Raw genomic sequence first — 55375 nt, forward strand, 5'->3', positions numbered from 1 at the left:
CGCGCCGGGCTGGTGCAGGTGCCGGTGCAGGATGCGCGGATCACGCTGCATCTGGTGCCGGGGCTGAAGCAGATGAAACCCGCCGATGTGATGCGGGGCGAGGAAACCCAGATTGCCGGGGCTTTGGCGCTGCACCCTGCGTTTGATGGCGTGATGTGCCTGCCCGGCACCCATTCCAAATGGGCGCAGATCAGCGCGGGCGAGGTGGTCAGCTTTCAGACCTATATGACCGGCGAGCTGTTTGCGCTCTTGTCGGAAAAATCGGTGCTGCGGCATGGGATGACGGGCAAGGGCTGGGATGACGCCGGGTTTGAGGCTGGCCTCTCCGCCGCCCTGTCACGCCCCGACCGGATCGGCGCGCAACTGTTCAGCCTGCGCGCCGAAGGTCTGCTGGCCGGGCTGTCCCCCGAACAGGAGCGGGCGCGGCTGTCGGGCCTGCTGATCGGTGTCGAACTGGCCGCTGCGAAACCCTATTGGCTGGGCCAGCCGGTCACCCTGATCGGCGACGAGTCTTTGTGCCAACTCTACGCCCGCGCCCTGTCGGTGCAGGGGGTGGAGGCGCGGCTTTTGCCCGCCACCGAATGCACTCTGGCGGGGCTGGCCAGCCTTGCCCGCCCCTTGGAGACCACATCATGACCCATCGCAACCTGATTGCCATTCTGCGGGGCATCACCCCGCGCGATGCCGTGCCGGTGGCCGAGGCGCTGGTGGCCGCCGGGATCACCCGGATCGAGGTGCCGCTGAACTCGCCCGACCCGCTGGTGTCGGTGGCCGCCATGGCGCAGGCGATGCAGGGTCGGGCGCAGATCGGCGCGGGCACCGTGCTGAGCGTGGCGGATGTCCGGGCGGTGCAACAGGCGGGCGGCACGCTGATCGTCTCGCCCAATTGCAACCCGGATGTGATCGCGGCCACCAAAGCCTGCGGCATGGCATCCTGGCCGGGTGTGATGACACCCACCGAATGCTTTGCCGCGCTGGAGGCCGGGGCGGATGGGCTGAAGATCTTTCCAGCCTCGCTGATCGGTCCCGAAGGGGTCAGGGCGATGCTGGCGGTTTTGCCGCCCGAGACTTCGGTCTATGCTGTGGGCGGCGCGGGGGCGGACAATTTCGCCGACTGGCTCCGCGCCGGGGCCGATGGCTTTGGCATCGGCACCGCGATCTATAGTCCCGGCCTGTCGGCTGCCGATGTTGCAGCGCGCGCGCAGGTCATTGTCAAAGCTTATGATGAGGCCGTCGCATGACTCTGTTCAACGCCACCCAATGCACCCTTGGCGAAGGCCCGCTCTGGCATCCCGAACGGGGGGAGCTGCTGTGGTTCGACATTGTCGGACGCCGCCTGCATTCGGCCAGCAGCTACTGGCAGTTTGGCGAAATGGTCAGTGCGGCAGGCTGGGTCAGCCGCGATGTGCTGCTGATCGCGTCCGAGTCGCGGTTGTTCCGCTATGATCTGGACACCGGTGCCGAGGAAACGCTGTGCATGCTGGAGGCGGACAGCCCGGCAACGCGGTCGAACGATGGCCGCGCCGACCCGATGGGTGGGTTCTGGATCGGTACCATGGCCAAGGCCGAGGCCAAGGGCGCAGGTGCGTTCTACCGCTACTACAAGGGAGAGTTGCGCAAGCTGTGGGACGGGATCACCGTGACCAATGCGCAGTGCTTTGTCCCCGATGGTCGCACCGCCTATTTCAGCGACACGCCCACGCATCAGGTGATGCGCGTGGCGCTGGATGCCGAGGGCTGGCCCTGTGCGGCACCCGAGGTCGCTTTGGATTTCACCGCGCAGGGCTGGTATCCGGATGGTGCGGTGACCGATGCGGCGGGCAATCTGTGGATCGCGTTCTGGGGGCGTGGCTGTGTCGAGGGCTATTCGCCGACAGGGGAAAAGCTGGCGACCTATGACTTCCCCTGCCCGCAAACCACCTGTCCGGCGCTGGGGGGGGCTGACTTCAGCCAGCTTTATTGCACCTCTGCCGCGCGGGATCTGACCGATGGCAACCCGGCCAATGGCCAGACCTTTGTGCTGGACACCGGCATCCGGGGCCGTGCCGAGCCGCGCGTCCTGCTCTGACTCCGGCTGCGGGACGCTCTTTACTTCGCATGCCCACACGATCAGAACGGCCCCGCATTCCTTGTGGGGCTGATATGTTTGAAGTGACTGCCGATCTTGTCGCCCTGCTGATCATGGCCGCCTTTGTCGCCGGCTTTGTCGATGCCATCGCGGGTGGCGGCGGGCTGATCACGGTGCCGGCGCTGCTGCTGGCCGGGGCGAACCCGGTGGAGGCGCTGGCGACCAACAAGCTGCAGGGCAGCTTTGGGTCGGGCACGGCGATGATCAGCTATGCCCGCGCGGGGCATGTCCGGCTGCGGGATCAGGCCGGGATGGCGTTGGTCAGTCTGCTGGCGGGGGCGGGTGGCGCGCTGGTGGCGCATCTGATCCCGGCCGAGGTGCTGCGGGTGATCATGCCGGTGGTGCTGGTCGCGGTCGCGCTGTTCTTTGCCATCAAGCCGGGGCTGACCGATCTGGACCGGGTGCAGCGGATGGGGCCGGGGGTGTTCACCTTTACCGCCGTGCCGTTGATTGCGGCCTATGACGGGTTTTTCGGCCCCGGTACGGGCAGCTTTTTCATGATCGGGTTCATTATGCTGGCGGGGTATGGGGTGCTGAAGGCGACCGCCCATACCAAGCTTTTGAACTTTGCCTCCAACCTTGGCTCGCTGGCGGTGTTCGTGTTTTCGGGGGCGACCTGGTGGGCGGTGGGGCTGGTGATGGCTCTGGCCCAGACGGCGGGGGCGGTGTTGGGGGCGCGGCTGGCGATGCGGGTGGGGGCACGGCTGATCAAGCCGCTGCTGGTCACCACATCGACCCTGATGGCGGCCCGGCTGCTGTGGCAGGTCTGGGGCGTGTAACACAGGGGGAAGTTTTTGAGATCGTTTGATTTCAATGGGTTGATGGTGCGGAATTAAGGGATTCTTAACCGTTGACCGGGCCGCACAGTCAAAGTCGCGCGGCCCGGTCTTTTGTCCTGCCCGTGTGTACCCGGCACATGGCAGCTGAGGGGTAAGTGCCCCAGAGTGCTGCGCCGGGCGGCGATGCCAGATCGCGGAAAGTCAGCGGATCAGCCTGTCATGTGCCCTGATTGTCGAGTTGAGCACGGACCGAAAGCCGCCCGCGTTTCGAGATGCGGTAGGGACTCCCCGCGTGGGATTCGATCAGCCGTTTTCGCCGCAATTTGCCGAAGACCGTGAGATCGAAATCGGAAAGGATCATCCCTTCGCGCGTGACGCAGGTGACAGCGGTTACTTTGGGGCCATTGCCCCGCTCGTGCAGGATGCGGCCACCAAGGGCCAGAACGTGCAGGGCACGCTGTTCATTCTTTGAGATATTCATGGAAGTCTCTTGTGAAAGACGTGAAAAAACTCCGGGCGCGCAGGCACCCGGCGGCTTTGGTTTCACGCGGCTCTCTGAGGCTCAGAGAGCCTTAGGTCACAAGCTCTGACATAAAGACTCCGTTGTCCGGGCGACGCAGTGTGTCGTCGCACGCATGAGAATTTAGGAGAGACGTGTCGGGGATGCAAGCCTGCGGAGGGGGCCGCCCGGCAAGATCCAGAGCGGACTGACCAGCCTGTGCCTCAAGGCCGGGCGCAAGCGGCAAGGTACAGGGGAGAGGATAGGAAGGCTGCCTGCCGAAGGGCCTTTTTGCAGTCAAATGACGCTGAATGGTGGCAAATGCGGGCCAGTTGGATTGCCGTAATGCAATTTTAAGGCGACCTGACTGTCACAATTCCGTTATCCTTTGGGCATGGGCGGCGCGATGTCGCCCCAAGCTGACGCCTCAGATCAGTGCCAATTGCCAACAAAGGAGAACAAGATGCCGGGGAAAATACTGGTTGCCGTTGACGGCAGCGACGCGGGGGAGCGGGCTTTGGCCTTTGCTCATGCCCGTGCGCGTCAGGACGGGGGATCGCTCATGCTGGTGCATGTGCTGGAATGGTCGCCCTATACCTTTCTGACCAAGGAAGAGCTGGAAGAGCGCCACGCGCGGCGCAAGCAGGAACTGGCGCGGGCAGAGGCGGCGATCATCGCGCCATTGGCCGCGAAGTATCAGGGTCAGGGTGTCGGGATCGAGACCGCGATCAAATACGGCCATGTGACGGAAACGATCTGCGAGGTTGCTGCCGAGATCGGAGCGACCGAGATTGTCACCGGCCGCACCGGCAATTCGGGCGTGATGTCGCGCGTGTTTGGTTCCGTCGCAGGCACGCTGGCGCAGATCGCGCCGGTGCCATGCACCATCGTCCCGTAAGGAGACCCCTGAGATGAGCATTTTTACCCGCTTTATCGCGGCCTTTGCCGCATGTGTCGCGTTTTCCGCCAGCCTTGCATCGGTGGCGCAGGCGCAGGGCATTGACGAGTCGGTGAACCAGATCTTTCTGGCCTCTACCGGCTGGTTCGTGAATTTCATTTTTGCGCCGTTCCCCGGCACCGGGTTTCCGTGGATCGTGGCCTGGCTGGTGATCGCCGCCTCGGTGTTCACACTCTATTTCGGCTTTATCCAGTTCCGGGTCTGGCGGCATTCGATCCAGCTGGTCAGCGGCAAGTATTCCGATCCGAATGACGCGGGCGAGGTCAGCCATTTTCAGGCGCTGGCGACCGCGCTGTCGGGGACGGTTGGTCTGGGCAATATTGCCGGGGTGGCGGTGGCGGTCACCATCGGCGGGGCCGGGGCGACGTTCTGGATGATCCTTGCCGGGCTGTTGGGCATGGCATCGAAGTTTACCGAATGTACGCTGGGCGTGAAGTATCGCAACGAATACCCCGATGGCACGGTGTCGGGCGGGCCGATGTATTATATCACCAAGGGCTTTGCCGAACGCGGGCTTCCGGGGGGAAAGTTTCTGGCGGTGCTGTTCGCGGTTTTCTGTGTGCTGGGCTCACTGGGCGGCGGCAACATGTTCCAGTCCAATCAGGCGCATCAGCAGCTGACCGGGGTGCTGGGGCAATATCCGGGCTGGATCACCGGGGTGATTTTTGCCGCCATCGTGTTTGCGGTGATCATCGGCGGGCTGAAGTCGATCGCACAGGTGACCGAGCGTGTGGTGCCGTTGATGGGGGTGATCTATGTCGGCACCGCGCTGATCATTCTGCTGATGAACTATGACATGATCGGCTGGGCCTTCGGGCAGATCTTTGCCGGGGCTTTTACCGGCAACGGCATTGCCGGCGGCATGATCGGGGCGCTGATCCAGGGCTTCCGCCGGGCGGCGTTTTCGAACGAGGCCGGGGTTGGCTCTGCCGCGATTGCACACTCGGCGGTGCGGACCAAGGAGCCGATCACCGAAGGCTTTGTGTCGTTGCTGGAGCCGTTCATTGATACGGTGGTGATCTGCACGATGACGGCGCTGGTGATCATCATCACGGGTCAGTTGACCACGGATGCCGCCACGGGGCTGTATGTGCTGGGTGAAAACGGCCAGATCGTGACCGCGACGGGGGCGACCGGGGTTGGTCTGACCTCTGCGGCGTTTGGGGCGGCCTTGCCGTGGTTTCCCTATGTGCTGGTGGTGGCGGTGCTGCTGTTCGCCTTTTCCACCATGATTTCATGGTCTTATTATGGGCTGAAAGCCTGGACCTATCTGTTCGGCGAGGGCAGGAAGCAAGAGATCACGTTCAAGGTGATGTTCTGCGTGTTTGTGGTGATCGGTGCAGCAGCGTCGCTGGACCCGGTGATCGACTTCTCGGATGCAGCGATCTTTGCGATGGCGGTGGTGAACATCGTCGGCCTGTATTGCCTGATGCCGGTCGTGAAGCGCGAGTTGAACAGCTATCTGGAACGGCTGGAGTCTGGCGCGATCAAGCGGTTCAAGTAAGGCGGGCTGGTGCAGGGCGGGGCCCGGATCTAAAGATCCGGGCCTTTGCTATTGGCTCCAGTCTGCGCCTTGCATCTCGCGCAGGCGGCTGGCGGTGCGTTCAAATTCGAATGACCCGGTGCCTTCGGTATAAAGCCGTTCGGGCTCGTCCGCGGCAGAGCAGATCAGCCGCACGCGAGCCTCGTACAATGCGTCGATCAGCAGGACGAAGCGCTTGGCCTCGTTGTAGTTGCTGGCCGACAGCTGCGGAATGTCTTCGAGGATCAGGACGCGGATGGCGGCGGCGATGGCGAGAAAATCGGCAGCACCAAGCGGGCGGGCGCAGAATTCCCAAAAGGTGGCGCGGCCGATGCCGTTGGCAAAGCGGGGGATTTCGACCTCACGCCCGTTGACCGGCAGTTTCAGCGGCTCGCCCGGCGTGCCGCCGGTGAGGTCGGTCCAGATCGCGTCTATCTGCGGGCGGGCCTTGCCTGCGGGATGGAAATAGACCTGCGCCCCGGCAAGCCGGTGCTGGCGGTAATCGTTGGGGCTTTCCAGCTCGTGGATCGTCAGCCGGTCGCGCAGCATGGCGATGAACGGCAGGAACAGCGCACGGTTCAGACCGTTGAGATACAGGTCTTCGGGCGGGCGGTTCGAGGTGGTGACGATGACCACACCAGCGGCGAACAGCTTCTCAAACAGCCGGCCCACGATCATCGCATCGGTGATGTCGGTGATCTGCATTTCGTCAAAGGCGAGCAGGCGTGTCTCGCGGATGATCGCCTCGGCCACCGGGGCAATCGGGTCTTCGACACCCTTTTGCCGGGCAGCGTGGATGCCGTGGTGAATTTCCTGCATGAAGGCGTGGAAATGCACCCGGCGCTTTTTCGCGATGCCGGTCGCCTCGGTGAACAGGTCCATCAGCATGGATTTGCCGCGCCCGACGCCGCCCCACAGATACAGGCCCTTTGGCGGGGTCAGCGGTCTGGCGAACAGGCCCGCGAACAGGCCGGTGCGGCGGGTGGCGTTGTCTTCCAGCCAGGCGCGCAACGCCTCCAGCTCCGGCAACACAGCGTGCTGCGCCGGGTCGGGGCGCAGGGTGCCTGCGGCGATGCGGGCGTCGTAGATCTGGGTCAGGGTCTGGCGCATGGGCGTCTGTGTACATCGGTATGCGGTGAGCGGGCAACAGCGGGATTGTGTGGATTTCGGGTTGAAGGCAGGATTCAAAACGGTTTGAGTGGCGCAAACGGCGTGAGGGATGGCGATGGCTGAATGGTGGCGCGGGTCGGTGACCTATCAGGTCTATCCAAGGTCTTTTCAGGACTCGGATGGCGACGGGATCGGTGATCTGGCCGGGATCACCGCGCGGTTGCCGCATCTGGCAGCCCTGGGGGTGGATGCGGTGTGGCTGAGCCCGATTTTCAAAAGCCCGATGGCCGACATGGGCTATGACGTGTCGGATTACATGGATGTGGACCCGCTGTTCGGCGATCTGGCGGCGTTTGATGTGATGGTGGCCCGCGCGCATGAACTGGGGTTGAAGGTGATCATTGATCAGGTGATTTCGCACTCATCCGACCAGCACCCGTTTTTCCGCGAAAGCCGGGTCAGCCGCGACAATGCGCGGTCTGACTGGTATGTCTGGGCCGATGGCAAACCCGATGGCAGCCCGCCGAACAACTGGCTGTCGGTGTTCGGCGGCTCCGCCTGGGAGTGGGATTCGCGCCGACGGCAGTATTATCTGCACAACTTTCTGCCCAGCCAGCCGGATCTGAACTTTCACAATCCGGCGGTGCAGGACTGGGCGCTTTCGGTGCTGCGGTTCTGGCTGGAGCGCGGGGTGGACGGATTCCGGCTGGATACGGTGAATTACTACTTTCACGACACCGAATTGCGCCCGAACGGGCCGATGCCGCAAAAGGAAAACCGGCCGCCGGTGAACCCCTATGACATGCAGGATCATCTGTATTCCAAATCGCGGCCCGAAAATCCGGGCTGGCTGGAACGGATGCGGGCGTTGACCGATGAATATCCCGACCGCACCATGGTGGGCGAGGTGGGCGATGCGCCGTGGCGCAATGTGGCGATCATGGCGGAATATACCCAGCCGGGGCGGCTGCACATGACCTATAGTTTCGACATGCTGGGGCCGGAGTTTACCGCCGCGCATTTCCGCGAAAAGATCGAGGGGTTTTTTCAGGGCGCGCCGGATGGCTGGCCGATGTGGGCGTTTTCCAATCATGACGTGATCCGCCATGCGACGCGCTGGGCGGAATACGGCGCGGCGGATGCGGTGGTCAAGCTGGCGGCGGCGATGCTGCTGTCGTTCGAAGGCTCGGTCTGCCTGTATCAGGGCGAAGAGGCGGGGCAGGTCGAGACGGATATCGCATTTGACGAGCTGACCGACCCGCCGGGGATCCGGTTCTGGCCCGATTACAAGGGCCGCGATGGCTGCCGTACGCCGATGGTCTGGGATGTGTCGGAGTATGGCGGGTTTTCCGATGTGAAGCCGTGGTTGCCGGTCAAGGCCCCGCAACTGGCGCGCAATCTGGCGGCGCAGGAGGGGGTGCCGGGCTCGGTGCTGGAGTTTTACCGCGAGATGCTGGCGTTCCGGCGTCTGCACCCGGCCTTGCGGCTGGGGCGGACGCGGTTCTTTGAGGTGCCGGAGCCGGTGCTGGCCTTTGCGCGCGGCGATGCGCTGGCCTGCGTGTTCAACCTGTCACCGCGCCCGGTGGTGCTGGCGGTGGAGGGGGTGCTGACGGAAGGCGCGCCCTGTCACGCAGCACATCTGGAGGCAGGGCGGCTGGTGCTGGGGCCGAACGGGTTTGCGTTTCTGGACGCGGACGGCGGGCTGTCGGTCAGCGCAGGCTGACAGATGGTTTGCGTCAGCGCAGGGTCAGCTTGCGGTGGACCCGGCCGACCACTTCGCCGGTGTTCAGCGCATAGTCGGGTTCGGCGCTGATATCGGTGAAGCCCTGCCGGGCGTAATAGGCCAGACCCGGCACGTTGTCAGCGCGGATGGTGGCGAAAATCTCGGTCAGGCCCGCCGCACGGCTGAGTTTCAGCGTTTCGGCGAAAAGCTGCGAGCCGATGCCTTTGGCCTGCGTGTGCGGATCGACAAAACTGCCGATATGGGCATCGCCATGGTGCCAGCCAATTGACTGCCAGCCGAGGATCTGGCCCGCCTCTTCCGCCACAACGCAGGTGATGCTGTCGGGACCGTCGATATAGTCGTGGCGCACGGTTTCCGGGGTTTTGGGGGTCTGGTGTGCTGTGGTGCCGCCGATGGCGATGATCTGGTTCAGCAGGTCGGCCATGGCTTTGGCATCCTGTGGCAGGGCAGGACGGACGATCATGCGGCGAACTCCTCACGGGTGTAGCCTTGCAGGTAGAGAAGCGCGGTCAGGTCGCCATGGTTCACGCGCAGATCGCATTGCGCCGCGACAACCGGCTTGGCATGCAGCGCCACGCCTGCGCCCGCGCGGTTGAGCATGGCAAGGTCATTGGCCCCATCGCCGACGGCGATGGCATCTTCGGGGGTGAGGTTCAGGCGGGCGGTGATCTCGATCAGGGCATCCAGCTTGGCCTGTTTGCCAAGGATCGGGTCGGCGACATGGCCGGTCAGTTTGCCATTTTCAACCAGCAGCGTATTGGCGCGGTTTTCGTCAAAGCCCAGCGTCTGGGCAATGCTTGCAGTAAAGGCGGTGAACCCGCCAGAGACCAGCGCCGCGTAGGCGCCATTGGCGCGCATGGTGGCCAGCAGGGCAGTGCCGCCGGGCATCAGGGTGATGCGGTCGCGGATCACGCGGGGGATGGTGGCGGCAGGCAGATCGCGCAGCAGGGCCACCCGCTCCCGCAGGGCGGCCTCGAAATCCAGCTCGCCGTTCATCGCGCGGGCGGTGATGCCCGCGACATAGGCGCCGACGCCTGCCTCATCCGCCAACTCGTCAATGCATTCCTGCCGGATCATGGTGCTGTCCATATCGGCGATCAGCAGGCGCTTTTTGCGGTTCAGGCTGGGCTGTACGGCCAGATCAATGCGCAGGGACTGCAGGCCCGCCCAGGCCTCCCACAGGTTCGCCGGCACTGATTCCAGCGGAAACTCAGCCGCCACGCCGGGATCGAGCCAGACCGCATCGCCGCCGCCCCAGGCATTGCGCAGCGATTCCACGGTGGCGCGATCAAGGACCGGCGTGTCCGGGTTGGTCAGCAGGGTGGCGATGAACATGGGCAGGCTTCCGTATGGATTGGGATGCGTCGCTTTCGCGCGGTGATGCGCCGCATTACGACGATTTTTCTTACTGTGCCAGAGGGGCCCGGTCTGCAGCTGCGGCGGTGGGACTCCCTTCCCCAACAAAGGGTGCTGCTTTTCCCATATTTAAATAACAATATCATAGACTTGCTCTTGTCTTTTCGAGCTTGTGCGGGACTTGGTCGAAAGACCGCATCCGCGCATTCTGGAATTATGCTGCACCTGCGTAATCTATGTCTTCCTTCCCCAACGGCATCTGTGCTAATGTCCGCTCCAGATCATGGGTTTTCTGCCTTTATCCTTTTGTAAACAAGATGTTACATCGGTCACCCCTTGGGACGACCGGTGCGGTAGCTATAGTTGATGGGCGTCTATCCCTTCTGCAGCCTGGGCTTTTAGCCCTGACCGAGGCCCTTTCCACGACTCAAATGCGACCCGCGCAGGTTTGTGTTGAAGGCGGGCGTGTCATGCGCTCATGCGCCCTTACCTGATCCCGTATCGCCCCTGAATCCCTGGCATGCTGGTGAAATCCATTCTGGTCGTCTGCGTCGGCAACATCTGCCGCTCGCCCGTGGGTGAGCGCTTGCTGGCGGCGCGGCTGGCCGAGCGGGGCGCGCCGATCGAGGTGTCGTCGGCCGGGATTGGCGCGCTGGTCGGTTGTGCCGCGGATGAGACAGCGCACGAGGTCGCTCTGGCGCATGGCCTGAGCCTTGAGGCGCATGTGGCGCGGCAGTTCACACGGGCACTGGGTCAGGAGGCCGACCTGATCCTGGTCATGGAAGCCGGCCACCGCCGCGAGATCGCCCGCCAGGCCCCGGACCTTTCCGGCAGGGTGATGCTGTTTGATCATTGGCAGGGCGGCAACGGGATCGGGGATCCCTACCGGCGGCCCCGCGAGAGTCATGAAGCGGCCTTTGCCCGGATTTCCGCGGCTGCCGACGATTGGGTGACTAAGCTTGTTCCAACGAGAAAGCCTTGAGATGCCGGACGGATATATTGGCAAGACCACCGACAGATCGCCCGGAAGGATGCTGCATGATGAACGGCCTATGAGTTCCGGACCCCTGACGTCCGCACCGATGTCCAGATCCGAGCCGGACAGCGACGAGATCAATCTCGGCCAGCTGCTGGTCACGCTGTGGAAGGGCAAGTTCTGGATCGCGCTGTGCATGGTGTTGGGGTTGGGGGGCGCGCTGTTTGCCTACATGAACACCCCGCCGACCTATCAGGCCGACGCTCTGGTTCAGCTTGAGGAAAAAAGCAATGCGCTCTCGCTGCCCAGCAGCCTGACCAGTCTGATGGAAGGCGGCGACCCGCGCAGCGTGACCGAGATCGAGATCCTGCGCTCGCGGCTGGTGCTGGGGCAGGCGGTGGCCGCGCTCAACCTCGACTGGCGGGTGGAGCCGGATCTGGCGCCGGTGATTGGCACGATGGTCGCGCGCTACCAGTTGCCGGGGATCGACGGGCTGCTGCCGCAGCGCTTTGCCCGGCCCGGTGAGGCCGTGACGCTGGCGCAGCTCATTGCCCCGCCCCTCTGGGTCAATCAGCAGATGCGGCTGACGGTGGGCGAGGCGGGCAGCTTTGTGCTGACGACGCCGGATGAGCGCGAGCTGCAGGGGAGAGTGGGCGAGGCGCTCAGCCTGCCGGACATTGGGTTCACACTGACGGTGGCCGCGCTTTCCGCGCCCGCAGGTCGGGCCTTCACGATCCGGCAGATCAGCGAGACCATGGCCATCAGTTCGCTGAGGGGACGTCTGACCGTCAGTGAGCGCGGCAGAGCTTCTGGAATTCTCGAAGCTCAGGTGACCGGGACGGGTCGGGCAGACAATGTCCGCGCCTTGGATGCAGTCCTCGCCGCCTATCAGGGCCAGAACATCACCCGCAGCGCCGCGCAGGCTGATGGCAGCCTCCAGTTTATCCGTGAGCAGATTCCGCAGGCCGAAGCGGCCTTGCGCGAGGCCGAGCGCGCCCTCAATGCGTTTCGCCAGCAGCAGGTCTCGGTCGACTTGTCGATGGAAACCCAGGCTCTGCTTGGCGCGGTCACTCTGGCAGAGGCAGAACTGGCGGAACTGCAGCGCCGCGAAGATGCGCTGTCGCAGCGCTACACCGCGGCGCATCCCACCTACCGGTTGCTGCTGGAGGAACGGGGGCGCCTTCAAGCCCGCCTCGAAGCGCTGCGCGGTCAGGTCGGCGCCCTGCCGGAAACCCAGCGCCAGATCGTCAACCTGAGCCGGGATGTTGACCTGGCGCAGAGACTTTACACCGAGTTGCTGACCCGAGCGCAGCAGGTCGAGGTCTTGCGCGCCAGCACGGTTGGCAGTGTGCGCATCATAGATCCGGCGGCGACAGCGGCCATGCCCGTCGCGCCCCGGCGCAATCTGCTTCTGGCCCTGGGGCTGATGCTGGGTGCGATGGGTGGGATCGGGCTGGTTCTCGGCCGCAACTGGCTGCGCAAGGGCGTTCAGGATGCCTCTGAGATCGAACGGCAAGGCCTGCCGGTTTTCGCCACGATCAACTACAGCCGCGCCGCCGACACTTCTGGCCGGCGCAAGGGGGTTCTGCCGGTCCTGGCACTGGACCAGCCCGACGATCTGGCGGTCGAGGCCTTCCGTTCGTTGCGCACCAGCCTGCACTTCGGCATGCTGGATGCGGCCTCCCCGACGCTGACCATCACCTCGGCCCATCCCAAGGCTGGCAAGAGCTTCCTCGCCACCAACCTGGCGGTGGTGGCGGCGCAGGCCGGGCAGCGCGTCTGCCTAATTGATGCCGACATGCGCCGCGGGCACCTGTGGCGCTATTTCAACCTGCAGCGCAATCAGCCGGGAGTGGCAGAAGTTCTGGCCGGGGATCGGACGATCGAGGATCTGATGCTGCCGGGCCCGGTGGCCGGCCTCTTCGTACTGCCCTCCGGGCGCTATCCGCCCAACCCTTCCGAACTTCTGATGCGCGTGCAGTTGCGCCAGATGCTGGACTGGTGCGCCGAGAATTTCGACCTGACGCTCGTTGATGCGCCCCCGGCGCTGGCGGTGACCGATCCGGTGATCCTGAGTCGCAGCACCGGGGCCACGATCCTTGTCGTTCGCCACGATGCCACGGCCCCAGGCGAGATTGAAGCGTCGAGCAAGACCTTTGGTGCCGCCGGCCTGCGCCTCAGCGGCGCGGTGTTCAACGGATTTGATCCGCGCAAGGCGGGCGGGGGCTACGGATATGGTTACGGCTATCGCTACGAATACAAACAGCGAAAGTCGTAGAACCGCTGGTTTCTGCACGAGAATGCAGCTTTTTTGATCATCCATGATGTGAGATTTCCATGAAAATCGCAATGATAGGGACGGGCTATGTCGGCCTCGTCTCCGGTGTCTGCTTTTCCGATTTTGGCCATGACGTGGTCTGCGTCGACAAGGTGGAGGACAAGATCCAGCGCCTGCGCAAGGGCGAGGTGCCGATCTACGAGCCCGGCCTGGATGCCGTGCTGGCCCGCAACACCGAGACCGGACGGCTGACCTTTACCAGCGATCTGGCCGAGGCGGTGGCCGGGGCCGATGCCGTGTTCATCGCCGTGGGCACCCCCACCCGGCGCGGTGATGGCCATGCCGACCTGACCTATGTTCTGGCCGCAGCGACCGAGATCGGCCGTGCGCTGACCGGATATGCGGTGATCGTCACCAAATCCACCGTTCCTGTCGGCACCAACCGCAAGGTCGCGGCCGCCCTGCGTGCGGCCAATCCCGAGGCCGAATTCGACGTCGCCTCCAATCCCGAGTTCCTGCGCGAGGGGGCGGCGATCGATGATTTCATGAAGCCCGACCGCGTGGTGGTGGGCGTCGAGACTGAGCGGGCCCGCGCCGTAATGGGCGACATCTACCGACCGCTTTATCTGCGCGATTTTCCGGTGGTCTACACCGATCTGGAATCGGCCGAGATGATCAAATACGCGGCCAACGCCTTCCTCGCGACCAAGATCAGTTTCATCAACGAGATCGCCGCGCTGTGTGAACGGGTGGGGGCCGATGTGAAATCCGTGGCCAAAGGCATGGGACTCGATGGCCGCATCGGCGCCAAGTTCCTGCATGCTGGCCCGGGCTATGGCGGCTCGTGTTTTCCCAAGGACACCTCGGCGCTGGCCCGGATCGGCCAGGAACACGGTGTGCCGCAACGCATCACCGAGACGGTGATCGCGGTCAATGACATGACCAAGCGCCGGATGATCGACAAGGTCATCGACCTGTGCGGCGGATCGGTCAACGGCAAGACCATCGCCGTGCTAGGCGTGACCTTCAAACCCGGAACAGACGATATGCGCGATGCGCCCAGTCTGACGATCCTGCCCGCGCTGGTGGGCAGTGGGGCGCGGGTGCGTGCAGTCGATCCCCATGGCCGCAAGGAGGGCGAGGCCCTGCTGCCAGGCGTGATTTGGGAAACCGACCCCTATGCCGCAGCCGCAGGTGCCGACTGCCTGCTGATCCTGACCGAATGGAATGAGTTCCGGGCGCTGGATCTGAAGCGTCTGGCCGGAACGATGGCTACGCCGCGAATGGCCGATCTGCGCAATATCTACGGCCGGGCGGATGTCGAAGCAGCCGGCTTCATCGCCTATGACAGCGTCGGGCGCGGCGACAGCCTGCGCGCCGACCTGATGCTGGCCGCCGCCGAATGAGGCGTGCCTTCATCACCGGCACTGCGGGCTTTATCGGCTTTCATCTGGCGCGCAAGTTGCTGGCCGAGGGTTGGGAGGTGCATGGCTATGACGGGATGACGGAGTATTACGACGTCAGCCTGAAGCGGCGGCGTCACGCGATGCTGCACGAGTTCCCGGCGTTTCGGGCCACAGAGGCGCTTTTGGAAAACGCCCCGGCGCTGTCGGCGGCGGTCGAGACGGCGGCGCCCGATGTGGTCGTGCATCTGGCCGCCCAGGCCGGGGTGCGCTATTCCATCGACAACCCGCGCGCCTATATGGATGCCAATATCCTTGGCACCTTCAACCTGATGGAGGCGGCGCTGGCGGTGCGGCCAGCGCATCTGCTGATGGCCTCGACCAGTTCGGTGTACGGCGCGAATACCGACATGCCCTATGCCGAGACGCACAAGGCCGACACCCCGATGTCGTTCTATGCGGCGACCAAGAAGGCCAATGAGGCGATGGCCCATGCCTGGGCCCATATCCACGGCCTGCCGATCACGATGTTCCGCTTCTTCACGGTTTACGGCCCCTGGGGGCGGCCCGACATGGCGCTGTTCAAGTTCACCAAGGCGATCCTGCAGGGCGAGGCCATCGACGTCTACAACCACGGCCAGATGTGGCGCGACTTCACCTATGTCGACGATCTGGTTCGCGCCATTACCCTGCTGATCGACACCGTGCCGGGGCAGGGCGCGGCGGTCGAGGGCGACAGCCTCTCGCCGGTCGCGCCCTTCCGGGTGGTGAACATCGGCAATTCCACCAAGGTCAGGCTGGAAGAGTTCATCGACGCCATCGAAGAGGCCACCGGCCGCAAGGCGATCCGCCACCCCATGGATATGCAGCCCGGCGACGTTCCGGCCACCTGGGCCGACGCCAGTCTGCTGCGCCAGCTGACCGGCTACGCCCCACAGACCGATATGCGCGATGGCGTGGCTGCGTTCGTGGCATGGTATCGGGAAAGCCACTGTGTCTGACATGCCGGACCGCCCATTGAAGTACCGCCCTGAAATAGACGGCCTTAGAGCTCTGGCTGTAGTTCCTGTCGTCTTCTTTCACGCGAACCACGAATGGGTTCCCGGCGGATTTGTCGGAGTCGATGTCTTTTTCGTCATCAGTGGCTATCTGATCACCCGGATCATCCATGATGATTTAAGTGTCGGGAAATTCTCTATCTGGACCTTCTACGCGCGGCGCATGCGCCGGATCGCTCCGGTTCTGGTTGCAGTCATGATTGCCACGATGATCGCGGGATCCGTCCTGCTGATCCCTCCGCTGTTTCAGAATTTGCAGAAAGCGGTCACGGCGACCGCCTTTTTTGTGTCGAACATATACTTCTGGAGTACCGTTGACTACTTCGCAGCCGCGGCCGACCTGAATCCGCTGCTGCATACCTGGTCTCTTGCGGTCGAAGAACAGTTCTACATCTTTTTCCCGTTGATGATGATCCTGTTTGCGAGGAGAGGAGGAAATCTCCTCGTTTGGTCCATCATCGCCATCTTTGTGCTCAGCTTGGCGTTGTCCGTAGGGAGTTCCCTCTCGGGGAGGCTGTCAGAGGCCAATTTCTACCTTCTTCCCACCAGAGCGTGGGAACTTGCGGCGGGTTCTCTGTTGGCACTTGCCAGACCGAAAGCGGTCTCGTTGCGCGGTGGCGGGATCCTCGCATTCGGAGGAATGGCGCTGATCGTCCTGTCGCTCTTCCTGATCAACCGGGACATGCCCTTTCCGGGGTATTTCGCCATTCCCCCAGTTCTGGGAGCGGCGCTCATCATCAGATATGCGGATAAGGGGAATCTTGCCGGCCGCATTCTCAGCCTGCCGCCCTTTGTCTGGACGGGATTGCTGAGCTATTCGATATATATGTGGCACCAGCCGGTCTTGGCCTTCTCGCGTCAGGCTTTCATGTTAGACACCGGAGGCATTGTCATCGTGCCTCTGCTGATCTTCATACTTGTTCTGTCCTATTTCAGCTGGCGCTGGATCGAAACGCCGTTCAGGCGCGGGAAAAGAAACTGGAGTTCGAGAAAGGTCGTGACCGTTTCGGTCGTGTCCTTGGCGGCTCTCTCTATTTCTGTGATGTTCACAAGCAACGACGCGATCTTCAGGATGCGCTACCCGGAAGACATCCGGCGCATCTACTCTTTTCTGGACTACCGGGAAACCGATGATTACAGGACCCAGTTCAGGAATGGGTGCTTTGTTAGTGGCCAAGGAACCGACGGGAATTTTCCCTATGACGCATGTATCGTTTTTCGGGAAGGTCTCAGAAACTATCTGATCATCGGTGACAGCCACGCAGCGATGCTCGCTGTCGCCCTGTCCGAGACAGCGCCAGACGTAAATCTTATTCAGGCGACAGCGTCCGGCTGTCTGCCTGTCCTGGGGGCCTTGGGACGAGAAACATGTATCAGGATGCGAGACTCGGTTCTCGATGCCCTGATTGGTGATGAGCGGCTTGAGGGCGTTATTTTTGCTGCGCGGTGGAACGCCGGGGCCTTCAAGGCACTTGAGGCAACGGTGGCCCTTGCTGTGGAGAATGGCCACGCCGTGAGCGTGGTCGGACCAGCGCCTGAGTACGCGATGGATTTTCCGATCGTCTTTGGTCACGCCGCGGCTGCAGGTGCTTTAGAGCAGACCATGCGATTTGCCGTTCGGGAACGGCAAGAACTGGATGCGCGGATGAGGCTGGGCTTGTCACCTTCCTCCGCCCACTATTTTTCGCTGATCGACATCATCTGCGACAGCGGCACCTGTCAAAGAACTGCCTCCGACGGCGATCCGATGCAGTTTGACTACGGGCACCTGACGTTGTCAGGCGCCCGCGAGGTTGCCGGCCACCTCGTCACGGACGGAATTTTTTCCGAATGAACGGGCCATGCAGGAGTTGAGAGTGTCACGCCGCAAATGGACGGGATTCGGACGGGCCTTTTTCGGGGGCGCGTCCGGCGGGGTGTTCCGCGGTATGGCCACGCTGGCCTTGGGCAGCGGGATCGGGCGGGTGATCGGGATTGTCGCGATCCCGGTGCTGACCCGGATCTATACGCCCGAGGATTTCGGAGTGCTGGCCGTGTTCACCGCTTTGGTGGCGATCCTCGCACCGCTGGTGACCCTGCGCTATGTGTTGGCTCTGCCGTTGCCGCGTCAGGATGGGGTGGCGATGAACCTGCTGGCCCTCTCGACCGGGCTGATGCTGGGCCTTTCGGCACTGATCGCCCTGAGCCTGTGGATGGGCGGCGAGACGCTGCTGGGGCTGGTCTCGATGCAAGTGCTGGCTCCGTGGTGGTGGCTGATCGCGTTGGGCGTTCTGGGCACCGCAACCTACGAAATGCTGACCCTGTGGGCCACGCGGCGGCGCGCCTACAAGGTGATCGCCCAGACCAATGTCACGCAAAGCCTGGCTGGGACGGTGGTCAAGATCGGGCTGGGCGTACTGTCGGTCCAGCCGCTGGGGTTGCTCCTGGGGCAGGTCGTCGCCCAGGCCGGCGGGGTCGGTCGGCTGCTGCGCGGCTTTCTGGGCGAGTTCCGGGCGAACTGGCACCACATCAGCCCCGCACGCCTGCGCAAGGTGGCCTGGAAACACCGGGGTTTCGCGATCTGGCGCGTGCCCTCGCAGTTCCTGATGGTGTTCTCCATGCAGGCACCGATGTTCTTCATGGCCGCGCTCTATGATGCACAGACCACGGGGCAATTTGGCCTGGCAATGATGGCGCTGTCGATGCCGGTGGCCATTCTGGGCCAGTCTGCCGGAAAAGCGCTATATGGCGAAGCGTCGCAGATCTTCAAGGAAGAGCCCGCCAGAGTTGTAAAAATGGCAGGTGAAGTGCAAGTGCGCCTGCTCGCGGTTGCTTTGGTGCCTGCTGCTCTCCTGTTTTTCTTCGGTTCCGACCTATTCTATTTCGCTTTTGGCCCGGAATGGCGGCTCGCTGGACAGTTTACGTCGCTTATTTCCTTTGCGATCGTTTTCCAGTTTTCATCGGCACCTCTTATCCAGTTGATGAACCTTTTGAAGAATCAATCAGTTTTTCTTTTAATTAACATCCTTCGGTCTGCTGGGCTTGCTATCGTTTTCATGGCGGGGGCGTGGCTCGAATTGGACGCGATGACAGTCGTCGCCTGGTATTCTGCCTTTACAACTATTTTTTATCTCGGGATTTCGGCGTTTATCATGTATGAGTTTTATCGCCTTAAGGCGCGGCGTATGGCGATATAACATGCCGCGTATTTTACATATCACAAGAACATTGCTGATTGGGCGTGCCTCGGCACGGATCAGCCTGTTGGTGACGCTTATGCAAGAGGCCCGGCGTCGGCGCTATTCGCTTTTGGCGCGTTGGTGTGCCTCTCGGCTTGAAAGATACGGTAATTATATTTCACCCCATGCTAAAATTGGTCGACGGCTCAAACTTCCTCATCCCACCTCCATCGTGATTGGAGAAGGTGTAATCATCGGGGACGATGTTACCATTTACCAGAATGTTACACTCGGAGGCCGTGTTCTAGGGGACTGGAAGAAAGGGAACTACCCGGAGATTGCCGAGAATACGGTGATTTTTGCGGGTGCTGTTATTGTCGGGAAGGTCCGTATTGGCCGGAATTGCGTGGTTGGAGCAAATTCTGTTGTAACGGCCAATATTCCGGACAACGCAACTGCGGTGGGTGCGCCCGCACGCATTATTAAAATCAAGGCTGAAGCCCAGAAGGAAACCTGACGCAGTGACTGACAGCATCAAGATTAACCGCTCTCACCCACTCACCGGCGCGGTTACCCTCGCCGGGGCTAAAAACTCGGCCCTGCGGCTTCTCGCGGCCAGCCTGCTGACGTCCGAACGGGTCACCCTGACGCAGTATCCGGCGGGTCTGCTGGATGCGCAGGTGCATGTCGAGATGCTCGAAGCGCTCGGCAAATCGGCTCGGGTCAGCGCCGACCGGATCGAGATTGACGAGACCCGCGCCCCGGATACGGTGCTGAACTGGGATGGCCGGTCGATCCGCAACACGCTGCTGATCCTGGGGGCACTGACCACCCGACAGGGTGCCGGGCGTGTGCCGCTGCCGGGCGGCTGCAAACTGGGCGAGCGCAAGTATGATCTGCATGTCATGCTGCTGGAGCGACTCGGTGCGCGGGTCTGGGACGAGGGGGATTTCCTGTGCGCCGAGGCACCGGCGGGCGGCCTCGTCGGCGCCGATATCCATCTGCCCCTGCGCTCCACCGGCGCGACCGAGAATGCCATCTTGTGCGGCACGCTGGCCAAGGGCGTGACCCGGGTCTGGAATCCGCATATTCGCCCCGAGATTCTGGATCTGATCGCGCTGTTGCGAAGCATGGGCGCGCAGATTCGGGTCTTCGGGCAGGAGCATATCGAGATCATCGGCGTGGAGGAGCTGCACGGCACTGAGCACCGTGTGATCGCCGACAACATGGAGGCGGTGACGTGGCTGGTGGGCGCGGTCATGACCGGGGGGGATGTGGAGATCGCGGGCTTCCCATATGGCGATCTGGAGGTCGTGCTGGCCCATCTCACCGCTGCGGGCGCCCGGCTTTACCGGCGTGACGACACGCTGATCGTGCGGGGCGGGACATGCTATCCGATCGAGATCAGCACCGGCCCGCATCCAGGGATCAATTCCGATGTGCAGCCGATCCTCGCTGCCTGGACGGCGCGGTCACGGGGCGAGTCGCGCATCGTCGACCTGCGTTTTCCCGGACGCTACGGCTATGCCGAAGAGATGGCGCGCATGGGCCTGCAGTATGAGGTGCGCGGCGACATGCTGGTGCTGCAAGGCGCCGACGGCAAGCTGCAGGGGGCGACGGTGCGGGCACTCGACCTGCGCGCGGGTGCCGCGCTTGCTCTGTGCGGCCTGATCGCCGAGGGTGAGACGATCATCACCGATGCCTGGCAGATCGGCCGGGGCTATGTGGATTTCGTCGAGAAACTTCAGTCCCTGGGGGCCGAGGCAGAATGGATCCGCTGAGCGAGACCGCCATCGCCGAACTGGGCCGGCTGTGCCCGGACGGGGTGGAGCGCGGGGTGGACCTGTCCGCCGTCAGCCAGTGGCGGATCGGCGGGCGGGCCGATCTGGTGCTGCGGCCGGCCTCGACGGCCGAGGTGTCGGCGTTGACAAGCTGGTTCGCGGCCCGTGGTATCCGCCCCGTGGTGATCGGTCTGACCAGCAACCTGCTGTTCGATGATGCCGGGCTACGCGTGCCCTGCATCCAGATCGGCGCACGCATGGCTCAGATCTCCCTGGAGGGTGCGAGGGTCCGCGCTCAGGCCGGGATCTGGGTTCCCGGCCTGGCCCGCCGCCTGATGCAGGCGGGTCTTGGCGGGGCCGAGCATATCTGCGGCATTCCCGGCACGCTGGGCGGATTGATCTGCATGAACGGCGGCAGCCAGCGCAAGGGGATCGGCAGCAATCTTCTGGAGGTAGAGAGCGTTACCTCAGATGGCGTGGTGCACACCCGTCCGGCACAGGAAGGCGGTTTCGGTTATCGTCAGTCGGTGTACCAGGCCAACGGCGAGATCATTACCGCCGCCACCCTGCATCTCCCAACCCGCCCCCGGGCCGAGATCCGGGCCGAAATGCGCGCCATCCTCGCCGACCGCCGCCGCAAGTTCCCGCGAAAGGAACCCAATTGCGGATCGGTTTTCGTGAGTGACCCTGCCCTGTATGCGCAACACGGTCCTCCCGGCGCGATCATTGAAAGCCTGGGTTTGAAGGGGCGCAGGATCGGAGATGCCCTGGTGTCGCCCCGCCATGCAAACTTTATCGTCAATGCAGGTGCAGCCCGCTCTGTTGACATGCTGGCCCTCATCCAAGAGATATCACAGCGGTCCATGACGGAACTTGGAGCACCGCTCCGTGCCGAGGTCCGCTACGTCGCGTCCGATGGCACGACCTGCCCGGCAACCCAAGCGCACAAGGATGCGCTTGCGGAAACCGCTCCATGACAGACGCCATTTCGAATGCCGCTTTCGTTTCGTTCAACTTCGGCAAGGGGTTGGGAGGGCATTACTTCAGCATGGCCGAAACGATCCGGTCCGGCATTTTTGCGGATCCTCTCGTCATCGACCTGGGCTTCCGCCCGGCACCCCCCCTCGACGGTCTGCGCACGCATGTCATCTACCATGGCTGGGTGGGCCACTGGACTGCTCGTAGACGATTGCGAGATGCTGTGGCGAAGGCGAACACGCAAGTTGTGTTCTGCTATGACATCCACGCCTACGACATTACGGCCTGGGCGCTGGCCAACACGCCCACACAGGTCGTCTATGTGAAATGCGGTGGACCAACCCTGACCCTCTACACCCCCAAGCCACACAATCTGATCGTCTACTCCGACGAGGATGATGCGTTCTTCGAGCGCCGGTTGGCCGGAGCCATTCGGGCGAAGATACCCAACCGGGTGTCCGAGACGAGCCTTGCCGCCAAACAGATCCCTCTGTCCCCCGAAGCAAAAGCCTGGCTTGATGCTCACAACGGCGCCGAGAAGATTGTTTGTATCGCGCGCCTATCACATTCCTATGCAAACAAGATTCAACGCGCAGTCGACTATCTGGAAGCGCAACGAAGGGCAGGGCGCCAAGCAACGCTGACTCTCATCGGCTATGTCCAGCACGAGGAGGTCATGAATGATCTGAAAACGCTGAACAGCGAATACGTGCAGATTCTCACCGATCCCTTCCATACCAAGGATGCCGGGCGCTTCTTGTCGAACTTCGACACGGCGATCACCACAGGGCGCGGAACGGTCGAGGCGGTTTTGCTGGGAGTGAATGTCCTTGTTCCCTATGACGCGTCAAGAAAGCTCGCTCGATTGACATCCGCCAGTTATACGGGCTTGTTCCGCACCAACTTCTCTGGGCGCGCGAAGCCGGAGGAAGTGAAAGTTACGGGTTACTTCTCGCAAACAGATATGGCTGACGTACGAGAGCGTATCAGAAACGACTTTGCGATTGAAAACGCCGGCCCAAAGTTTCGGGGATTCCTGGACCGCCTTCGTCCGCCCCGTCCGGTATCGGTCAGAGACCGCTTTCTGGGCTATGCCTACTTTTGGTACAGAGTCACGCAGGAAAAAAGCCGGGTACTGCGTTCATTTTCGCGCAACGTCCTTAAACAGCGTCTCCTGCCGGGCACCCCGAAGTGAAACAGAGCGACCTCAGACGTGACTGGGAACGCAATCGTGTTTCCGTAAAGTCGCTGTTCATCATTCTGTTTTTCCGCGCATCGGTGTGGGCTGCACAAAGGACCAACCCTGCGGCGAAGCTGCTCGGGCTTCCAGTCCGTATTCTCTACAAGTTCGTCGTGGAGATTGTGATGGGGATCGAGTTGCCGGACCGCGTGGTCGCAGGTCCGGGTCTGGCCGTTTTCCACGGAGTTGGACTGGTGGTCAATGCGCGAACGATCCTGGGATCAAATGTCACCTTGCGACAGAACACAACCATTGGATCAAAAATCGACGGAGGGCTGCCCCCAAGAATCGGTGACGGCGTTTCGGTCGGGGCCAATTGCGTGATCCTGGGTGACATCGAGGTGGGCGATCACAGCATTATCGGGGCTGGCACCGTCCTGACCCGCGATTGTCCTGCCCGCAGCGTGGTCCATGGCCCGAAAGCCCAGATAAGAGAACCCGGTTGAATGCCGGAAAGACCGATGGCTGAACGATCTTTAGGAAGCGTCCCATTCAGGCTGTCCGGAAAGATCCTGCTCCTGATGGCGGCTTTCTGGGTTCTGTTGTATTTCGAACCGGTCCAGATCGGCCCCCTCAAGGTTTCGCAGATCTGGAAAGTGGTTTTGATCATGTCGCTGGCGCTGCTTTTGCTCCGGAGATCGGTCCCGCTTTGGTTCGTGTTTGCTTTCCTGTTCTCGTTCAAACAGATACTTTACCTGACATTTCCCTACGGGCTCATGACGGCAATCGCCTCTGCGCTGGATGCCATGATGTTTCCGCTGGTGCTTCTGTACCTTTTCCGTACCTTTAAGGAAAAACCGGATGCAGTCACGATCCTGCACAACTTTTCAATCTACGCGTCGCTCTTTTTCATATTCTCTGCGGTCCCCTTCCTCCTCGGGCTCCAGTCGCTGCAGCCACAACGGGACCTCGCGATGTGGGGGCTGGAAAGCAATGCTGCGACCGGACTTTTCTACACCCTGGCTCCGGCATCGCAGACCTATCTGGCCGCAACTCTCGTGATAATGGCGTCTTATCAGAGGTTCTCCGGATCCCTTAGATATATTGCCTTCTTTTTGGCTACGATCGCGCTGGGAACGTATCTTGTGTATTTTTCCTATACGCGGACGGGCTGGATCATTTATGCTGGTGGCGTGATCATTCTGGCCCTGTCGATCAAGTCTGCGAGCCGGAAAATGATGGCCATAAGCCTTGTCGCTATGTGTGCGGTTGCGGCCTATGCCTATCTTGCGCAGAATGAAGCGTTCCTCCTGCGTATGGCGGGCGGAGCGACGTATCGGCAGGATGTCGAAGTCAGCTGGACTGCCCTGATGCAGTCAAGATTTCCTTTCATTGTGACCGCGATAGATAATCTGAATTCTTTCGGCCTGCCTGGCTGGCTGATCGGTTACGGGGACGAGACGACCAGGGGGCTCTTCTTGCAGAAGACCGGCATGGCTATTACCTCGCACAACGCGACAACGACAATTCTGGAAGGCTCCGGGCTTATTGGTCTGGTGGTCTATTTTTCCTATGTTGCCGCGTTGTGGCGGAGAGTCCGCCATGGAATGCGCACAGATCTGCAGCTTCGACTTCTGATCATCATCGGAGGGTATTGCTGGATAGCGACCTATGTGCTGTCACACGGACTTCCGCTGTATGCGCAAATTGCTTTTGCTGGCATTTTTGCGTCTGCTCTTGTTCGGGCAGCCCAATCCGGGCGCCGAGTCGTCGGCACGTCTGGCTTCGGACAGAGTGGGATCTCCTCTGCAAGTCTGCACCCCGATATCGGTGCCCGTTAGCCAATCCAACGTCTGCCAGCCCGACATCGGGCTGGATGCGGTTCTCTGATATATTTAGGGGCCGCTGCTTAACCGGCAAGCGGCAATAGAGTTTATGACGAAACCAAGAATCTTGTTCTATGGCGCGATCGGAGATGCCGGATCGCGTCGTCGTATTGGCGGTGGCGAGACTGGAAACAGGAAAACCTTGGATTACCTCCGGCGAACCGGTTTTGACACGGTGTCAGTCGGAAAGCCCTATCCAAGGAAAGCCGGTATCCTGAGGGCCCCGCAGTATGCCGGTGGCTTGCTTGCAGTTTTCTTGAAGGTGTTCTGGAAGCTGGCCACCGATCGCTCGATCGGAAGCGTTCATATATCCGGATTTTACCTGCACCTCATATATCATGAATACGCCTTGATCGCTCTCTCCCGCCTGATGGGAAAGCGGGTTGTCTATGAACTTCGGGGTTCAGGCGTAGAGCGTGGCTATGAGCACAGAAGCCTGTTTTACCGGTTCTTCTTCCGGCAGGCTGTCGCCCGTTCGCATGCCGTCCTGAGTCAGGGCAGCCGGTATCTGCCTTTCTTGCGCCGCTTCACCGACAGGAATGTCCTGCATTATCCGAACTGCAATGAGCTCTACCGGATGCCTCGGGAGAACCCGGATGAGACGGTCACCGAAGCGGGGGAGGTGCGCCTTGTTTACTTTGGCCGGATCGTCGCCAGCAAGCGGCCAGATCTGGCGATCAGAGCCTGTCACGACCTGTGCGTCCGCGGCATAAACGCCCGGCTGTCCATCGTAGGGGAAGGCGAGGAAGGGTTTCTTCAGGATCTGAAGAGCATCTCTGCATCGCTTGGTGACCCCGCCCGCGTCGACTTTCTACCCGCAGTCGAGATGGCGGGGCTGATCGAGATACTGGCGCGGTCGCATTTCTTTGTCTTCCCGTCCGCCGAGCCGCGCGAGGGGCAGTCGAATGCCCTGACCGAGGCCATGGGCATGGGGGGGGTGCCAATTGTCAGCGGTGCCGGCTTCAATCGGGAGATTGTTGGCGACGCATCTCTGGTTGTCGCGGCCGATGGGCAGGCTTCGGCGTATAGCGACATCATGCACCGCATCCTTACTGCGGGGGATTGGCGTCATCTGTCCGCGAAGGCCAGAGGCAGGGTCGCGCTCCTTTACAGCGAGGACGTCGCGCTGGCGGCGCTGCGCGACGCCCACACAGCATTTTGATCCCCGGTTCGCATCCAGACCCGCGATCCGGCTTTCTGACCGACACTGACCCCTGCAAGGCAAAACATCCATGATCCACCATTATGTCAATCTGGTCTGTTGGGCTACCATAAGCCTGTCCTTTGATGAAACGCGCGACAAGGTCTGGCTGGACGCAATCTCTTCCAGATTTCTGGTCAGACTTTTCCGCAAAGATGCCGCTTATCGGCCGGGCACCAAAGCCTTGTCGGAGCTTCTGCCCCGTGATGAGCTCTGCACTGGCTGGTTTTTCATCACCGCCCGGCCATTGCAGAATATGCCGACCGCAACACAGGTGACCTTGCCGTTTCTACCCGACAGCGCGGATATGAAGGTGCCACAATCCATTCTGTCGGTGGTCGAGTCACTCCCCTTCGGGAGCAGAATCGCTATCGGTGTGAGTTCTCCCAAGCAGAACCGTATCGCCGTCCAACTGCACAAGCTGCGTCCGGATCTGGACTATCATTGTTTCGGTGCGGCCCTGTTCAATCTTGAAGACACGGATCGTGATCGTCGGGATGCGGCGCGTCTTTCCGGGAGTGGTATGGAATGGGTGTCGTTCCTGCGCAGATCGCCGCGCCGAACACTACTGAAGATCAGGGCAACGCTCTTTGAGATTGGCAAAATCATCGCGGTTCCGTCGGTTCGCAAGCAGTTCCGCGATTTCTCGATGATGTGCGAGCCCAGAATAAGCCACGGAGTTTCGCAGCCCCCTGAAGGGTGACAGAACTGCGGTGGGTCAGCTTTGACACCACGGAGAAAGGACAGTGTTGTGAGCGGTATTGATCACCGGATGACAGCTGGGCCAACAGTGCTCTGGGGCAGCGGAATAATCTTTAACTCGTGCCGTCCGTCAAGATGGCTTTATGACCATTCACCGTCCTGTCTGATGCCACATCCGGCACATGCGCTAGTCTCTCGCGGTTGTCTGCTTTCAAGGGCCCTCATTAAAAATCTACAATAAGTGACGATTTATTAGGGAGGTATTGTCTATTGAAATTTCTTCATATCCTTTGCGCGATGACAATTACACTCGCTTCGATCACAGCACAGTCGGAAACAAATTAAGCTTTCGGCAGAAATTATTCCGCCAACTCAATCTCCATATTTGCGCCGGATGGCAGGTCTTGCCATCTCTGAATCAATGTAGGCGCATTGCAAAATGATACACCGGTTCAAGAAATGGAAGCGTGCGGCATGTCGACTACGGATGGTGATCACGGTGCCGGGTCGGGCACACGGGGTGTGGTTTCCGGCGGGCAAGGGTTCCTTCGGCTTCTCGCCCTATTGTTCCTGCCTCTGATGCTGGTCGCCTGTTCCGACGGCTATGTCCGCTTTCCCGTGACGCCCGAGGCGCAGCGCAGTCTGGGGGCGGATGTCGAGGTTATCGTTCTCGATTCCACCAACATCAGCGCCTTCACCCGCCCCGCCCACGGCTTCGCGGCCACCTCTCTGCCCAGTGGGCGACAGTGGTCCTATCTGGTAGGACAGGGCGACATCCTGTCGGTGATCGTTTTCAACCACCCGGAACTGACCTTGCCGGCGGGTGAGCAGCGGACCGCTGCCGAGAGCGGTTTCCAGGTCAGCAATGATGGCACGTTCAATTATCCCTATATCGGCAGCGTCCAGGCCTCGGGCCGTCAGGTCGAGCAGATCCGCAGCGACATCTCGGAGCGTCTGCGTGAGTTCATCCCCGATCCGCAGGTCGATGTGCGCGTGGCGGCCTATAACGCGCAGGCGGTGGTGATCTCGGGTGAGGTGAAAACGCCGAATCGTCAGGCGCTTAGGGCAGTGCCGCTGACGCTGATCGAGGCGGTCAATGCCGCTGGCGGCTTTACCGACACTGCCGATCTGCGCGCGGTTACCGTGCAGCGCAGCGGTAAGGTCTATACCGTTGATGTGCAGGGTTTCCTGTCCTCCGGGCCGCTGCAGAACAACCCGGTGCTGCGCAATGGCGACATCGTCAACGTGCCGCGCCGCCGGGCAGAGGAAGCCTATCTGCTGGGCGAGGTCGCCAGTCCGAATGTGGTGGATCTGTCGCGCGAACAGATCACGCTGACCCAGGCCCTCACCCGCCGCGGCGGCCTGCGCGAAGGACGCGCCGATGCGCGCGGGGTGCTCGTTTTCCGCCAGCAGGGGGAGGCGACCAGGGTCTTCCAACTTGATGTCTCCAACCCCGTCGGGCTTCTGCTTGGCACACGCTTTGTGCTCGAACCCGGCGATGTCCTCTATGTCCTGCGCTCGTCCATGCAACGCTGGAACGACACGATCACCCGACTGCTGCCCACCGTGCGGGCAATAGACGTGACGAAGGATCTGTGACCCTATGCCGTTTCAAAAGGGCGGTCAGATGGTAAAAGACTGTACCACCGATCTGAGAGGTCGTTATCCTGACAGGGGCAACACTTCGATCAGGCCTGATGATCAGGATGTCTCAGCCCCGCGAAATACTCCGCACTTCCAGATTATGTATTGCTGGTCTCCGGCGGGTATACTTGTTCTCTGGATTTTAAATAATGGCGCCAGCTTGGATCATTAAGTGGACAAGCGGGACAGCTAAAGACCGGCCACGCCTCGGACTGGTGGCCCACTCGGTGACACTCAATGCAGTTCTGCGGGTGCTACAGCGCACCTACGATGACCGGGGCGCTGTGAAACAGGCGTGGATACTTGCGCGTGCGCGACCATGAACGAAGCCCCTCCGGGACAGCGGGCTGCGGATAAAGGCATGATATGAATTTCGATCTGAATGCAACCACGGCCTTTGACGCGTCCATTCCGGTCGGGCCCGAGGCACCTGTACCGCTGGAGGAGGCGCTCGGCTTTGTAGACCGGGTCTTCGGGATCGACACGATCCTGTCGGATAAATCTTTAGAAATTGTCGCTAAATATTATCGGCAATCCATCCCGGGTTATGCCGCGATCTACAACCGCTGGCAATGCATGCACCTCGCCTTGCATGAGCCCCATCTGGATGAGGAAGGCGCCTTCTTTGCCCAGGCCCAGGTGGTGTCGGATCTGTTGACCAGTGCGCCGGGGCAAAGGGTGCTGGAGCTGGGCTGCGGGCTGGGGGCAAACACGCTGCATCTGGCTGCGCGCCATCCCGGCACCGACTTCATTGGCCTCGACCTGATGGCCGAGCATGTCACCCGCGCCAGAGCCAAAGCCAGTAACTTGCCCAATGCAAGCTTCCGCTGCGCCAGTTTCGATGCGCTGCCCGAGGATGCCGAAGGATTCGACGTGATCTTCGCCGTCGAGACCCTGTGTTACGCCCGATCGACCGATGATTTGGCCTTGAGGCTGGCCCGCCTTCTGCGCCCCGGTGGCTGGGTTGTCATTTTTGACGCTCATCGCAAGGAAGGGTTCGAGACCTTCCCCGTCGCTCTGGTGACAGCCGCCCGACTCTATGAGGCGACCACGGCTGTCACGCGCGGCTTCCATCGGGATGGAGCGTGGGAGAGGGCGCTGACGGCGGCGGGACTGGTCGCCGCCAGCGAAAGCATCACGGCGAAAACGCATCAGGGTCTGGCCACACTGCACCGGAGGGCAACGAAGGTCTTTGTTGATCCGAAGTGGCGCCTGATGCTGCGGACCATGCCGCGCTACTTCGCGCGCAATGCCGTCGCCGGGCTTCTGGGCTATCATGTCTGCTTTGGCGACGGCCCTGAACCTGATCCGGAGCGCGGCGTGATCGCCTATCAGCAGATCATGGCCCGGAAAGACGTCTACTGACAGGCCCCTATGCCCTGCTGCGTTTCACCGCGTCGCTGCCAACAAGCATCCTTGTCTTCTGGCCCATCAGCTCGATCAGGATCCAGACCCGGCGCTCGGGCTCGCTGCGCTCGACCTCGGCGAGGAGGCCAGCGAAGGGGCCGGCACTGATCAGCACCTGGTCCCCAGGGGCCAGTTCGTCAGGCGGCAGGATCAACCCCTCGGCATCGCAGCCAAGCGCGATCTGCTCGACCAGGCCTTGCGGCACGGCGACGGGCATTCCCCCGAAGGCCACCAGCTGCGTTACCCCCATCGTGCTGTTGACCGCGCGCCAGCGTGACCCGGCGGGATCAAGCGCGACAAACAGATAGCCGGGAAACAGCAGCCGTGGCTCAGTGCGGAACCGTGCGCCACAGCGCCGTGTTTCCAGCCGCTGGGGCGCAAAGACCGGGAAATCCTGACGCAGCAAATTGCGCCGGGCGATCGCCAGAGCATTGGGCTTGAGCTGGGCGAGATACCATTGCTGGCCGGGTCGGGTGCCGAGACGGCACAGCGCGGCATCGATTGGCGTGCGGGAATGAAACATGATCCGCGCCGCGCCTCAGTGGACACGGGCCGGCGTGGGCGCGCAGGTCGCACCCTGCCACCGCTGGCCCATCCGCAGGCGTCGCCGCACCAGCCGCATGCCCAGCCCGTAGGTGACGAAGAACAGGGCGGAGAAAAACGCCAGGGCCAGCGCCGCCCCCAATGGCCGGGCGTGCAGCAGGACACCAGCCACCATCGGCGCGGCGATGAAAGGCAGCATGACGGTCGTCGCCACTGGGTTCGTGATCCGCCGGCGCGACCGGCTGAAGACCGTAATCTCCAGGCCTCGCATGACGAACTGATGGAAATGCAGCCGGTCGGGCATCGAGACCGGCAGGTTGCGCCTGCGCCGACGATAGATCGCCAGCGTGAGGTCGGCCAGCGGCCAGAACAGCATCAGCATCATCGCCAATGGCGTGACATCCGGGTTACGGGCAGCGAGCGTTATGCCCAGCCAGGCCAGCAGGAAGCCCACCGAATATGCACCCGCATCGCCGAAGAAGATTCGGCCGAAGGGGAAATTGAACATGAGAAAGCCCAGCACCGCAGCGCCCAGCAGCAGCGCAAAGGCAGCGATCTCGGTATCCCCGACCCAGATCGCCGTGCCGCCAATTCCCGCCGCGGCCAGAAGCGCGGTAAAGCCGGCAAGGCCGTTCAGCCCATCAATGAGGTTGAACGCATGCGCGATGGTCGAGGCGGCGACGACGGTGATCAGAATTGCCAGCGGCGCCCAGGACAGCAGCAGATCGAGCGCGGGCAGGCCGGTTTCCTCGATCCAGGTGCCGGTCAGAAAGACGGCCAGAGCGGCAGACACCAACGCGGCACCCAGCCGACCGGCCGGGGCCACGGGATAGCCCAGATCCTCGATCGCGCCGGACAGGAACAATGGAAAGACGGCCAGCATCAACGCCAGCCAGAGCGAATCCCATGCCGGCACGGTCAGGGCCACGGCGACGAGCAGCGCTCCGAACACCGCCACTCCGCCCAGACGCGGCGTCGGCGTCGTATGGGCGGCCTGCACCGCCATAAGATCGCCGTGACGGGTCAGCCTGTGCAAGGCGCTGCGGGTCTTGATGATCAGAACGCCGCAGACAAGGGCGGCAACCCCGAAAGCGGCAAGGCCTTCTGTGGTGAATACTTCGCGCAACATACTATCCCTCAAAGCGTTTGTTGGGCAGCTGGGTAATCCGATTGCGCAGCTAGGATTGTATGCAGAAGCACAAGGCTTCTACATATCCGGAGCATCAAAGTAGATGCCGGTCATTTCCTATTTTTTGACATGCAATCTCAAGTTGATATTGCGCCCACGCGCACCTTTGCAGATGCAGCATCGTCCGTAAATATCATATAATTATAGACTAAATATGTCGTTACTTCTGGCCGCAACTCTAGGTAATCTAAGGAAGGAGTCCATTACGATCGCCTGTATGATGCGGACGCCTGGTGAGTATTTAATCTGTATATAAAGTAGGTTTTTATCCGTGGAAAATAGCGATAACCATTGTCCGCAATAGCCGTCGATAGAGAATGCGTTCCGGCGCGGATCGGCATGCCAGAATAAAACACACTATTAAGGCCAGCGTGATGACCCGGGACAGCCTTTTGGCGCTCGAGATTGACTTCGAGAGGCAAATCTATGAGTCGAAACTCTTGTCGCTGTTTCGGCGCAGTCCGTCGACGTGGGAACTTTTGCTCCACCTCGCCCAGTTCGAGGAGGGATCGGAGGATGGCGTTTACAACACACTTGATCGCCTCCGGACGCGGTATCTGGGGAATTCCGCGATGCTGAAATTCGTGCGCGAGCGACGGGATGACGGATTGCTGCTTTTTACCGAGCACACGAAACGCAGCAAATGGAAAGTCTCTCTGGATGCGGAGCTTCGCGATGCCCTGCTCCTAGCGCTTGAGGAGCGTAATCGGGGGCTGGGGCAGGCCCTTGCCCCGAAAGAGGACAAGCCGCAAATGAGCAAGCAGATCATCAGATAAAGGCGCGGCGCGCGGTCATCGCGCCTGTTGCCGCAGCAGCAACAGATCCAGCAGATCTGCCCGCAGATCCTCGGAAATCGCCAAGGTCCACTTGCTCTGCTTTTGGGGGCTTCGGTTGAAGCGGATGATGCCGTCCTCGCGCCGCTCGCGCAGGAATCGCAGCAGCGCCGATTGACCGAGCGCATTCGTTTCAACGGACTCGACGATCTCATAGAGACCTGGACCTTGCTGTTCGTCGGCCCGCGCGATCATCAGGAGAACCTCCCAGGTGGTGGCGTTGCGCCGGAAGATCGAAAGTTTGGGGTGCTTGAACACCGCGCGCTCGAAGGCAAGCTCGGATTGCAGCAGGTAGCGGGGCCGCGACTGGCAGAACGGATTTTCCTGCCTTTGGCTGTCATCTCTTACGCTGCTGTCTGGCTTCTCTGTCTGTCCGAAATCCCTGGGCATCCGTCTCTATCCTATCTGGTTGCCAGACCCTGAAACCGAATAGACGGCGACCCTGTCATTCTCTGTCATGGCCCCCCGAACACTTCGGCCGCATATTAAAGGGTATTTCGTGCCATGTGAAGTCACTTCACTGGCATGACGTTGCAAAAGGCCTTAAAAAGATTGAAGAAAGTCAGCCCCATCGCGCGCGCCTCGCGGGAGCGCGTGACCAGAACATCGGATCACCCTGCTGTAGGCGAGCACGATGATGGGAAGGGCGGATTGGGCCCTCAAGGCAAAGTCCCCCGAAGCGGTGGGATGACCACTCATAGCGCAGGGCGCAAGCCGCCATGCTGGCGCAAGCCCGTGAACGGTTCACCGTAAACCGTGAATGTAACGTCAGAGCCAGACGGAGCCGGGCCTATAGGCAGGCACAATCTGTTGCTCTCGGCCCATTGATCCAGTGTAAGCCGGATGGTCTGGGTGATCAGGGCAACAAAGCTGCCGTGCTGTTCCAGCTTCTGCACAGCCGCAGCTGCCATGCCGACTGCCTCAATCATAGAGTGCGAATCTTCGGGGTCTATGCGCAGGGGCGCTGCAAGTTCTGTGGTAGTGAAAACGTCCACAGTCGGAACGGTGATCCGGGCGACGTGCATCATCATGCCTCCTGCAATGTGATGGAACGATTGCGGGAAAAAGGCTGAACATTCCCCGAATTGGCTGTGTCAGTTTTGTGCCGATTCTTCTCGCCTGTTCCTGCGCCGTTCCGCGCAACAGTGCACGAACCTGCAAGATCAGCAGAGCCGGAGCCTTTAGATATTGACGTTTTTTCAGGGGTCTTGTAGGTGCCGCAGTGGGACACCCTTCCCCAACGAAGGGCATTTATCTGTGAGGATACCATGGCTGATCTGATCGCCCCGGCGTTGCGCCCGGCTAACCCGCGCTTTTCTTCTGGCCCCTGTGCCAAGATTCCCGGATTTTCCCTTGATATGCTTGACGATGCGCCCTTGGGCCGCTCGCACCGTGCCGCTGTCGGCAAGGCCAAGCTGAAAGAAGCCATCGAACTCACCCGCGAGATTCTGGGCGTGCCTGCGGACTACCGCATCGGCATCGTCCCCGGTTCCGATACCGGCGCTGTGGAAATGGCGATGTGGTCGCTGTTGGGCGCGCGTCCGGTCGAGATGCTGGCGTGGGAAAGCTTTGGTGAGGGCTGGGTCACGGATGTGGTCAAACAGCTGAAGCTGGATGCGGTGGTCAAAAAGGCCCCTTACGGCCAGATCGTGGATTTCTCGACCGTCGATTTCGACAAGGACGTGGTGTTCACCTGGAACGGCACCACCAGCGGGTGCCGCCTGCCCAATGCCGATGCCATTCCGGCGGACCGTCAGGGGTTGACGATCTGCGACGCCACCTCCTCGGCCTTTGCGATGGAGATGGACTGGGCCAAGCTGGATGTGGTGACCTTCAGCTGGCAGAAGGTGCTGGGTGGCGAGGGCGCGCATGGCATGCTGATCCTGAGCCCGCGCGCGGTGGAGCGGCTGGAAAGCTATGTCCCGGCCTGGCCGCTGCCAAAGATTTTCCGCCTGACTGCCAAGGGCAAGCTGATCGAGGGCATTTTTGTCGGCGAGACCATCAACACCCCGTCGATGCTGGCGCTGGAGGATTATCTGGTTGCGCTGAAATGGGCGAAATCTGTCGGTGGCCTGCGCGGTCTGGTGGACCGGGCGACAGCCAATGCGCAAGTGGTCTGGGAGTTTTGCGCCGCAAACCCGTGGCTGCAGAATCTGGCGGAAACGGCAGAGATCGCCTCGACCACCAGCGTTTGCCTGAAGTTCGCCGACGCGCGGATCACGGATGGCGAGGCTTTTGCCAAGGCCGTGGCCAAGCGGCTGGAAAAGGCCGGGGTGGCATATGACATCGGCGCGTATCGCGATGCGCCTGCGGGCCTGCGGATCTGGTGCGGATCGACGGTGGAAACCGCCGATGTGACAGCGCTGATGCCGTGGATCGCCCACGCGTTCGAGGCTGAAATCGCAGCACTTGCGCAAGCTGCCTGACGGTGGTGGCGGGGAGACCCCCGCCCTACCCCAACCGTAGGGCGGGGGTCTCCCCGCCGCCCCCTTCCCATTCAAGATAGGTTCCATCATGGCCCCCAAGGTCCTCGTTTCCGACGAACTCTCCGAAACCGCCGTCCAGATCTTCCGCGACCGTGGCGTCGAGGTCGATTACATGCCCAAGCTGGGTAAGGACAAAGACGCGCTGCTGGCGGTCATCGACCAGTATGACGGTCTGGCAATCCGCTCGGCCACCAAGGCCACCGAAAAGCTGCTGGCGGCGGCCACCCGGCTGAAGGTGATCGGCCGCGCCGGGATCGGTGTCGACAATGTTGACATTCCGGCCGCGTCGAAAAAGGGCGTGATCGTGATGAACACGCCGTTCGGCAACTCGATCACCACCGCCGAACATGCGATCGCGATGATGTTTGCCGTGGCGCGCCAATTGCCCGAGGCCAATGCCAGCACCCATTCCGGCAAATGGGAAAAGTCGCGCTTCATGGGCGTGGAGCTGTTCAACAAGACCCTCGGCGTGATCGGCGCGGGCAACATCGGCGGCATCGTCTGCGACCGCGCTTTGGGTCTGCACATGAAGGTGGTGGCCTATGACCCCTTCCTGTCGGACGAGCGCGCTGTGCAGATGGGCGTCACCAAGGTCGAGCTGGATGAGCTGCTGGCGCGGGCCGATTTCATCACCCTGCATGTGCCGCTGACCGACAAGACCCGCAATATCCTGAGCCGCGAGAACCTCGCCAAGACCAAAAAGGGTGTGCGCATCATCAACTGCGCCCGGGGCGGTCTGATCGACGAGGCGGCGCTGGCCGAGGCGCTGCAATCGGGGCAGGTGGCCGGTGCGGCGCTGGATGTGTTCGAGGTGGAACCGGCCACCGCCAGCCCGCTGTTCAACCTGCCCAATGTGGTGGTCACGCCGCACCTTGGCGCCTCGACGACTGAGGCGCAGGAGAATGTGGCGCTGCAGGTCGCCGAGCAGATGTCGGATTACCTGCTGACCGGCGCTGTCACCAACGCGCTGAACATGCCGAATGTCACCGCCGAAGAGGCCGCCGTGATGGGGCCATGGGTCAAGCTGGCCAGCCATCTGGGGGCGTTCATCGGCCAGATGACGGATGAGCCGATCAAGGCGATCAACATCCTGTATGATGGCCGCGTGTCCGAGATGAACATCGCCGCGCTGAACCAATCGGTGATTGCGGGTGTGCTCAAGGCGCAGAACCCGGATGTGAACCTTGTTTCGGCCCCGGTTGTGGCCAAGGACAAGGGCATTCAGATTTCCACCACCCGGCAGGACAAGTCGGGGGTGTTTGACGCCTATATCAAGGTGACCATGGTGACCGACAAGCGCGAACGCTCCATCGCCGGCACCTGTTTTTCGGATGGCAAGCCGCGCTTTATCCAGATCAAGGGCATCAACATCGACGCCGAAGTGGGCGAACACATGCTGTATACCACCAACGAAGACGTGCCGGGCATCATCGGCCTGCTCGGGATGACGCTGGGCAAGAACGGGGTGAACATCGCCAACTTTACCCTTGGCCGGTCGGCCATCGGTCAGGATGCGATTGCTCTGCTTTATCTTGATCAGGCGATCAATCCGAAAGTCGTCGAAACGCTGGATAACACCGGCATGTTCCTGCAGGTCAAGCCGCTGGTGTTTGAAGGCGCGTAAGAACAGAACGCTCTTCCCTCATTTTCTGTCTTCAAATATCCCGGGGGTCCGGGGGCAGCGCCCCCGGGCTTTCCGCATTCGAAAGGCCCGATCATGCAGACCCCAAACCGGCAGACCTATGCCATCGGTGACATTCACGGCCATCTGGATTTGTTGCGCGGCGTGCATGATCTGGTCGCAGAGGACATGGCGCGCCATGGGGCGGGGCAGGTTCTGCACGTCGGCGATCTGGTGGACCGGGGGCCGGACAGCCGGGGCGTGGTGGAGTATCTGCGGCAGGGCATCGCGGGCGGGCAGGACTGGATTGTGCTGAAAAGCAACCATGACCGGCTGTTCACCATGTTCATGGATGACCCGCTGGCCAGTGATCCGGGCCTGCGCTCTGATCTCAGCTGGCTGCATCCCAAGCTGGGGGGCGGGGTCACGCTGGGGTCTTATGGTGTGCCCAATGCATCAGACCGGCCGATTGCAAAGGTTCATGCCGAGGCTCTGGCGGCGGTGCCGCAAGAGCATCTCGATTTTCTGACCAGCCGCCCGACCTGGCACCGGGCCAACGGGGCGATCTTTGTGCATGCCGGGGTGCGCCCCGGCATCGCCATCGAGGATCAGGCCGAGGATGATCTGTTGTGGATCCGCAAGGGCTTTCTCGATCATGAGGCACCGTTCGAGGCGCTGATCGTGCATGGTCACACCGCGATCGAGGCCCCGACGCATTACGGCAACCGGGTCAATATCGATTCCTCCGCCGCCTATGGCGGGCCGCTTTCGGTGGTCGTGGTCGAGGACGGCGCGGTGTTTCACCTGACGGCACAAGGCCGGGTGCCACTGCTGCCTTGATGGCTGGCACCAAAGGTCACCGGCGCAACCTCCGCACGGCCATCAGGGCAGAGCCGCCAAAGAACAGCCCGGCAAAGCCCACCACCTCGACCAGTCCCGGGCCTTCGGGCCAGCCGCGAAAAGCGATGGCAAAGGCCAAAAGGCCGAGCCCGCCCAGCGAGATCACCAGCCGGATCAGGTATTCGCCCCGGGTCGGGCCGTATTTGGGCGCCTCTTTGACCATGGTCGGAAGACTGGCCTAGCCGCGCAATTCTGGCAAGCGGCGATAAAGCCGGAGGCTGAGGAGAGCGCAGATCGTGGCGACGGTCGCAAGGATGGCGAAAAACCCGGTGCCGCCCAGCGGCTCCAGCAGCGGGGCCAGCACCACCGGCGCGGTGATCCCGCCGACCAGACCGGCGGCGATGATGGTGGGGGCGGTGCGCGGGTCATCGCCCATCAACCGGCTGGCGGCGACATAAAAGCCGGGGAAGAACAACCCCGCTGGAATGCCAAGCGCGACAAAGAACACGCCGGGGCTGACAAAGGCCGCCAGCGTGGCCGAGACAGCTGCCGCCACCATGGCCCCGGCATACAGCAGAAACGGCGTGGTCAGATGCGCGGTAAAGATCAACACCGTGCGCGCGCCCAGAAAGGCCACAAAGAACGCGCTCAAAAGCTGCGCGGCGGCTGTTTCGGTCAGGCCCGAGCGGATCAGGGCGCTGGGGCCAAGGCCGATCAGCGTCGCCTCGATCCCGATCCCGGCGACCGCAAACAGCTGAAACGCCAGCATCGGGCGGAACGGGCCGGAGGCCCCGGCCGCAGGCGGCGGCGCGGCCTGACCGGCGGGGCCCGCGCCCAGCCAGATCAGCACCGCAAGCCCGGCCACCAGCGCATAGGCCAGCGCCGGGTCAGAGCCGAGCCAGACAAAGATCAGCGGGGCGGCGATGGCGCCAAGGCCAAAGCTCGCATTGACCAGACTGACCATGGCGGTGCCGCGCGCGCCGTAAGCGCGCAGGATGCGCGGGTTGAACACCACAGTGGCCAGCCCGTAGCCGGTGCCAAAGATCAACGCACCGGCAAAGGTGGCGATGGCCCCCAGCCCGAAGGCGATGGCGGCGGCCCCGGCGGCCATGATGCTGACCGCGATCCGGGGCGACACCCTTGGCCCCCAGCGATACATCAGTGCCACGCCGATGGCGCAGCCGATCCAATGCGCCGAGACCAGCCACCCGGCCTGTGCCGCGCTGAGCGACAGCGCGCGGCCAAACGCGGGCAGGGCAGGGCCATAGAGCGACTGCCCGGCCCCCATCATGATGAACGTGGCGATTCCCACAAAGAGGAGGCCCGTATTCGCCCGGTTCTGGTTTGTCATCATGGCCTCGGATGGGGTTGCGGCTGGGGGTTTTGGCCGCTCTCCTTCTCTTGGCGCGCCGGGAGTGTCAATCGACGCCGCGTCATCTTTCCTCACCGGGACAAATGCCGTTAGGATTGCCTGAATTTCAGGAGGCTCCGATGGTCAGCGACTCGAATGATGTGTTTATCCTTTCTGCCACGCGCAGCGCGATTGGCGGCTTTGGCGGGGCCCTGGCATCTGTGCCGCCGATTGATCTGGCGGCGCAGGTGATCGCGGCGGCCCTGCGGCAGGCCGGTATCGGCGGGGCGCAGGTCGGGCATGTGGTGATGGGCCATGTGATCAACACCGAACCGCGCGACATGTATCTGAGCCGGGTGGCGGCGATGCAGGCGGGGATTCCCGACACGGTGCCGGCGATGAACGTCAACCGGCTGTGCGGATCGGGCGCGCAGGCGGTGGTGTCGGCGGTACAGGCGCTGATGCTGGGTGATTGCGCGGTGGCGGTGGCGGGCGGGGCCGAGAGCATGAGCCGGTCGCCCTATATCCTGCCCGCCGCGCGGTTCGGGCAGAAGATGGGCGATACAAAGGCGCTGGACATGATGACCGGCGCGCTGACCTGCCCGTTTGGCACCGGGCACATGGGGGTGACGGCGGAGAATGTCGCGGCGCAGCACGGCATCAGCCGGGCGGCGCAGGATGCCTTTGCGCTGGAAAGCCAGAAGCGCGCGGCACGGGCCATCGAGGGCGGGCTATTCACCCGCCAGATCACGCCGATCTCGGTCGAGACCCGCAAGGGCCCGGTGCAGTTTGCGGTGGATGAACACCCGAAAGCCACCTCACTGGAGGCATTGTCGGGGTTGCGCCCGGTGTTCCAGAAAGATGGCACGGTGACGGCGGGCAATGCCAGCGGCATCAATGACGGCGCAGCGGCGCTGGTGCTGTCGCGCGGGCTGTTCCCGGGGGCAAAGCCACGCGCACGGGTGATGGGCTATGCTCATGCCGGGGTGGACCCGAAGGTGATGGGCATCGGCCCGGTTCCGGCGGTCGAGGCGCTGTGTGACCGGCTGGGGATCAAGCCGGGCGATTTCGACATCGTGGAATCGAACGAGGCCTTTGCCGCGCAGGCCATCGCGGTGAGCCGCGAGCTGGGTCTGGACCCCGCCCGCGTGAACCCGAACGGCGGCGCGATTGCCTTGGGCCATCCGGTGGGGGCGACCGGCGCGCTGCTGGTGGTCAAGGCGCTGTACGAGCTGGAGCGCAGCGGCAAACGCACGGCATTGATCACCATGTGTATTGGTGGCGGGCAGGGGATTGCGCTGGGGATCGAGCGGGTCTGAAGGGCGGGGGGCTGGTGCGGGTCTGGTGACGCGGCCCCCCCACCCCGGCCCTCCCCCACGAGGGGGGAGGGAGGCGTTGGGCATCGACGTTGCGCGGGCGGATAGTGAGGGGCTGCTGCAGAGCAAGGGGCAGACCTGCGGCGGATGCGGGCACACCCTGCCGGGCTGTGCGTCTTTCGGTGTAGCGCGGCCAAGTTTCCCTTGCCCTGTCCGTGCAACGCCTGTAATGGAACGCATCCTGCGGTTCCCGGGCGACTCGGAATCGTTGGTTTTGCATTGATCCACCGGGTTAAAGGTTACCCTGCGTTTGACGGGGCCTTCTGGTGATTGAAAAAAAGGAACACGGCATGAAAGCCGACGAACTCCGGGGCAAGTCCCCCGATCAGCTGCGCGATCAGCTCGTTGCACTGAAAAAGGAAGCCTTTAACCTGCGCTTCCAGGCCGCCACGAACCAGCTTGAGAACACCGCGCGTATGCGCGTTGTGCGTCGTGACGCAGCACGCGTTCTGACCATTCTCAACCAAAAAGCCGCCGAAGCGGCGAAGTAAGAGGTTTATCATGCCCAAGCGTATCCTTTCAGGCGTCGTGACCTCGGACAAGAACGAACAGACCATCACGGTTCTGGTCGAGCGTCGCTTCAAGCACCCGCTGCTGCAAAAGACTGTGCGTAAGTCGAAGAAATACCGCGCACATGATGCAGAGAACAAATTCAAGATTGGTGACACCGTCCGTATCGAGGAATGTGCGCCGATTTCGAAAACCAAGCGTTGGACGGTGGTTGTCTCGGCTTAAGGCCGGGGCAGTCTTCGTTTTGCGATAATCGAAACCCTGGGGCGTCATCTGCATGACCGTCCCCAAAGGTCGGGAGAAACCAAATGATCCAGATGCAGACCAATCTGGATGTTGCTGATAACTCCGGCGCTCGCCGAGTTCAGTGCATCAAGGTTCTGGGCGGTTCACACCGCCGCTATGCATCCGTGGGCGACATCATCGTGGTGTCGGTCAAGGAAGCTATTCCAAAAGGCCGCGTGAAAAAAGGCGACGTGCGTAAAGCCGTTGTCGTGCGCACCGCCAAAGAGGTTCGTCGTGAAGACGGCACCGCCATCCGTTTTGACCGCAACGCCGCTGTCATCCTGAACAACCAGGGTGAACCAGTGGGCACGCGTATCTTCGGGCCGGTTGTCCGTGAATTGCGCGCCAAGAACTTCATGAAGATCATCTCGCTGGCTCCGGAGGTGCTCTGATGGCTGCGAAACTCAAAAAGGGTGACACCGTCATCGTGCTGACCGGCAAGGACAAGGGCAAAAAGGGCGAAATCGCCTCTGTGAACCCGACCGCCAACAAAGCCGTCGTCGAAGGCATCAACGTCGCCATCCGTCACACCAAGCAATCCGCTGGCTCGCAAGGCGGTCGCGTGGCCAAGTCCATGCCGATCGACCTGTCGAACCTGGCGATCGTGGACAAGGACGGCAAACCCACCCGCGTCGGCTTCCGTATGGACGGCGACAAGAAGGTGCGCTTTGCCAAGACTACGGGGGATGCGATCTGATGTTGGACGCTGCTCAATACACTCCACGCCTCAAAGGCGAGTACGGCTCCAAGATTCGCGCTGCGATGAAAGAAGAGTTCGCGTACAAGAACGACATGCAGATCCCGCGTCTGGACAAGATCGTCCTGAACATGGGTGTCGGCGAAGCGGTCAAAGACACCAAAAAGGTGAAACAGGCTGCTGAAGAGCTGTCGCTGATCGCCGGTCAGAAAGCTGTCATCACCCATGCCAAGAAGTCCATCGCGGGCTTCCGTGTGCGGGAACTGATGCCGCTCGGGTGCAAGGTCACCCTGCGCGGTGACAAGATGTACGAATTCCTGGACCGTCTGATCAACGTGGCTCTGCCCCGCGTCCGCGACTTCCGCGGCGTCAAGGGCTCGTCGTTCGACGGTCGTGGCAACTATGCCATGGGCCTGAAAGAACACATCGTGTTCCCGGAAATCAACTTCGATAAAGTTGATGAAGTTCTGGGTATGGACATCATCATCTGCACGAACGCGAAAACCGATGCGGAAGCCAAGGCGCTGTTGAAGCATTTCAACATGCCCTTCACGTCGTAAGCGCGAGGAACCAGAGTAATGGCAAAGAAATCCATGGTGAACCGCGAAGTGAAGCGCGCAAAGCTGGTGAAGCAATATGCTTCCAAGCGTGCGACGCTCAAAGCGGTGATCGAAGACCAAACCAAGCCGATGGAAGAGCGTTTCGGCGCGACCCTGAAGCTGGCACAACTGCCCCGCAACTCGTCGGCAACGCGGCTTCACAACCGCTGCCAGCTGACGGGCCGCCCGCATGCGTATTATCGCAAGCTGAAACTGTCGCGGATCATGCTGCGTGAACTGGCCTCGTTTGGCCAGATCCCGGGCATGGTCAAGTCCAGCTGGTAAGGGAGAGCAGAAATGCCTGTGAATGATCCTATCGGCGATATGCTGACCCGTATCCGTAACTCTCAGATGCGCGGCAAATCCACTGTCTCGACCCCAGCGTCCACGCTGCGCGGCCGGGTGCTGGATGTGCTCCTGTCCGAGGGCTACATCCGCGGTTACGAAAAGAACCCGACCGACAACGGTCAGGGCGAATTCGTGATCTCGCTCAAGTACTACGAAGGTACCCCTGTGATCCGCGAAATCAAACGCGTGTCGAAGCCGGGCCGCCGTGTGTACATGGGCGTCAAGGAAATCCCCTCGGTCCGCAACGGCCTGGGTGTTTCGATTGTGTCGACGCCCAAAGGCGTCATGTCCGATGCAGCTGCACGCTCCGCCAATGTTGGTGGCGAAGTGCTCTGCACCGTATTCTGAGGAGGGTGCAATGTCTCGTATCGGCAAGAAACCCGTCTCTCTGGTCAAAGGCGTCTCGGCGTCGGTGTCCGGCCAGACTGTCGAAGTGAAGGGGCCGAAAGGCACCCGCAGCTTTACCGCAACCGACGATGTGACCATCACCATCGACGGCGAAGAGATCAAGGTGACGCCCCGCGGCACCTCGAAACGCGCTCGTCAGCAATGGGGCATGGCCCGTTCGATGGTGGAGAACCTGGTTCAGGGCGTCTCGACCGGCTTCAAGAAAGAGCTTGAGATTCAGGGCGTTGGTTACCGTGCTGCGGTCGCCGGCAATGTTCTGAAGCTGTCGCTTGGCTATAGCCACGAAGTCAACTTCGCCGTTCCGGCTGGCGTGACCGTCACGTCGCCGAAGCAAACTGAAATCGTTGTGGAAGGGATCGACCAACAGCTCGTTGGCCAGGTCGCCGCGAACATCCGCGAATGGCGCAAGCCCGAGCCGTACAAGGGCAAGGGCATCCGCTATAAGGGTGAGTTCGTCTTCCGCAAAGAAGGCAAGAAGAAGTAAGGTGGCAAAATGGCTTTGAACAAACGAGAGCTGTTCCTGAAACGCCGCCTGCGCGTCCGGAACAAAATCAAGGCGATGTCGAACGGGCGCCTGCGCCTGTCCGTGCATCGGTCGTCCAAGAACATCAGCGCCCAGCTGATCGACGATGTGAAAGGCGTGACCGTTGCGTCCGCCTCCACGTTGGAGAAAGACCTGGGTCTGATCGGCAAGAACAACGTCGAGGCTGCGGCCAAAATCGGCGCTGCGATTGCAGAGCGGGCGAAGAAGGCAGGGGTCGAAGACGTCTATTTCGATCGTGGTGGTTTCCTCTTTCACGGTAAGATCAAGGCTTTGGCCGACGCTGCCCGTGAAGGCGGCCTGAAGTTCTGAGGAGTTTGGATATGGCAGAACGTGAAAATCGGGGCCGCGGCGGAGATCGTCGTCAGGACTCCCGTGAGGAAACGCCCGAATTCGCTGACCGTCTGGTCGCGATCAACCGTGTTTCGAAAACCGTCAAGGGCGGCAAGCGCTTTGGCTTTGCAGCACTCGTCGTGGTCGGCGACCAGCGTGGTCGCGTAGGCTTCGGCAAAGGCAAGGCGAAAGAAGTGCCGGAGGCGATCCGCAAGGCAACGGAACAGGCCAAGCGCCAGATGATCCGAGTGCCGCTGAAGGACAGCCGCACCCTGCACCACGATATGGAAGGCCGCCACGGCGCCGGAAAAGTCGTGATGCGGACCGCAGTGGCTGGTACCGGCATCATCGCCGGTGGTCCAATGCGCGCCGTGTTCGAAATGCTGGGGATCCAGGACGTTGTTGCGAAGTCGATCGGCTCGCAGAACCCCTACAACATGATCCGCGCCACCATCGACGGCCTGAAAGCAGAGACCTCGCCCCGCCAGGTTGCCGCACGTCGCGGTAAAAAGGTGGCCGAGATCCTGAAAAAGCCCGAAGCTGAAGTGCAGGAGGCCTGATCATGACCGAGACCAAGAAAACCATCGTAGTGCAGCAGGTGGCGTCCGCCGCCCGCCGCCCGGCCATTCAGACCGCGACCCTCAAGGGTCTGGGCCTGAACAAGATGAACCGCACCCGCGAGCTGGAAGACACCCCTTCCGTGCGCGGCATGGTCAACAAGATCTCGCATCTTGTGAAGATCATCGAAGAGCGCGGCTGAGGTCTGGCGGGGGTATCCCCGCCGTACCGCAAGACTTGCGCCCCGTGGGAAACCACGGGGCGTTTTCGTTTGGGAATGATCTGATTGTTTGTTAACGATTGTTAACCTTTTGTTAATATTTCAGTCAGGATGTTCATATGCGCGCTTTGATCGGTACCGCCCTGCTTTTCGCTCTGGCCAGTTTCGGCATGCAGGCACAAGCCCATGGTGGTGGCTGTCGGAAAAGCTCGCCTCCCGGTGAATGTTGTCACATGGAAAAGGCAACGGGCCGGGTCCATTGTCATTGATGGCCTGATGCTGGCATGGCGGGGTTCACCCCGCCGCACCTCGTCCCGTGCCAACCCGCTTGCCTAACACCCCCACAGCCACTATACGCCCCCGGTGGGCCTTGCGGTCCGCAGAATCAACAAGAAATGCCGTGTTGTCCCCTCCCGTCGCAGGCGGGGATGTTCCGGCGATGGAGAGTGCGACATGAAACTGAATGAACTTCGTGACAATGACGGCGCGAACAAAAAGCAAAAGCGCGTTGCCCGTGGCCCCGGTTCGGGCAAGGGCAAGACCGCTGGCCGTGGTATCAAGGGCCAGAAATCGCGTTCGGGCGTGGCCATTGGCGGATACGAAGGCGGCCAGATGCCGCTGTACCGCCGCCTGCCAAAGCGCGGCTTCACCAAGCCGAACCGCAAGGAATACGCGGTCGTCAACCTGGGCCTGATCGAGAAATTCGTCGCGGCCGGCAAGCTGGACATCAAGCTTGACCTGACCGAAGACATGCTGGTGGCCGCTGGCCTGACCAACCACAAGCGCGATGGCATCCGTATCCTGAACAAGGGCGAGATCAAGTCGGCTGTGAAACTGGTGGTTTCGGGCGCTTCGGCAGCCGCTGTCGAGGCCATCAAAGCGGCTGGCGGGTCGATCACCCTTCCGGCGTCAGCGGCTGAGTAAGCCAAATAGGAGTTGTGAGCGGCCTTCAGACCGCTTACATCACCTTTAGTTTTCCCGCGCCGCCGACCGGAGAACGGTTTGGCGGCGCTGTCTTTGAAAGAGACCGGATATGGCATCTGCTGCAGAGCAAATGGCGGCGAACCTCAGCTGGGGCGCCCTTGGCAAGGCAACCGACTTGCGCCAACGCATCTTTTTTACCATCGGCCTGCTGATCGTCTATCGGTTGGGCACCTATATTCCGGTGCCCGGCATTGATGGCGTGCAGCTGCGCGCCTTCATGGAGGATGCAGGGGCGGGGATCGGGGGCATTCTCAACATGTTCACCGGCGGCGCGATCAGCCGTATGGGCATCTTTGCCCTCGGGATCATGCCCTATATCTCGGCCTCGATCATCGTGCAGCTGATGACGGCGATGGTTCCGGCGCTGGAGCAGCTGAAGAAAGAGGGCGAGCAGGGCCGCAAGAAGATCAACCAGTACACCCGCTATGGCACGGTGTTTCTGGCGACCTTTCAGGCCTGGGGCATCGCTGCCAGCCTTGAGGCCGGTGGCCTTGCGCATGATCCGGGCCTGTTCTTCAAGGCGGCCTGCATGATCACGCTGGTCGGTGGCACCATGTTCCTGATGTGGATCGGCGAGCAGATCACCGCGCGCGGCATCGGCAACGGCATCTCCTTGATCATCTTTGTCGGCATCGTCGCGGAACTGCCTGCCGCCATCGCCCAGTTCCTGAGCCAGGGCCGGTCCGGCGCGATTTCGCCTGCGGTGATCATCGGGGTGATCGTGATGGTGATCGCCGTCATCGCCTTTGTGGTGTTCATGGAGCGCGCGCTGCGCAAGATCCATATCCAGTACCCCCGGCGTCAGGTCGGTATGAAGGTTTATGACGGCGGCTCCAGCCATCTGCCGGTCAAGGTGAACCCGGCGGGCGTGATCCCGGCGATCTTTGCCTCGTCGCTGCTGTTGCTGCCGGTCACGATTTCGACCTTCTCAGGCGCTCAGACCGGCCCGGTGATGTCGACCATCCTGGCCTATTTCGGCCCCGGTCAGCCGCTGTATCTGCTGTTCTTCACCGGCATGATCGTGTTCTTCAGCTACTTCTACACCTATAACGTCGCCTTCAAGGTCGAGGATGTGGCGGATAACCTGAAAAACCAGAACGGGTTCATCCCCGGCATCCGTCCCGGCAAAAAGACCGAGGAATATCTGGAATACGTGGTCACCCGCATTCTGGTGCTCGGCTCGGCCTATCTGGCCGCTGTCTGTCTGCTGCCGGAAATTCTGCGCAACCAGTTCGGCTTTACCTTCTATTTCGGCGGCACCTCGGTGCTGATCGTGGTGTCGGTGACGATGGATACGATCAATCAGGTGCAGTCGCATCTGTTGGCGCATCAATACGAAGGCCTGATCGAGAAATCGCAACTGCGCGGTCGTAAAAAGACCACGCCCAAGACCCCGACACGGCGCTGACACATGGCAAACATCATTCTTCTGGGGCCTCCGGGGGCCGGTAAAGGAACGCAGGCCAAGCGGCTGGAGGAGGGGCGGGGCATGGTCCAGCTCTCCACCGGTGACATGCTGCGCGAAGCAAAGACCAGCGGCACCGAAATGGGCCTCAAGGTTGCCGAAGTGATGGAGCGTGGCGCGCTGGTCACCGATGAGATCGTGATCGGTCTGATCGAGGAAAAGCTGACCAAGGGCGCCCCCGGCGGGTTCATCTTTGACGGCTTTCCGCGCACGCTGAAGCAAGCCGATGCTCTGGCGGTGCTGCTGGAGAAAAAGGGTCTGACGCTGGATGCCGTGATCGAGCTGGTGGTCGATGATGCAGCCCTCGTGGGCCGGATCGTCAAGCGCGCCGAAGAGGCCCGCGCCAGCGGCCAACCCGTGCGGCGCGACGACACCCCCGAAGTGTTCGAAGTGCGTCTGCGCGAGTATTACAAGAACACCGCACCGCTGACCGGCTACTATTACGCCAAGGGCAACCTGGCCACCGTTGACGGTCTGGCCGACATGGACAGCGTCAGCGCGGACATCGCGAAAATTCTTGACAAACGGTAAAAATACCGCCGCTGCCCTTGACGGGCGCGGCGTTTGCCCATAAAGCACAGCGTCCCGGCATGGAATCGTGCCGGGCTTCCCATTTTCGGGAAAAGCACCATCAGGGCACAGTGCCTTGGTGGAGTTGTGAAAAAAGGTTCTGGCACCACGGAACCGCAACATTGAAAAGGACACACGTTTGGCACGTATTGCTGGCGTTAACATTCCGACCCAGAAACGGGTTCCGATCGCCCTGACCTACATCACCGGTATTGGCCCAACCAATGCCGAAGCCATCTGCGCCTCGCTGAACATCGACCGCGCCCGTCGCGTCAATGAACTGTCGGATGCCGAAGTTCTGGCGATCCGCGAATTCATCGACGCGAACTTCACCGTCGAAGGTGACCTGCGTCGCGAAACCTCGATGAACATCAAGCGTCTGATGGACCTTGGCTGCTATCGCGGCCTGCGTCACCGCAAGGGCCTGCCGGTCCGCGGTCAGCGTACCCATACCAATGCTCGCACCCGCAAGGGCCCCGCAAAAGCCATCGCTGGCAAGAAGAAGTAAGGGGAGCATACCGATATGGCACGCGATACCAAAGCATCCCGCACCAAGAAAAAAGAGCGCAAGAACATCGCCGCTGGCGTGGTTCATGTGAACTCTTCGTTCAACAACACCAAAATCCTGATCTCTGACGTTCAGGGCAATGCGATTTCCTGGTCCTCCTCGGGCACCATGGGCTTCAAAGGCTCGCGCAAGTCGACGCCTTATGCCGCTCAGATGGCTGCCGAAGATGCCGCTCGCAAAGCTCAGGAACATGGCATGAAGACTGTCGAAGTCGAAGTGCAGGGTCCGGGTTCGGGCCGCGAATCGGCGCTGCGCGCGCTGGCGGCTGTTGGTCTGAACATCACCTCGATCCGCGACGTGACTCCGCTGGCGCACAACGGTTGCCGCCCGCCAAAGCGCCGCCGCGTCTGATCGGCAGATATACTGTCGGGCCGTGCGACATCGCACGGCCCGATTTCGGCATTTAAGGACCCTCGGGCGTCCCACCGCTTGCTGGACATGGGCAATGGGACAAGGATGGAGGCGACAGCATGATCCATAAGAACTGGCAAGAACTGATCAAACCGACCCAACTGGTTGTAAAACCGGGTGCGGATGCGGCGCGCGTGGCGACCGTGATCGCCGAACCGCTGGAGCGCGGCTTTGGTCTGACGCTGGGCAATGCCCTGCGCCGTGTGCTGATGTCGAGCCTGCAGGGCGCGGCCATCACGAGCGTTCAGATCGACAATGTGCTGCACGAGTTTTCCAGCGTCGCTGGCGTGCGCGAAGACGTGACCGACATCGTGCTGAACCTCAAAGGCGTGTCCATCAAGATGGACGTCGAGGGGCCGAAACGCCTGTCGATCTCGGCCAAGGGTCCGGGCGTTGTGACGGCGGCAGATATCTCGGAGTCGAATGGCATCGAGATTCTGAACCGTGAACATGTGATCTGCCACCTTGATGATGGTGCGGATGTGTTCATGGAGCTGACCGTCAACACCGGCAAAGGCTATGTCTCGGCCGACAAGAACCGCCCTGAAGACGCGCCGATCGGACTGATCCCGATTGATGCGATCTACTCGCCGGTGAAAAAAGTCAGCTACGAAGTGCAGCCCACCCGTGAGGGCCAGGTGCTGGACTATGACAAGCTGACGATGAAGGTTGAAACCGACGGCTCGCTGACGCCGGATGACGCCGTGGCCTATGCCGCGCGCATCCTGCAGGACCAGCTGTCGATCTTCGTCAACTTCGACGAGCCGGAATCGGCGAAACTGGGCGAAGTCGATGCGGGTCTGGAATTCAACCCGCTGCTCCTGAAGAAAGTCGACGAGCTGGAACTTTCGGTCCGCTCGGCCAACTGCCTGAAGAACGACAACATCGTCTACATCGGCGATCTGATTCAGAAAACCGAAGCCGAAATGCTGCGCACCCCGAACTTTGGCCGCAAGTCCTTGAACGAAATCAAGGAAGTGCTGTCGGGTATGGGTCTGCATCTGGGCATGGAAGTCGAAGACTGGCCGCCAGAGAACATCGAAGATCTGGCCAAGCGCTTTGAGGACCAGTTCTAAGAATACCGGGGGGCAGCGATGCCCCCCAGCTACAAATGCCCGGACCGCCGGGGAAAACATGGGCCACACGGCCCCAAGGTGAGTGCAGCCGCACGTAGGCCGCACCGGACAAAGCAAAACACGCGATCAGGAGATTTCCATGCGTCACTCTAACGGCTACCGCAAACTGAACCGGACCCACGAACACCGCAAAGCGATGTTCGCCAACATGGCCGGTTCGCTGATTGAACACGAGCAGATCAAGACCACCCTGCCGAAAGCCAAAGAACTGCGTCCGATCATCGAAAAGCTGATCACGCTGGCAAAGCGCGGCGATCTGCACGCCCGCCGTCAGGCGCATTCGCAGCTGAAACAGGACATGCACACCGCCCGCCTGTTCGAAATCCTCGGCCCCCGCTACAAGGACCGCGCCGGCGGTTATGTGCGCGTGCTGAAGGCTGGCTTCCGCTATGGCGACATGGCCCCGATGGCGATCATCGAATTCGTTGACCGCGATCCGAATGCCAAGGGTGCCGCCGATCACGCCCGCACCGAAGCGTTCGAGGCAGAATAAGCCCCGGCTTTCCGGCCAAAGTTTACGGCACAGCCCGTCTCTGGACACCAGAGGCGGGCTTTGTCTTGCGCAGGGCAGGTTGAAAGCGCGCGTCGCTTTGCCATATCCCATTGCACCACCACAAAGGGATGCCCCATGTTCCGCCTTGTTGCCCTGATCCTGCTTTGCGCCACCCCGCTTGCCGCCCAGACCGAGACCCGCCCCCCGGCATCAACCGCCGAAATCAGCCTCAGCTTTGCCCCGGTGGTCAAATCGACCACTCCGGCGGTGGTCAACATCTACGCGACCCGCGTGGTCGAGGAACGGCTGTCGCCCTTTGCCGGTGATCCGTTCTTTGACCAGTTCTTCAGCGGCTACGGCCAGTCCCAGCCGCGCGTGCAGAATTCGCTCGGCTCCGGGGTGATCGTGTCATCCGATGGCATCGTGGTGTCGAATTACCATGTGGTCGGTCAGGCGACCGAAATCCGCGTCGTGCTGAACGACCGCCGCGAATATGCCGCCGAACTGATCCTTGGTGATGAGGAAAGCGATCTGGCCATCCTGCGGCTGCAGGACGCCGAGGGTCTGCCCGCGCTTGCCCTGCGCAATTCCGATGAGGTCGAGGTCGGCGATCTGGTGCTGGCGATCGGCAACCCGTTCGGGGTGGGGCAGACGGTGTCGTCGGGCATCGTCTCGGGACTTGCGCGCAGCACGGTGGAACTGGGGCGCGGCTATTTCATCCAAACCGACGCGGCGATCAACCCCGGTAATTCGGGTGGCGCGCTGGTCGATATGCAGGGGCGGCTGGTCGGGATCAACACCGCGATCCTGACCCGGTCTGGCGGCTCTAACGGCATCGGCTTTGCGATCCCCGCCAATCTGGTGCAGACCGTGGTGGCGCAGGCCGTTGCGGGCGGCGCGCGGTTTGAACGGCCTTGGGCGGGCGTGCAGGGGCAGGCGGTGGATGCCGGGCTGGCGGCGGCGATGAACCTGCCGCGGCCGGATGGGGTGCTTCTGGTCGAGTTGCACCCCGACAGCCCGTTCGGCAAAGCGGGCCTGCGTTCGGGTGATGTGGTGCTCTCGGTCGCGGGCGAGCCGACCAACACCCCGCAAGAGATGATCTTTCGCCTGTCGGCGCTTGGCATCGGGGCCACGGTGCCGGTGACCTATCTGGACGAAGATGGCCCTGCGACCGTTGATGTCACCCTGATTGCCCCGCCGGAAAGCCCGCCACGCGATCCCGTCACCATCACCGACCCTGTGGCGCTGCGCGGGCTGAGTGTGGCCCGGATCAACCCCGCCCTCAGCGCCGAGATCGGGCTTGCGACCGAGGCGGAGGGCGTGGTCGTGACCGCCGCCCAGGATCTGGCCGCCCAGATCGGGATCCGATCCGGCGATGTGCTGCTGGCAATCAATGGCCGCCCGGTCGCCACCCCACAGGATGTGGCCGAAGCGGCGCAAGAGCAGACCCGTCGCTGGGCCATCGACGTGAACCGGGGCGGGCAGATCGTGCGCCTGCGTTTCCGCCTCTAGCTCTTGGGGGCGCAGCGGCGTAACGTAGACCCATGGCAGACCTGTTTGACACCGCAAGCGCGACTCCCAAAGCCGAAGGCCCCCGGCCTTTGGCCGACCGTCTGCGGCCGCAGTCGCTGGCCGAGGTGATCGGGCAGGCGCATGTGCTGGGCCCTGAGGGGCCGCTTGGCGCGATGCTGGCGGCACAGTCGCTGTCGTCGCTGATCCTCTGGGGGCCGCCCGGCGTGGGCAAGACCACCATCGCGCGGCTGCTGGCGCGTGAGACGGATCTGGCCTTTGTCCAGATCTCCGCCATCTTTACCGGCGTGCCGGAACTGCGCAAAGTGTTCGAATCCGCTAAGATCCGGCGACAAAACGGGCAGGGCACGCTGCTTTTTGTTGATGAAATCCATCGTTTCAACAAGGCGCAGCAAGACGGGTTTCTGCCGCATATGGAGGATGGCACCATCCTTCTGGTCGGGGCCACCACCGAGAACCCCAGTTTTGAGCTGAACGCAGCGCTTCTTTCCCGCGCGCAGGTGATTGTGCTGGAGCGGCTGAACCTCGCCGATCTGGAACGGATGATGCAGCGCGCCGAGATGGAGCTGGGCCGCGTGCTGCCATTGACCGGCGAGGCGCGAGAGGCGCTGCTGGAAATGGCCGATGGCGATGGCCGCGCCCTTCTGAACCTGACCGAGCAAGTGGCGGCATGGCGGATCGACAAACCGATTGACCGCGATCAGTTGGCCACCCGCCTGATGCGCCGTGCCGCCAAATACGACAAATCGGGCGAAGAGCATTACAACCTGATTTCCGCCTTGCACAAATCGGTGCGCGGATCAGACCCGGATGCAGCCCTGTACTGGTTCGCCCGCATGCTGGAAGGCGGCGAAGACCCGCGCTTTCTGGCCCGCCGCCTGACCCGGATGGCGGTGGAAGATATCGGGCTGGCCGAACCGCAGGCGCATTCGGTCTGTCTGGACGCGTGGAACACCTACGAGCGGCTGGGCAGCCCCGAGGGGGAACTGGCGCTGGCCAATGCGGTGGTCTACCTCGCGCTCGCGCCCAAATCGAACGCTGTTTATGCGGCCTACAAGGCCGCACGGGCGAGCGCACGCGAGACCGGCAGCCAGATGCCGCCGCGCCACATCCTGAACGCGCCGACCAAGATGATGAAAGACATCGGCTATGGCACCGGTTATGCCTATGACCACGATGCCGAAGACGGCTTTTCCGGGCAGGATTACTTCCCCGAAGGCATGAAGCGCCCGGTGTTCTACCTGCCACCCGAACGCGGCTATGAGCGCGAGCTGAAAAAGCGGGTGGAGTATTTTGCCAAATTGCGGGCAAAGCGGCAGGGCGGCTAGGGCGCAGCGCCGGGTGCGGCCCGCGCAAAGATGAATCTGGCAGCAGACTGCGCAATGCCTGTGCGTTGGCCGAGCGCACGTTGACAATTCCGCGCAACAACCGCAAAGACAGCCCTTACTCCCGACCCCTGCAGGCCCGTTGCGGGCAACGGCGGTGTCGTTTCTTTCTCGCTTGCCGCACGATGGGCGGGCCTCAAATTTGCAAGGTCGTTGACATGAGTGGCGTGAAAAATCTGACGGTGTCCGAGGATGAGGGCGAACAGCGGCTGGACAAGTGGTTCAAGCGCCGCTTTCCGCAACTGACCCAGGGCCATGTCGAAAAGATGTGCCGCACCGGGCAGATCCGGGTCGATGGCGCGCGCGCGAAAGCGGCCGATCGCATCGCCCCCGGCCAGACCATCCGCGTGCCGCCCTTGCCCGATACCGAAGCCCCCAGCCGCTCGCCCGAAAGCCGGATCTCAGCCGCGGACACCAAGCTGATCCAGAACGCGGTGTTGTGGAAGGATGAGCATATCATCATCCTGAACAAGCCTGCCGGTCTGCCGTCACAGGGCGGCTCGGGGCAGGGCGACCGGCATGTCGATGGCTTGGCCGAGGCGCTGAAGTTCGGCTACAAGGAAAAGCCCAAGCTGGTGCACCGGCTGGACAAGGATACCTCGGGTCTCTTGATGCTCGCGCGCACCGACCGGGTCGCGCGGGCGCTGTCCGAAGCGCTGCGCCATCGCAACACCCGCAAGATCTATTGGGCGCTGGTCGCCGGTGTGCCGCATCCGCGTCAGGGCAGCATCAAATACGGGCTGATGAAGGCGCCGGGCCATGGGCGCGGCGGCGAGGGCGAAAAGATGCTCTGCATCCACCCCGCCAAGATGGCCGAATTCCCCGATGCCAAACGCGCCCATACCGACTTTTTCACGCTCTGGTTCCTCGGCACCCGGATGAGCTGGATGGCGCTGGAGCCGGTGACCGGCCGCACCCACCAGTTGCGCGCGCATCTGGCCGAACTGGGCCATCCGATCATCGGCGATGGCAAATACGGCAGCACGGCGCAGGAAAACATGGGCGACGGCTGGGGCGCTCAGGCAGGCGGCGAGATGTCGAAAAAGATGCACCTGCATGCCCGCAGCCTGTCGGTTCAGCACCCGATCACCAAGGAAATGATGACCTTTACCGCCCCCTTGCCTGAGCACATGGCGCGGACCTGGAAGCTGTTGGACTGGAACGAAAAAGACGTGCCAGCCGACCCGTTCGAGAGCCTGCGGTGAGCGCCTGGGCAGCAAAGCGGTTCTGGCAGGCCGCGCAGGCCGAGTCGTGTGAGGGCGGCTTTACCGTGCGGCTTGATGCCCGTGCGGTGAAGACCCCGGCCAAGCAGCCGCTGGTGCTGCCCACGCTTGCCATGGCGCAAGAGATTGCCGCCGAATGGGACCAGCAGCAGGGGCTGATCAAGCCCGACACCATGCCACTGACCCGCGCGGCGAACTCTGCCATCGACAAGGTCGCGCCGCAGCTGGATGCCGTGGTGGCGGAGATCGCCAATTACGGCACCACCGATCTTTTGTGCTACCGCGCCACCGATCCGCAGCCGCTGATCGACCGGCAGGAGGCCCACTGGACCCCGCTGCTGGACTGGGCGCGCGACGACCTGCGCGCGCCGCTGGTGGTCACCCAGGGCGTGATGCCGGTGTCGCAGCCCGCCGAAAGCCTGATGGGCCTGCGCGCCCATGTGGGAGCGCACAGCCCGTTCCAGCTGGCGGCGCTGCATGACCTTGTCGCCATTTCCGGTTCGCTGATTCTGGGCCTCGCCGTGGCGCGGCGCAGGCTTTCCGGCGATCAGGCATTTGGCCTCAGCCGAATCGATGAAGCCTGGCAAAACGAGCTGTGGGGCGAAGACGAAGATGCGGCCCGGCTGGAGGCGCTGCGTCGCGACGCGTTCCTGACCGCAGAGCGATTCTTTGCATTGTGCGGGTAACAATCCTGCTCAAAACGCAGGCGGTGCGATGCCAACTTGCCCGTGACAGCCTCTAAACCGCCTGAATGCAAAGAATTTAGGCAATTTCATGCGATATGCTTGACCTTTCAAACCGCTTCGGAGGAAACTGTCCTGACTGGGAGAGGCTCACCTCCACTAGTTTCGTCCCCGTCCGCCCATCAACCGGCCTCGGGGCATAAAAACGTCGGCTCAAGGTCGACAACTCAGGATGAGGTAAGAATGAAACAATCCGTATTCCTCGGCACCCTCGCCGCCACCACCCTGTTCGCAGGCATGGCACTGGCGCAGGGCACCTCGACGCTTGATACCGTCAAGGCCCGTGGCGAACTGAACTGCGGCGTCAACACCGGGCTGGTCGGCTTTGCCGCCCCGGATGCAAGCGGCAACTGGCAGGGCTTTGACGTTGCCCTGTGCAAA

Annotated in this window: 61 protein-coding genes (2 of these 61 cut by a window edge); 51 read left to right on the forward strand and 10 right to left on the reverse strand. The window is 61.9% G+C overall.

Going from position 1 to position 55375, the window contains the following annotated elements:
- From D1012_RS01090 to D1012_RS01105, 4 genes are all read left to right on the forward strand, one after another.
- A protein-coding gene (locus D1012_RS01090; RefSeq protein ID WP_118149496.1) for a 2-dehydro-3-deoxygalactonokinase crosses the window boundary here: on the forward strand, positions 1–636 show its 3' portion. It extends 279 nt beyond the left edge of the window; 636 of the gene's 915 nt are visible here — the last part of the coding sequence; its start codon lies beyond the left edge, outside the window; its stop codon occupies positions 634–636.
- Positions 633–1241, forward strand: coding sequence for a 2-dehydro-3-deoxy-6-phosphogalactonate aldolase (locus D1012_RS01095; RefSeq protein WP_118149497.1), 609 nt, complete (start codon positions 633–635; stop codon positions 1239–1241). The genes D1012_RS01090 and D1012_RS01095 overlap by 4 nt, the downstream gene beginning before the upstream one ends.
- A complete protein-coding gene (locus tag D1012_RS01100) occupies positions 1238–2068 on the forward strand; it encodes an SMP-30/gluconolactonase/LRE family protein (protein WP_118149498.1) in 831 nt (276 codons plus the stop codon). Before D1012_RS01095 ends, D1012_RS01100 begins: the two co-directional genes overlap by 4 nt.
- 74 nt (positions 2069–2142) lie before the next feature.
- Positions 2143–2907 carry a TSUP family transporter gene (locus D1012_RS01105; protein WP_118149499.1) on the forward strand — a complete coding sequence of 255 codons (765 nt, stop codon included), beginning with the start codon at positions 2143–2145 and terminating at the stop codon, positions 2905–2907.
- Between the two features lie 217 nt (positions 2908–3124).
- Here the strand turns inward: D1012_RS01105 and D1012_RS01110 are convergent, their stop codons facing one another.
- On the reverse strand, positions 3125–3388 hold the full coding sequence (locus D1012_RS01110; protein ID WP_118149500.1) for a YjhX family toxin: 264 nt from the start codon (positions 3386–3388) through the stop codon (positions 3125–3127).
- Positions 3389–3869: 481 nt separating this feature from the next.
- On the opposite strand from D1012_RS01110, the gene D1012_RS01115 reads away from it, so the two are divergent.
- On the forward strand, positions 3870–4304 hold the full coding sequence (locus tag D1012_RS01115) for a universal stress protein (RefSeq protein ID WP_118150003.1): 435 nt from the start codon (positions 3870–3872) through the stop codon (positions 4302–4304).
- Positions 4305–4317: 13 nt separating this feature from the next.
- Positions 4318–5868 (forward strand): alanine/glycine:cation symporter family protein, encoded by a 1551-nt coding sequence (locus D1012_RS01120; RefSeq protein WP_118149501.1) that lies wholly within the window; start codon positions 4318–4320, stop codon positions 5866–5868.
- Positions 5869–5916: 48 nt separating this feature from the next.
- On the opposite strand, the gene zapE is transcribed toward D1012_RS01120, so the two are convergent.
- A complete protein-coding gene (zapE, locus tag D1012_RS01125; protein ID WP_118149502.1) occupies positions 5917–6996 on the reverse strand; it encodes a cell division protein ZapE in 1080 nt (359 codons plus the stop codon).
- Positions 6997–7111: 115 nt separating this feature from the next.
- On the opposite strand from zapE, the gene D1012_RS01130 reads away from it, so the two are divergent.
- The gene (locus D1012_RS01130; protein WP_118150004.1) at positions 7112–8719 is read left to right on the forward strand and encodes an alpha-amylase family glycosyl hydrolase; all 1608 of its coding nucleotides are present in this window, start codon (positions 7112–7114) and stop codon (positions 8717–8719) included.
- A gap of 13 nt (positions 8720–8732) precedes the next feature.
- Here the strand turns inward: D1012_RS01130 and D1012_RS01135 are convergent, their stop codons facing one another.
- Positions 8733–9203: a GNAT family N-acetyltransferase gene (locus tag D1012_RS01135; RefSeq protein ID WP_118149503.1), complete on the reverse strand. Its 471-nt coding sequence runs from the start codon at positions 9201–9203 to the stop codon at positions 8733–8735.
- Entirely contained in the window at positions 9200–10075 is an 876-nt protein-coding gene (gene serB, locus D1012_RS01140; protein ID WP_118149504.1) for a phosphoserine phosphatase SerB, read from the reverse strand. Before serB ends, D1012_RS01135 begins: the two co-directional genes overlap by 4 nt.
- A 541-nt stretch (positions 10076–10616) precedes the next feature.
- Between serB and D1012_RS01145 the strand changes: the two genes are divergently transcribed.
- The 16 genes from D1012_RS01145 (at position 10617) to D1012_RS01220 (ending at position 29706) form a co-directional block, all read left to right on the forward strand.
- Complete coding sequence (locus tag D1012_RS01145; RefSeq protein WP_118149505.1) at positions 10617–11078, forward strand: low molecular weight protein-tyrosine-phosphatase; 462 nt, start codon at positions 10617–10619, stop codon at positions 11076–11078.
- Between the two features lie 49 nt (positions 11079–11127).
- Entirely contained in the window at positions 11128–13350 is a 2223-nt protein-coding gene (locus tag D1012_RS01150) for a polysaccharide biosynthesis tyrosine autokinase (RefSeq protein ID WP_233516980.1), read from the forward strand.
- 59 nt (positions 13351–13409) lie between these two features.
- Complete coding sequence (locus D1012_RS01155; RefSeq protein ID WP_118149506.1) at positions 13410–14756, forward strand: UDP-glucose dehydrogenase family protein; 1347 nt, start codon at positions 13410–13412, stop codon at positions 14754–14756.
- Positions 14753–15754, forward strand: coding sequence for an NAD-dependent epimerase/dehydratase family protein (locus D1012_RS01160; protein WP_118149507.1), 1002 nt, complete (start codon positions 14753–14755; stop codon positions 15752–15754). The genes D1012_RS01155 and D1012_RS01160 overlap by 4 nt, the downstream gene beginning before the upstream one ends.
- A gap of 1 nt (position 15755) precedes the next feature.
- Complete coding sequence (locus D1012_RS01165; protein ID WP_233517003.1) at positions 15756–17645, forward strand: acyltransferase family protein; 1890 nt, start codon at positions 15756–15758, stop codon at positions 17643–17645.
- Between the two features lie 94 nt (positions 17646–17739).
- A complete protein-coding gene (locus tag D1012_RS01170) occupies positions 17740–18987 on the forward strand; it encodes a lipopolysaccharide biosynthesis protein (RefSeq protein WP_158569153.1) in 1248 nt (415 codons plus the stop codon).
- Between the two features lies 1 nt (position 18988).
- Positions 18989–19486, forward strand: a complete 498-nt coding sequence (locus tag D1012_RS01175) for a serine O-acetyltransferase (protein ID WP_158569155.1) — start codon at positions 18989–18991, stop codon at positions 19484–19486.
- Positions 19487–19490: 4 nt separating this feature from the next.
- Positions 19491–20750, forward strand: coding sequence for a UDP-N-acetylglucosamine 1-carboxyvinyltransferase (locus D1012_RS01180; protein ID WP_118149511.1), 1260 nt, complete (start codon positions 19491–19493; stop codon positions 20748–20750).
- A complete protein-coding gene (murB, locus tag D1012_RS01185) occupies positions 20738–21727 on the forward strand; it encodes a UDP-N-acetylmuramate dehydrogenase (protein ID WP_118149512.1) in 990 nt (329 codons plus the stop codon). Before D1012_RS01180 ends, murB begins: the two co-directional genes overlap by 13 nt.
- On the forward strand, positions 21724–22923 hold the full coding sequence (locus D1012_RS01190; RefSeq protein WP_118149513.1) for a hypothetical protein: 1200 nt from the start codon (positions 21724–21726) through the stop codon (positions 22921–22923). Before murB ends, D1012_RS01190 begins: the two co-directional genes overlap by 4 nt.
- Positions 22920–23414, forward strand: coding sequence for a serine acetyltransferase (locus D1012_RS01195; RefSeq protein WP_118149514.1), 495 nt, complete (start codon positions 22920–22922; stop codon positions 23412–23414). Before D1012_RS01190 ends, D1012_RS01195 begins: the two co-directional genes overlap by 4 nt.
- Before the next feature lie 15 nt (positions 23415–23429).
- Positions 23430–24749 carry an O-antigen ligase family protein gene (locus D1012_RS01200; protein WP_147335603.1) on the forward strand — a complete coding sequence of 440 codons (1320 nt, stop codon included), beginning with the start codon at positions 23430–23432 and terminating at the stop codon, positions 24747–24749.
- Positions 24750–24843: 94 nt separating this feature from the next.
- Positions 24844–25956 (forward strand): glycosyltransferase family 4 protein, encoded by a 1113-nt coding sequence (locus tag D1012_RS01205; RefSeq protein ID WP_118149516.1) that lies wholly within the window; start codon positions 24844–24846, stop codon positions 25954–25956.
- A 70-nt stretch (positions 25957–26026) separates the two neighbouring features.
- Positions 26027–26698, forward strand: a complete 672-nt coding sequence (locus D1012_RS01210) for a hypothetical protein (protein ID WP_118149517.1) — start codon at positions 26027–26029, stop codon at positions 26696–26698.
- Between the two features lie 473 nt (positions 26699–27171).
- A complete protein-coding gene (locus D1012_RS01215; protein ID WP_233516981.1) occupies positions 27172–28296 on the forward strand; it encodes a polysaccharide biosynthesis/export family protein in 1125 nt (374 codons plus the stop codon).
- Between the two features lie 411 nt (positions 28297–28707).
- Entirely contained in the window at positions 28708–29706 is a 999-nt protein-coding gene (locus D1012_RS01220; RefSeq protein ID WP_118149519.1) for a class I SAM-dependent methyltransferase, read from the forward strand.
- A 7-nt stretch (positions 29707–29713) separates the two neighbouring features.
- Here the strand turns inward: D1012_RS01220 and nusG are convergent, their stop codons facing one another.
- Both nusG and D1012_RS01230 read right to left on the reverse strand, forming a co-directional pair.
- Complete coding sequence (gene nusG / locus D1012_RS01225) at positions 29714–30271, reverse strand: transcription termination/antitermination protein NusG (protein ID WP_118149520.1); 558 nt, start codon at positions 30269–30271, stop codon at positions 29714–29716.
- 15 nt (positions 30272–30286) lie between these two features.
- A complete protein-coding gene (locus D1012_RS01230) occupies positions 30287–31417 on the reverse strand; it encodes an MraY family glycosyltransferase (RefSeq protein ID WP_158569157.1) in 1131 nt (376 codons plus the stop codon).
- Positions 31418–31854: 437 nt separating this feature from the next.
- Here D1012_RS01230 and D1012_RS01235 point away from each other — a divergent pair, with 437 nt between their 5' ends.
- Positions 31855–32256, forward strand: coding sequence for a hypothetical protein (locus D1012_RS01235; RefSeq protein WP_147335604.1), 402 nt, complete (start codon positions 31855–31857; stop codon positions 32254–32256).
- 15 nt (positions 32257–32271) lie between these two features.
- On the opposite strand, the gene D1012_RS01240 is transcribed toward D1012_RS01235, so the two are convergent.
- Both D1012_RS01240 and D1012_RS01245 read right to left on the reverse strand, forming a co-directional pair.
- Positions 32272–32703, reverse strand: coding sequence for a hypothetical protein (locus tag D1012_RS01240; RefSeq protein ID WP_118149523.1), 432 nt, complete (start codon positions 32701–32703; stop codon positions 32272–32274).
- Positions 32704–33008: 305 nt separating this feature from the next.
- On the reverse strand, positions 33009–33242 hold the full coding sequence (locus D1012_RS01245) for a hypothetical protein (protein ID WP_147335605.1): 234 nt from the start codon (positions 33240–33242) through the stop codon (positions 33009–33011).
- Positions 33243–33581: 339 nt separating this feature from the next.
- Between D1012_RS01245 and D1012_RS01250 the strand changes: the two genes are divergently transcribed.
- The 3 genes from D1012_RS01250 to D1012_RS01260 all read left to right on the forward strand — a co-directional run bounded on the left by D1012_RS01250 (position 33582) and on the right by D1012_RS01260 (position 37260).
- A complete protein-coding gene (locus D1012_RS01250) occupies positions 33582–34739 on the forward strand; it encodes a phosphoserine transaminase (protein WP_118149525.1) in 1158 nt (385 codons plus the stop codon).
- Between the two features lie 88 nt (positions 34740–34827).
- The gene (serA, locus tag D1012_RS01255) at positions 34828–36423 is read left to right on the forward strand and encodes a phosphoglycerate dehydrogenase (RefSeq protein WP_118149526.1); all 1596 of its coding nucleotides are present in this window, start codon (positions 34828–34830) and stop codon (positions 36421–36423) included.
- 93 nt (positions 36424–36516) lie between these two features.
- Complete coding sequence (locus D1012_RS01260; RefSeq protein ID WP_118149527.1) at positions 36517–37260, forward strand: metallophosphoesterase; 744 nt, start codon at positions 36517–36519, stop codon at positions 37258–37260.
- A 16-nt stretch (positions 37261–37276) separates the two neighbouring features.
- Here D1012_RS01260 and D1012_RS01265 read toward each other — a convergent pair whose 3' ends face one another.
- Both D1012_RS01265 and D1012_RS22570 read right to left on the reverse strand, forming a co-directional pair.
- Positions 37277–37483 carry a hypothetical protein gene (locus tag D1012_RS01265; protein ID WP_118149528.1) on the reverse strand — a complete coding sequence of 69 codons (207 nt, stop codon included), beginning with the start codon at positions 37481–37483 and terminating at the stop codon, positions 37277–37279.
- Positions 37484–37498: 15 nt separating this feature from the next.
- Positions 37499–38611: an MFS transporter gene (locus D1012_RS22570; RefSeq protein WP_158569158.1), complete on the reverse strand. Its 1113-nt coding sequence runs from the start codon at positions 38609–38611 to the stop codon at positions 37499–37501.
- A gap of 140 nt (positions 38612–38751) precedes the next feature.
- Here D1012_RS22570 and bktB point away from each other — a divergent pair, with 140 nt between their 5' ends.
- The 24 genes from bktB to D1012_RS01390 form a co-directional block, all read left to right on the forward strand.
- A complete protein-coding gene (bktB, locus tag D1012_RS01275) occupies positions 38752–39930 on the forward strand; it encodes a beta-ketothiolase BktB (RefSeq protein ID WP_118149529.1) in 1179 nt (392 codons plus the stop codon).
- Positions 39931–40277: 347 nt separating this feature from the next.
- Positions 40278–40478, forward strand: coding sequence for a 50S ribosomal protein L29 (rpmC, locus tag D1012_RS01280; RefSeq protein WP_103334351.1), 201 nt, complete (start codon positions 40278–40280; stop codon positions 40476–40478).
- A 10-nt stretch (positions 40479–40488) separates the two neighbouring features.
- Positions 40489–40722, forward strand: a complete 234-nt coding sequence (gene rpsQ, locus D1012_RS01285; protein ID WP_103334352.1) for a 30S ribosomal protein S17 — start codon at positions 40489–40491, stop codon at positions 40720–40722.
- A gap of 83 nt (positions 40723–40805) precedes the next feature.
- Positions 40806–41174 carry a 50S ribosomal protein L14 gene (rplN, locus tag D1012_RS01290; RefSeq protein WP_013066055.1) on the forward strand — a complete coding sequence of 123 codons (369 nt, stop codon included), beginning with the start codon at positions 40806–40808 and terminating at the stop codon, positions 41172–41174.
- Positions 41174–41479, forward strand: coding sequence for a 50S ribosomal protein L24 (gene rplX / locus D1012_RS01295; protein ID WP_118149530.1), 306 nt, complete (start codon positions 41174–41176; stop codon positions 41477–41479). The genes rplN and rplX overlap by 1 nt, the downstream gene beginning before the upstream one ends.
- On the forward strand, positions 41479–42039 hold the full coding sequence (rplE, locus tag D1012_RS01300) for a 50S ribosomal protein L5 (protein WP_118149531.1): 561 nt from the start codon (positions 41479–41481) through the stop codon (positions 42037–42039). Before rplX ends, rplE begins: the two co-directional genes overlap by 1 nt.
- Before the next feature lie 18 nt (positions 42040–42057).
- A complete protein-coding gene (rpsN, locus tag D1012_RS01305) occupies positions 42058–42363 on the forward strand; it encodes a 30S ribosomal protein S14 (RefSeq protein WP_118149532.1) in 306 nt (101 codons plus the stop codon).
- Between the two features lie 12 nt (positions 42364–42375).
- Positions 42376–42774: a 30S ribosomal protein S8 gene (gene rpsH, locus D1012_RS01310; protein ID WP_118149533.1), complete on the forward strand. Its 399-nt coding sequence runs from the start codon at positions 42376–42378 to the stop codon at positions 42772–42774.
- Positions 42775–42784: 10 nt separating this feature from the next.
- Entirely contained in the window at positions 42785–43318 is a 534-nt protein-coding gene (rplF, locus tag D1012_RS01315; RefSeq protein WP_118149534.1) for a 50S ribosomal protein L6, read from the forward strand.
- A 9-nt stretch (positions 43319–43327) separates the two neighbouring features.
- The gene (gene rplR / locus D1012_RS01320) at positions 43328–43687 is read left to right on the forward strand and encodes a 50S ribosomal protein L18 (RefSeq protein ID WP_118149535.1); all 360 of its coding nucleotides are present in this window, start codon (positions 43328–43330) and stop codon (positions 43685–43687) included.
- Positions 43688–43698: 11 nt separating this feature from the next.
- The gene (rpsE, locus tag D1012_RS01325; protein WP_103334358.1) at positions 43699–44268 is read left to right on the forward strand and encodes a 30S ribosomal protein S5; all 570 of its coding nucleotides are present in this window, start codon (positions 43699–43701) and stop codon (positions 44266–44268) included.
- Between the two features lie 2 nt (positions 44269–44270).
- Positions 44271–44468 (forward strand): 50S ribosomal protein L30, encoded by a 198-nt coding sequence (rpmD, locus tag D1012_RS01330; RefSeq protein ID WP_118149536.1) that lies wholly within the window; start codon positions 44271–44273, stop codon positions 44466–44468.
- A gap of 471 nt (positions 44469–44939) precedes the next feature.
- Positions 44940–45410 carry a 50S ribosomal protein L15 gene (gene rplO / locus D1012_RS01335; protein ID WP_118149537.1) on the forward strand — a complete coding sequence of 157 codons (471 nt, stop codon included), beginning with the start codon at positions 44940–44942 and terminating at the stop codon, positions 45408–45410.
- A 109-nt stretch (positions 45411–45519) separates the two neighbouring features.
- Positions 45520–46878, forward strand: coding sequence for a preprotein translocase subunit SecY (gene secY / locus D1012_RS01340; RefSeq protein ID WP_118149538.1), 1359 nt, complete (start codon positions 45520–45522; stop codon positions 46876–46878).
- Positions 46879–46881: 3 nt separating this feature from the next.
- Positions 46882–47466, forward strand: coding sequence for an adenylate kinase (locus D1012_RS01345; protein ID WP_118149539.1), 585 nt, complete (start codon positions 46882–46884; stop codon positions 47464–47466).
- Between the two features lie 178 nt (positions 47467–47644).
- Positions 47645–48013 carry a 30S ribosomal protein S13 gene (gene rpsM / locus D1012_RS01350; RefSeq protein WP_118149540.1) on the forward strand — a complete coding sequence of 123 codons (369 nt, stop codon included), beginning with the start codon at positions 47645–47647 and terminating at the stop codon, positions 48011–48013.
- A gap of 15 nt (positions 48014–48028) precedes the next feature.
- On the forward strand, positions 48029–48424 hold the full coding sequence (gene rpsK / locus D1012_RS01355; RefSeq protein ID WP_103334365.1) for a 30S ribosomal protein S11: 396 nt from the start codon (positions 48029–48031) through the stop codon (positions 48422–48424).
- 119 nt (positions 48425–48543) lie between these two features.
- Complete coding sequence (locus D1012_RS01360; protein WP_103334366.1) at positions 48544–49560, forward strand: DNA-directed RNA polymerase subunit alpha; 1017 nt, start codon at positions 48544–48546, stop codon at positions 49558–49560.
- Between the two features lie 139 nt (positions 49561–49699).
- Positions 49700–50113 carry a 50S ribosomal protein L17 gene (gene rplQ / locus D1012_RS01365; protein ID WP_118149541.1) on the forward strand — a complete coding sequence of 138 codons (414 nt, stop codon included), beginning with the start codon at positions 49700–49702 and terminating at the stop codon, positions 50111–50113.
- A 135-nt stretch (positions 50114–50248) separates the two neighbouring features.
- Entirely contained in the window at positions 50249–51625 is a 1377-nt protein-coding gene (locus tag D1012_RS01370) for a Do family serine endopeptidase (protein WP_118149542.1), read from the forward strand.
- Positions 51626–51657: 32 nt separating this feature from the next.
- The gene (locus D1012_RS01375) at positions 51658–52971 is read left to right on the forward strand and encodes a replication-associated recombination protein A (RefSeq protein WP_118149543.1); all 1314 of its coding nucleotides are present in this window, start codon (positions 51658–51660) and stop codon (positions 52969–52971) included.
- Positions 52972–53186: 215 nt separating this feature from the next.
- Positions 53187–54233 carry an RluA family pseudouridine synthase gene (locus D1012_RS01380; RefSeq protein WP_118150006.1) on the forward strand — a complete coding sequence of 349 codons (1047 nt, stop codon included), beginning with the start codon at positions 53187–53189 and terminating at the stop codon, positions 54231–54233.
- A complete protein-coding gene (locus D1012_RS01385) occupies positions 54230–54937 on the forward strand; it encodes an ATP12 family chaperone protein (RefSeq protein WP_118149544.1) in 708 nt (235 codons plus the stop codon). Before D1012_RS01380 ends, D1012_RS01385 begins: the two co-directional genes overlap by 4 nt.
- 240 nt (positions 54938–55177) lie before the next feature.
- Positions 55178–55375, forward strand: partial view of an amino acid ABC transporter substrate-binding protein gene (locus D1012_RS01390; protein WP_118149545.1) — the start only. It continues 828 nt past the right edge of the window; the window shows 198 of its 1026 coding nt (coding positions 1–198); it begins with the start codon at positions 55178–55180; its stop codon lies beyond the right edge, outside the window.

This window comes from Pseudotabrizicola alkalilacus, assembly GCF_003443995.1.
GTDB classification, from domain to species: domain Bacteria; phylum Pseudomonadota; class Alphaproteobacteria; order Rhodobacterales; family Rhodobacteraceae; genus Pseudotabrizicola; species Pseudotabrizicola alkalilacus.

Excerpts from the sequence above, each read along its gene's own strand:
- D1012_RS01110 (WP_118149500.1), bottom strand. The coding sequence starts at position 3,388 with ATGAATATCTCAAAGAATGAACAGCGTGCCCTGCACGTTCTGGCCCTT.
- murB (WP_118149512.1), top strand. The coding sequence starts at position 20,738 with ATGGATCCGCTGAGCGAGACCGCCATCGCCGAACTGGGCCGGCTGTGC.
- zapE (WP_118149502.1), bottom strand. The coding sequence starts at position 6,996 with ATGCGCCAGACCCTGACCCAGATCTACGACGCCCGCATCGCCGCAGGC.
- D1012_RS01200 (WP_147335603.1), top strand. The coding sequence starts at position 23,430 with ATGGCTGAACGATCTTTAGGAAGCGTCCCATTCAGGCTGTCCGGAAAG.
- rplF (WP_118149534.1), top strand. The coding sequence starts at position 42,785 with ATGTCTCGTATCGGCAAGAAACCCGTCTCTCTGGTCAAAGGCGTCTCG.
- D1012_RS01250 (WP_118149525.1), top strand. The coding sequence starts at position 33,582 with ATGGCTGATCTGATCGCCCCGGCGTTGCGCCCGGCTAACCCGCGCTTT.
- D1012_RS01205 (WP_118149516.1), top strand. The coding sequence starts at position 24,844 with ATGACGAAACCAAGAATCTTGTTCTATGGCGCGATCGGAGATGCCGGA.
- nusG (WP_118149520.1), bottom strand. The coding sequence starts at position 30,271 with ATGTTTCATTCCCGCACGCCAATCGATGCCGCGCTGTGCCGTCTCGGC.
- serB (WP_118149504.1), bottom strand. The coding sequence starts at position 10,075 with ATGTTCATCGCCACCCTGCTGACCAACCCGGACACGCCGGTCCTTGAT.
- D1012_RS01120 (WP_118149501.1), top strand. The coding sequence starts at position 4,318 with ATGAGCATTTTTACCCGCTTTATCGCGGCCTTTGCCGCATGTGTCGCG.
- rpsQ (WP_103334352.1), top strand. The coding sequence starts at position 40,489 with ATGCCCAAGCGTATCCTTTCAGGCGTCGTGACCTCGGACAAGAACGAA.
- D1012_RS01215 (WP_233516981.1), top strand. The coding sequence starts at position 27,172 with ATGTCGACTACGGATGGTGATCACGGTGCCGGGTCGGGCACACGGGGT.
- D1012_RS01165 (WP_233517003.1), top strand. The coding sequence starts at position 15,756 with ATGCCGGACCGCCCATTGAAGTACCGCCCTGAAATAGACGGCCTTAGA.
- D1012_RS01145 (WP_118149505.1), top strand. The coding sequence starts at position 10,617 with ATGCTGGTGAAATCCATTCTGGTCGTCTGCGTCGGCAACATCTGCCGC.
- rplO (WP_118149537.1), top strand. The coding sequence starts at position 44,940 with ATGAAACTGAATGAACTTCGTGACAATGACGGCGCGAACAAAAAGCAA.
- D1012_RS01135 (WP_118149503.1), bottom strand. The coding sequence starts at position 9,203 with ATGATCGTCCGTCCTGCCCTGCCACAGGATGCCAAAGCCATGGCCGAC.
- rplR (WP_118149535.1), top strand. The coding sequence starts at position 43,328 with ATGGCTTTGAACAAACGAGAGCTGTTCCTGAAACGCCGCCTGCGCGTC.
- bktB (WP_118149529.1), top strand. The coding sequence starts at position 38,752 with ATGGTCAGCGACTCGAATGATGTGTTTATCCTTTCTGCCACGCGCAGC.
- D1012_RS01360 (WP_103334366.1), top strand. The coding sequence starts at position 48,544 with ATGATCCATAAGAACTGGCAAGAACTGATCAAACCGACCCAACTGGTT.
- D1012_RS01095 (WP_118149497.1), top strand. The coding sequence starts at position 633 with ATGACCCATCGCAACCTGATTGCCATTCTGCGGGGCATCACCCCGCGC.
- rplN (WP_013066055.1), top strand. The coding sequence starts at position 40,806 with ATGATCCAGATGCAGACCAATCTGGATGTTGCTGATAACTCCGGCGCT.
- D1012_RS01190 (WP_118149513.1), top strand. The coding sequence starts at position 21,724 with ATGACAGACGCCATTTCGAATGCCGCTTTCGTTTCGTTCAACTTCGGC.
- D1012_RS01235 (WP_147335604.1), top strand. The coding sequence starts at position 31,855 with ATGACCCGGGACAGCCTTTTGGCGCTCGAGATTGACTTCGAGAGGCAA.
- D1012_RS01245 (WP_147335605.1), bottom strand. The coding sequence starts at position 33,242 with ATGATTGAGGCAGTCGGCATGGCAGCTGCGGCTGTGCAGAAGCTGGAA.
- D1012_RS01160 (WP_118149507.1), top strand. The coding sequence starts at position 14,753 with ATGAGGCGTGCCTTCATCACCGGCACTGCGGGCTTTATCGGCTTTCAT.
- D1012_RS22570 (WP_158569158.1), bottom strand. The coding sequence starts at position 38,611 with ATGACAAACCAGAACCGGGCGAATACGGGCCTCCTCTTTGTGGGAATC.
- secY (WP_118149538.1), top strand. The coding sequence starts at position 45,520 with ATGGCATCTGCTGCAGAGCAAATGGCGGCGAACCTCAGCTGGGGCGCC.
- D1012_RS01210 (WP_118149517.1), top strand. The coding sequence starts at position 26,027 with ATGATCCACCATTATGTCAATCTGGTCTGTTGGGCTACCATAAGCCTG.
- rpsK (WP_103334365.1), top strand. The coding sequence starts at position 48,029 with ATGGCACGCGATACCAAAGCATCCCGCACCAAGAAAAAAGAGCGCAAG.
- D1012_RS01115 (WP_118150003.1), top strand. The coding sequence starts at position 3,870 with ATGCCGGGGAAAATACTGGTTGCCGTTGACGGCAGCGACGCGGGGGAG.
- D1012_RS01380 (WP_118150006.1), top strand. The coding sequence starts at position 53,187 with ATGAGTGGCGTGAAAAATCTGACGGTGTCCGAGGATGAGGGCGAACAG.
- D1012_RS01105 (WP_118149499.1), top strand. The coding sequence starts at position 2,143 with ATGTTTGAAGTGACTGCCGATCTTGTCGCCCTGCTGATCATGGCCGCC.
- rpsN (WP_118149532.1), top strand. The coding sequence starts at position 42,058 with ATGGCAAAGAAATCCATGGTGAACCGCGAAGTGAAGCGCGCAAAGCTG.
- D1012_RS01240 (WP_118149523.1), bottom strand. The coding sequence starts at position 32,703 with ATGCCCAGGGATTTCGGACAGACAGAGAAGCCAGACAGCAGCGTAAGA.
- D1012_RS01345 (WP_118149539.1), top strand. The coding sequence starts at position 46,882 with ATGGCAAACATCATTCTTCTGGGGCCTCCGGGGGCCGGTAAAGGAACG.
- D1012_RS01370 (WP_118149542.1), top strand. The coding sequence starts at position 50,249 with ATGTTCCGCCTTGTTGCCCTGATCCTGCTTTGCGCCACCCCGCTTGCC.
- D1012_RS01150 (WP_233516980.1), top strand. The coding sequence starts at position 11,128 with ATGCTGCATGATGAACGGCCTATGAGTTCCGGACCCCTGACGTCCGCA.
- rpsH (WP_118149533.1), top strand. The coding sequence starts at position 42,376 with ATGCCTGTGAATGATCCTATCGGCGATATGCTGACCCGTATCCGTAAC.
- D1012_RS01100 (WP_118149498.1), top strand. The coding sequence starts at position 1,238 with ATGACTCTGTTCAACGCCACCCAATGCACCCTTGGCGAAGGCCCGCTC.
- rplE (WP_118149531.1), top strand. The coding sequence starts at position 41,479 with ATGTTGGACGCTGCTCAATACACTCCACGCCTCAAAGGCGAGTACGGC.
- rpmD (WP_118149536.1), top strand. The coding sequence starts at position 44,271 with ATGACCGAGACCAAGAAAACCATCGTAGTGCAGCAGGTGGCGTCCGCC.
- D1012_RS01220 (WP_118149519.1), top strand. The coding sequence starts at position 28,708 with ATGAATTTCGATCTGAATGCAACCACGGCCTTTGACGCGTCCATTCCG.
- D1012_RS01260 (WP_118149527.1), top strand. The coding sequence starts at position 36,517 with ATGCAGACCCCAAACCGGCAGACCTATGCCATCGGTGACATTCACGGC.
- rplX (WP_118149530.1), top strand. The coding sequence starts at position 41,174 with ATGGCTGCGAAACTCAAAAAGGGTGACACCGTCATCGTGCTGACCGGC.
- D1012_RS01170 (WP_158569153.1), top strand. The coding sequence starts at position 17,740 with ATGGCCACGCTGGCCTTGGGCAGCGGGATCGGGCGGGTGATCGGGATT.
- rpsE (WP_103334358.1), top strand. The coding sequence starts at position 43,699 with ATGGCAGAACGTGAAAATCGGGGCCGCGGCGGAGATCGTCGTCAGGAC.
- D1012_RS01130 (WP_118150004.1), top strand. The coding sequence starts at position 7,112 with ATGGCTGAATGGTGGCGCGGGTCGGTGACCTATCAGGTCTATCCAAGG.
- D1012_RS01375 (WP_118149543.1), top strand. The coding sequence starts at position 51,658 with ATGGCAGACCTGTTTGACACCGCAAGCGCGACTCCCAAAGCCGAAGGC.
- D1012_RS01155 (WP_118149506.1), top strand. The coding sequence starts at position 13,410 with ATGAAAATCGCAATGATAGGGACGGGCTATGTCGGCCTCGTCTCCGGT.
- serA (WP_118149526.1), top strand. The coding sequence starts at position 34,828 with ATGGCCCCCAAGGTCCTCGTTTCCGACGAACTCTCCGAAACCGCCGTC.
- rpmC (WP_103334351.1), top strand. The coding sequence starts at position 40,278 with ATGAAAGCCGACGAACTCCGGGGCAAGTCCCCCGATCAGCTGCGCGAT.
- D1012_RS01175 (WP_158569155.1), top strand. The coding sequence starts at position 18,989 with ATGCCGCGTATTTTACATATCACAAGAACATTGCTGATTGGGCGTGCC.
- D1012_RS01265 (WP_118149528.1), bottom strand. The coding sequence starts at position 37,483 with ATGGTCAAAGAGGCGCCCAAATACGGCCCGACCCGGGGCGAATACCTG.
- rplQ (WP_118149541.1), top strand. The coding sequence starts at position 49,700 with ATGCGTCACTCTAACGGCTACCGCAAACTGAACCGGACCCACGAACAC.